This is a genomic window from Sphingomonas sp. (assembly GCF_026460985.1).
Classification (GTDB): domain Bacteria; phylum Pseudomonadota; class Alphaproteobacteria; order Sphingomonadales; family Sphingomonadaceae; genus Sphingomonas.
The window spans coordinates 1-46,379 of the sequence record NZ_JAPKNM010000122.1; the positions used below are offsets into that span (position 1 = coordinate 1).

Annotated in this window: 44 protein-coding genes, 1 tRNA gene and 1 riboswitch; of the genes, 16 read left to right on the forward strand and 29 right to left on the reverse strand. The window is 67.6% G+C overall.

The features are described 5' to 3' along the window. Positions 1 to 77 precede the first annotated feature (77 nt). The 5 genes from MT490_RS19995 to hspQ all read right to left on the reverse strand — a co-directional run bounded on the left by MT490_RS19995 (position 78) and on the right by hspQ (position 2,673). Positions 78 to 662, reverse strand: coding sequence for a TetR family transcriptional regulator (locus MT490_RS19995; protein ID WP_297391556.1), 585 nt, complete (start codon positions 660 to 662; stop codon positions 78 to 80). 145 nt (positions 663 to 807) lie between these two features. Beyond that, positions 808 to 1,365 carry a GNAT family N-acetyltransferase gene (locus MT490_RS20000; RefSeq protein ID WP_297391558.1) on the reverse strand — a complete coding sequence of 186 codons (558 nt, stop codon included), beginning with the start codon at positions 1,363 to 1,365 and terminating at the stop codon, positions 808 to 810. A gap of 175 nt (positions 1,366 to 1,540) precedes the next feature. Further along, the gene (gene rpmA / locus MT490_RS20005; protein ID WP_056614164.1) at positions 1,541 to 1,810 is read right to left on the reverse strand and encodes a 50S ribosomal protein L27; all 270 of its coding nucleotides are present in this window, start codon (positions 1,808 to 1,810) and stop codon (positions 1,541 to 1,543) included. A 23-nt stretch (positions 1,811 to 1,833) separates the two neighbouring features. Continuing rightward, the gene (gene rplU / locus MT490_RS20010) at positions 1,834 to 2,214 is read right to left on the reverse strand and encodes a 50S ribosomal protein L21 (protein ID WP_297391560.1); all 381 of its coding nucleotides are present in this window, start codon (positions 2,212 to 2,214) and stop codon (positions 1,834 to 1,836) included. A 126-nt stretch (positions 2,215 to 2,340) separates the two neighbouring features. Further along, the gene (gene hspQ, locus MT490_RS20015; RefSeq protein ID WP_297391562.1) at positions 2,341 to 2,673 is read right to left on the reverse strand and encodes a heat shock protein HspQ; all 333 of its coding nucleotides are present in this window, start codon (positions 2,671 to 2,673) and stop codon (positions 2,341 to 2,343) included. Between the two features lie 183 nt (positions 2,674 to 2,856). Between hspQ and MT490_RS20020 the strand changes: the two genes are divergently transcribed. Further along, a tRNA-Ser gene (locus MT490_RS20020) sits at positions 2,857 to 2,946 on the forward strand. An 83-nt stretch (positions 2,947 to 3,029) separates the two neighbouring features. Here the strand turns inward: MT490_RS20020 and MT490_RS20025 are convergent. Beyond that, positions 3,030 to 3,362 carry a helix-turn-helix domain-containing protein gene (locus MT490_RS20025; protein WP_297391564.1) on the reverse strand — a complete coding sequence of 111 codons (333 nt, stop codon included), beginning with the start codon at positions 3,360 to 3,362 and terminating at the stop codon, positions 3,030 to 3,032. Positions 3,363 to 3,561: 199 nt separating this feature from the next. Between MT490_RS20025 and MT490_RS20030 the strand changes: the two genes are divergently transcribed. Beyond that, positions 3,562 to 4,410 carry an NAD(P)H-binding protein gene (locus MT490_RS20030; protein ID WP_297391566.1) on the forward strand — a complete coding sequence of 283 codons (849 nt, stop codon included), beginning with the start codon at positions 3,562 to 3,564 and terminating at the stop codon, positions 4,408 to 4,410. 88 nt (positions 4,411 to 4,498) lie between these two features. Next, a riboswitch (cobalamin riboswitch) is annotated at positions 4,499 to 4,700 on the forward strand. A 108-nt stretch (positions 4,701 to 4,808) separates the two neighbouring features. Beyond that, positions 4,809 to 7,100 carry a 5-methyltetrahydropteroyltriglutamate--homocysteine S-methyltransferase gene (gene metE / locus MT490_RS20035; RefSeq protein ID WP_297391568.1) on the forward strand — a complete coding sequence of 764 codons (2,292 nt, stop codon included), beginning with the start codon at positions 4,809 to 4,811 and terminating at the stop codon, positions 7,098 to 7,100. Positions 7,101 to 7,136: 36 nt separating this feature from the next. On the opposite strand, the gene MT490_RS20040 is transcribed toward metE, so the two are convergent. Next, complete coding sequence (locus tag MT490_RS20040) at positions 7,137 to 7,367, reverse strand: hypothetical protein (protein WP_297391570.1); 231 nt, start codon at positions 7,365 to 7,367, stop codon at positions 7,137 to 7,139. After that, positions 7,364 to 8,722: a M20/M25/M40 family metallo-hydrolase gene (locus MT490_RS20045; RefSeq protein ID WP_297391572.1), complete on the reverse strand. Its 1,359-nt coding sequence runs from the start codon at positions 8,720 to 8,722 to the stop codon at positions 7,364 to 7,366. The genes MT490_RS20040 and MT490_RS20045 overlap by 4 nt, the downstream gene beginning before the upstream one ends. A gap of 664 nt (positions 8,723 to 9,386) precedes the next feature. Here MT490_RS20045 and MT490_RS20055 point away from each other — a divergent pair. Further along, positions 9,387 to 10,016, forward strand: coding sequence for an XRE family transcriptional regulator (locus MT490_RS20055; protein ID WP_297391576.1), 630 nt, complete (start codon positions 9,387 to 9,389; stop codon positions 10,014 to 10,016). A gap of 66 nt (positions 10,017 to 10,082) precedes the next feature. Here the strand turns inward: MT490_RS20055 and MT490_RS20060 are convergent, their stop codons facing one another. The 5 genes from MT490_RS20060 to MT490_RS20080 all read right to left on the reverse strand — a co-directional run bounded on the left by MT490_RS20060 (position 10,083) and on the right by MT490_RS20080 (position 14,962). Continuing rightward, complete coding sequence (locus MT490_RS20060) at positions 10,083 to 10,436, reverse strand: hypothetical protein (protein ID WP_297391578.1); 354 nt, start codon at positions 10,434 to 10,436, stop codon at positions 10,083 to 10,085. Positions 10,437 to 10,537: 101 nt separating this feature from the next. Then, on the reverse strand, positions 10,538 to 11,845 hold the full coding sequence (locus MT490_RS20065; protein ID WP_297391580.1) for a DUF4157 domain-containing protein: 1,308 nt from the start codon (positions 11,843 to 11,845) through the stop codon (positions 10,538 to 10,540). Between the two features lie 204 nt (positions 11,846 to 12,049). Further along, entirely contained in the window at positions 12,050 to 12,508 is a 459-nt protein-coding gene (locus MT490_RS20070) for a YaiI/YqxD family protein (RefSeq protein ID WP_297391581.1), read from the reverse strand. Positions 12,509 to 12,719: 211 nt separating this feature from the next. Then, positions 12,720 to 14,456: a DEAD/DEAH box helicase gene (locus MT490_RS20075; protein ID WP_297391583.1), complete on the reverse strand. Its 1,737-nt coding sequence runs from the start codon at positions 14,454 to 14,456 to the stop codon at positions 12,720 to 12,722. A gap of 80 nt (positions 14,457 to 14,536) precedes the next feature. After that, on the reverse strand, positions 14,537 to 14,962 hold the full coding sequence (locus MT490_RS20080; RefSeq protein WP_297391585.1) for a VOC family protein: 426 nt from the start codon (positions 14,960 to 14,962) through the stop codon (positions 14,537 to 14,539). A gap of 117 nt (positions 14,963 to 15,079) precedes the next feature. On the opposite strand from MT490_RS20080, the gene MT490_RS20085 reads away from it, so the two are divergent. Beyond that, the gene (locus MT490_RS20085; RefSeq protein ID WP_297391587.1) at positions 15,080 to 15,487 is read left to right on the forward strand and encodes a hypothetical protein; all 408 of its coding nucleotides are present in this window, start codon (positions 15,080 to 15,082) and stop codon (positions 15,485 to 15,487) included. Positions 15,488 to 15,489: 2 nt separating this feature from the next. Here MT490_RS20085 and MT490_RS20090 read toward each other — a convergent pair whose 3' ends face one another. The 3 genes from MT490_RS20090 to MT490_RS20100 form a co-directional block, all read right to left on the reverse strand. Then, positions 15,490 to 16,650 carry an NAD(P)/FAD-dependent oxidoreductase gene (locus tag MT490_RS20090; RefSeq protein ID WP_297391588.1) on the reverse strand — a complete coding sequence of 387 codons (1,161 nt, stop codon included), beginning with the start codon at positions 16,648 to 16,650 and terminating at the stop codon, positions 15,490 to 15,492. Between the two features lie 294 nt (positions 16,651 to 16,944). Beyond that, positions 16,945 to 17,124, reverse strand: coding sequence for a hypothetical protein (locus tag MT490_RS20095; RefSeq protein WP_135982690.1), 180 nt, complete (start codon positions 17,122 to 17,124; stop codon positions 16,945 to 16,947). 315 nt (positions 17,125 to 17,439) lie between these two features. Continuing rightward, positions 17,440 to 17,709 (reverse strand): SWIB/MDM2 domain-containing protein, encoded by a 270-nt coding sequence (locus tag MT490_RS20100; RefSeq protein ID WP_297391591.1) that lies wholly within the window; start codon positions 17,707 to 17,709, stop codon positions 17,440 to 17,442. Between the two features lie 404 nt (positions 17,710 to 18,113). Between MT490_RS20100 and MT490_RS20105 the strand changes: the two genes are divergently transcribed. Both MT490_RS20105 and leuA read left to right on the forward strand, forming a co-directional pair. Next, a complete protein-coding gene (locus MT490_RS20105; protein ID WP_297391593.1) occupies positions 18,114 to 18,344 on the forward strand; it encodes a hypothetical protein in 231 nt (76 codons plus the stop codon). A 275-nt stretch (positions 18,345 to 18,619) separates the two neighbouring features. Continuing rightward, the gene (gene leuA, locus MT490_RS20110; protein ID WP_297391595.1) at positions 18,620 to 20,278 is read left to right on the forward strand and encodes a 2-isopropylmalate synthase; all 1,659 of its coding nucleotides are present in this window, start codon (positions 18,620 to 18,622) and stop codon (positions 20,276 to 20,278) included. Between the two features lie 179 nt (positions 20,279 to 20,457). Here the strand turns inward: leuA and MT490_RS20115 are convergent, their stop codons facing one another. The 4 genes from MT490_RS20115 to folE form a co-directional block, all read right to left on the reverse strand. Then, on the reverse strand, positions 20,458 to 20,844 hold the full coding sequence (locus MT490_RS20115) for a PRC-barrel domain-containing protein (RefSeq protein WP_297391596.1): 387 nt from the start codon (positions 20,842 to 20,844) through the stop codon (positions 20,458 to 20,460). 107 nt (positions 20,845 to 20,951) lie between these two features. After that, positions 20,952 to 21,302 (reverse strand): dihydroneopterin aldolase, encoded by a 351-nt coding sequence (locus MT490_RS20120; protein WP_297391598.1) that lies wholly within the window; start codon positions 21,300 to 21,302, stop codon positions 20,952 to 20,954. After that, entirely contained in the window at positions 21,295 to 22,059 is a 765-nt protein-coding gene (locus tag MT490_RS20125; RefSeq protein ID WP_297391600.1) for an SDR family oxidoreductase, read from the reverse strand. Before MT490_RS20125 ends, MT490_RS20120 begins: the two co-directional genes overlap by 8 nt. Further along, the gene (gene folE, locus MT490_RS20130; RefSeq protein WP_297391602.1) at positions 22,059 to 22,679 is read right to left on the reverse strand and encodes a GTP cyclohydrolase I FolE; all 621 of its coding nucleotides are present in this window, start codon (positions 22,677 to 22,679) and stop codon (positions 22,059 to 22,061) included. Before folE ends, MT490_RS20125 begins: the two co-directional genes overlap by 1 nt. 230 nt (positions 22,680 to 22,909) lie before the next feature. Here folE and MT490_RS20135 point away from each other — a divergent pair, with 230 nt between their 5' ends. Then, positions 22,910 to 25,657: a TonB-dependent receptor gene (locus MT490_RS20135; RefSeq protein WP_297391604.1), complete on the forward strand. Its 2,748-nt coding sequence runs from the start codon at positions 22,910 to 22,912 to the stop codon at positions 25,655 to 25,657. A gap of 221 nt (positions 25,658 to 25,878) precedes the next feature. On the opposite strand, the gene MT490_RS20140 is transcribed toward MT490_RS20135, so the two are convergent. The 5 genes from MT490_RS20140 to miaA all read right to left on the reverse strand — a co-directional run bounded on the left by MT490_RS20140 (position 25,879) and on the right by miaA (position 31,142). Beyond that, positions 25,879 to 26,481 carry a TMEM175 family protein gene (locus MT490_RS20140; RefSeq protein WP_297391606.1) on the reverse strand — a complete coding sequence of 201 codons (603 nt, stop codon included), beginning with the start codon at positions 26,479 to 26,481 and terminating at the stop codon, positions 25,879 to 25,881. A 241-nt stretch (positions 26,482 to 26,722) separates the two neighbouring features. Then, a complete protein-coding gene (ilvC, locus tag MT490_RS20145) occupies positions 26,723 to 27,742 on the reverse strand; it encodes a ketol-acid reductoisomerase (protein ID WP_297391608.1) in 1,020 nt (339 codons plus the stop codon). Positions 27,743 to 27,877: 135 nt separating this feature from the next. Then, complete coding sequence (gene ilvN / locus MT490_RS20150; RefSeq protein ID WP_297391609.1) at positions 27,878 to 28,393, reverse strand: acetolactate synthase small subunit; 516 nt, start codon at positions 28,391 to 28,393, stop codon at positions 27,878 to 27,880. A 4-nt stretch (positions 28,394 to 28,397) separates the two neighbouring features. Continuing rightward, positions 28,398 to 30,143, reverse strand: coding sequence for an acetolactate synthase 3 large subunit (locus MT490_RS20155; RefSeq protein ID WP_297391610.1), 1,746 nt, complete (start codon positions 30,141 to 30,143; stop codon positions 28,398 to 28,400). Between the two features lie 78 nt (positions 30,144 to 30,221). After that, positions 30,222 to 31,142, reverse strand: coding sequence for a tRNA (adenosine(37)-N6)-dimethylallyltransferase MiaA (gene miaA, locus MT490_RS20160; RefSeq protein ID WP_297391612.1), 921 nt, complete (start codon positions 31,140 to 31,142; stop codon positions 30,222 to 30,224). A 132-nt stretch (positions 31,143 to 31,274) separates the two neighbouring features. On the opposite strand from miaA, the gene serB reads away from it, so the two are divergent. Then, positions 31,275 to 32,153, forward strand: coding sequence for a phosphoserine phosphatase SerB (gene serB / locus MT490_RS20165; RefSeq protein WP_297391614.1), 879 nt, complete (start codon positions 31,275 to 31,277; stop codon positions 32,151 to 32,153). 183 nt (positions 32,154 to 32,336) lie between these two features. Here the strand turns inward: serB and MT490_RS20170 are convergent, their stop codons facing one another. Next, positions 32,337 to 33,896 (reverse strand): MFS transporter, encoded by a 1,560-nt coding sequence (locus tag MT490_RS20170; protein ID WP_297391616.1) that lies wholly within the window; start codon positions 33,894 to 33,896, stop codon positions 32,337 to 32,339. 71 nt (positions 33,897 to 33,967) lie between these two features. On the opposite strand from MT490_RS20170, the gene MT490_RS20175 reads away from it, so the two are divergent. From MT490_RS20175 to MT490_RS20190, 4 genes are all read left to right on the forward strand, one after another. Continuing rightward, positions 33,968 to 34,432, forward strand: coding sequence for a low molecular weight protein-tyrosine-phosphatase (locus MT490_RS20175; protein WP_297391617.1), 465 nt, complete (start codon positions 33,968 to 33,970; stop codon positions 34,430 to 34,432). 378 nt (positions 34,433 to 34,810) lie between these two features. Continuing rightward, positions 34,811 to 37,342 carry a TonB-dependent receptor gene (locus tag MT490_RS20180; RefSeq protein ID WP_297391618.1) on the forward strand — a complete coding sequence of 844 codons (2,532 nt, stop codon included), beginning with the start codon at positions 34,811 to 34,813 and terminating at the stop codon, positions 37,340 to 37,342. A gap of 79 nt (positions 37,343 to 37,421) precedes the next feature. Then, positions 37,422 to 39,266 (forward strand): methyl-accepting chemotaxis protein, encoded by a 1,845-nt coding sequence (locus tag MT490_RS20185; protein WP_297391619.1) that lies wholly within the window; start codon positions 37,422 to 37,424, stop codon positions 39,264 to 39,266. A gap of 100 nt (positions 39,267 to 39,366) precedes the next feature. Beyond that, on the forward strand, positions 39,367 to 40,401 hold the full coding sequence (locus MT490_RS20190; protein ID WP_297391621.1) for a DUF2332 family protein: 1,035 nt from the start codon (positions 39,367 to 39,369) through the stop codon (positions 40,399 to 40,401). 165 nt (positions 40,402 to 40,566) lie between these two features. On the opposite strand, the gene MT490_RS20195 is transcribed toward MT490_RS20190, so the two are convergent. Next, the gene (locus tag MT490_RS20195; protein WP_297391623.1) at positions 40,567 to 41,364 is read right to left on the reverse strand and encodes a MipA/OmpV family protein; all 798 of its coding nucleotides are present in this window, start codon (positions 41,362 to 41,364) and stop codon (positions 40,567 to 40,569) included. Between the two features lie 51 nt (positions 41,365 to 41,415). After that, positions 41,416 to 42,339 (reverse strand): SPOR domain-containing protein, encoded by a 924-nt coding sequence (locus tag MT490_RS20200; protein WP_297391625.1) that lies wholly within the window; start codon positions 42,337 to 42,339, stop codon positions 41,416 to 41,418. A 178-nt stretch (positions 42,340 to 42,517) separates the two neighbouring features. On the opposite strand from MT490_RS20200, the gene MT490_RS20205 reads away from it, so the two are divergent. From MT490_RS20205 to MT490_RS20215, 3 genes are read left to right on the forward strand one after another with little or no spacing between them, the layout of a single operon-like run. Continuing rightward, a complete protein-coding gene (locus tag MT490_RS20205) occupies positions 42,518 to 43,234 on the forward strand; it encodes a ParA family protein (protein WP_297391627.1) in 717 nt (238 codons plus the stop codon). Between the two features lie 10 nt (positions 43,235 to 43,244). After that, positions 43,245 to 43,859: a hypothetical protein gene (locus MT490_RS20210; protein ID WP_363321772.1), complete on the forward strand. Its 615-nt coding sequence runs from the start codon at positions 43,245 to 43,247 to the stop codon at positions 43,857 to 43,859. Positions 43,860 to 43,864: 5 nt separating this feature from the next. Then, positions 43,865 to 45,235 carry an SPOR domain-containing protein gene (locus tag MT490_RS20215; RefSeq protein WP_297391628.1) on the forward strand — a complete coding sequence of 457 codons (1,371 nt, stop codon included), beginning with the start codon at positions 43,865 to 43,867 and terminating at the stop codon, positions 45,233 to 45,235. 205 nt (positions 45,236 to 45,440) lie between these two features. On the opposite strand, the gene MT490_RS20220 is transcribed toward MT490_RS20215, so the two are convergent. Continuing rightward, the coding region (locus MT490_RS20220; protein ID WP_297391630.1) for an amidohydrolase family protein at positions 45,441 to 46,379 on the reverse strand (939 nt) is incomplete at its 5' end.

Genomic DNA, 46,379 nt, shown 5'->3' on the forward strand with positions numbered 1-46,379 from the left:
TGAGTCTTTTGGGCGCGCAGACGCGCGCACCCACCCCCATCCCCTCCCTGCAAACAGGGAGGGGAGTGTTTTGTGGTCTAACCCCCGTTTGCCACAGACTTGCGCAGCTGGGTTACCGCCATCTCGCGGGCGCGTTCGCGCGGCAGGTCGACAGCGCGTGCCATCGGTCCGCCGAGCAGCGCGTCGCCGAGCGCCATCAGGGTGAGCTGCAGCGTCTCCTCGCGCAGCAGCTGCGCATCGATCGCATCGGCGCTGATCTCGTCGACCAGCCGGTGGATCGCCTCGAGGATCGGGTCGAGCGCATCCTCATTGCCGTTGAGGATCATCCAGCTGGCCAGCGCGCCTGCGCCGCCCTTGCCGAACGCGTCGAAGGTGAGATCCACGACCTCGCGCGGATCCTGGTCTCCGCTGCGCGCGCGCAGGACCGCAGCGCCGATCTCGGCGGTCACCGTGCCCGCGATACTCGCGGCGAGCGCCTTCTGCAGCCCGGCCGCCGAGCCGAAATGGTGGAGCAAATTGGCGTGCGTCCGCCCGATCCGCGCCGCGACGGCCTTCAGCGTGACCGCCTGCGGCCCGGCTTCGAGCAGCAGCGCGCGGGCGGCTTCGAGCGCGGCATCGCGCGATTCTTCGGGAGACAGGCGCTTGCGTGCATTGGACGACATCTACGGGAAAACACTCTTGCCCCTGGGGAATCCGGCTTAGTGGAGGAACCGCCAAGGGGAAAGCAGCGAATAAGCCCATGATTCCGCGATCGGGACTGTCCGATGCGGAAGCGTCAACCCAGCCGAAGCCGGCGGCGTGACCGAGTCACGCCGCCATGCAGGTTCGCGGATCATTGTCCACGACGGTTCCATCCGACAGGTCCAGCTCGAAACGGGCCGAGGGGACGGCGGCCCCGCGTCCGCGCGAATAGACCGAGGTCACGCGCCCTGTGGCGCGGAAGCCTAGCTTGCGCAGCACGCGCCCCGAAGCGGGGTTGTCGAGGAAGTGCCCCGCCGCGACACGGCGGACTCCCGCCGCCCGCGCGGCGCGCAGCACCGCGGCGCCGGCCTCGGTCGCATAGCCACGGCCCCAGGCATCCGGCGTGATCCAATAGCCGAGCTCGTGCCGCTCGTCCCCGAGCGGGCCGATGCCCATGCCGCCGATCAGCCGCAAGGTGCCGCCCTGGTGCTCGAAGACCAGAAACTTGGGCTCGGCGACCATGTCGAAGCCGGCGGCGAAGGTCTCGGCGGCCTCGATCGTATAGGGCCAGGGCGCGCGCGCGAGGTTGCGCACCACGGATTCGTGCCCGATCGCGCGGGCGAGCTCGGCGGCATCCTCGCGCCAGCCGGGCCGTAACGTCAGTCTTTGCGTTCGCACGAACATGACCAGTCTCCTCGGTCTTGCGGTGCCCCTGACGTGTCTGTGTGACAGCCAGTTTGCAGCCGCATTTCGTGGGAGCAAAAGAAAAAGGGAGCCGGGGTGACCCGTCTCCCTTTTCAGCTGGTCCGTTCGTCGGACCCGGGTCACCCTGGTGGGCAACCCGGCCGGTTACCCGATGTTATTCGGCTGCTTCCGCAATCATGTCTACCGAGCAGAACTTGCGGCCGAGCTTGCCGACCTTGAACGACACGCGGCCGTCGGTGAGCGCGAAGAGGGTATGATCCTTGCCCATGCCGACGTTCACGCCCGGATAGATCTTGGTGCCGCGCTGGCGCACGATGATGTTGCCCGCGACGACGGCTTCGCTGCCGAACTTCTTGACGCCGAGGCGGCGGCCTGCCGAATCGCGACCGTTGCGCGAAGAGCCGCCTGCTTTCTTATGTGCCATTGCCTATACTCCTCGTATCTCGCTTACGCTTCCGCGGCCGGGGCTTCTGCCTCGGCGGGAGCGGCGGCCTTCTTCGCCTTGGGCGCGGCCTTCTTCTTCTCTTCCTGCGCACCGATCGCAGTGATCTTCAGGATCGTGTGATTCTGGCGATGGCCGTTGCGGCGGCGGTAGTTGTGCCGGCGGCGCTTCTTGAAGACGATGACCTTCTCGCCCTTCGCCTGCGCGACGATCTCGGCCGAGACGGTCAGGCCGTCGGTCGGCTTCAGCTCCGAGCCTTCGCCGGCGAGCAGGACGTCGCCCAGCGTGACCGTCGAACCGGCCTCTCCGTCGAGCTTCTCGACGACGATCTTGTCTCCGGCGGCAACGCGATACTGCTTGCCGCCCGTGCGCACGATAGCGAACATGGCGATGTCTCAACCTACAAAAGCTTGTGCCCGCCAGGGATTGCCCCGGCAGGAGGAAGGGCGCAGCTAAGGGAAGAGGGGCTCGCTGTCAACGGTCTTGGGGTAAAAAACCCCGGTTGCCCGCACCTAGTGGCGATGCGCGGCCTTCAGTTTGTAACGACCGCCGGCATAGCGTTCGAACAGACCGCCGATCGCCGGATGGTCGACCGGCTCGTCGCTGTCGTCGGCCACGAGGTTCTGCTGGCTGACATAGGCGATGTAGCTCGACTCGGCGTTCTCGGCGAGCAGATGGTAGAAGGGCTGGTCCTTGCGCGGACGCACGTCCTCGGGAATCGCCTCATACCATTCTTCCGAATTGGCGAAGACCGGATCGACGTCGAAGATCACGCCGCGGAAATCGAACAGCCGGTGGCGCACGACGTCGCCGATCGCGAACCGCGCCGAGGAGACGGGCGGCATGGGGACGGCGGCTTCGAGGGGAAGGGGAGGGACGGGTGCACGCGGCATGGCATTAATTTAGTGCGTTCGCCGCGTCGCACAAGCACCGCGCTTGCGGTCCCCGATTCATTGCGCTAAGCGCCCGCCCTCATCGACCGGTGCCGATGTCGGGATACCCCGACGGTCGGCATCTTAAGACCTCGCGGAGAGGTGGCAGAGTGGTCGAATGTACCGCACTCGAAATGCGGCGTGCCCTCACGGGTACCGTGGGTTCGAATCCCACCCTCTCCGCCACTTCCTCCTGATTTAGCACTTAGCGCAGGCAACTGCCTTACCGATTCCGGATTGGTGAGGTTTCGGCCCTCGCCGGCCCAGGCTCACGCCTCGTCGACCTTCGCCCTCGCCGCTTCGAACTGCGCCCGCGCTGCCGCCATGGCCGGTCGGTTCCGCCTGGCCCAGCCTGCCAAAGCCGTCAGCGGATCGATCAGCGAGCGGCCAAGCATGGTCAGCTCATATTCGACCTTTGGGGGGATCGTCGCATAGGCGGTTCGCTTGACGAGCCCGTCGGCTTCCAGCCCGCGGAGCGTGATCGTCAGCATCCGGTGCGATACGCCATCGACCGTGCGCATGATCGCGTTGAAGCGCATCGGTCCTTCCGACAGCGCGCCGACGACCATGACCGTCCATTTGTCGCCGATCCTGTCCAGCACCTGCAAGACCGCCCGACAATCCGCATGGTCGCTCCATTCCGGCGGTACCTTTGGGTTCCCAGGCTTCAAGACGCACCTCTTCGCCTTCACGCGATCAATTTTGATCGCAATGCACAGGATTGTGCATTCTTGTGGGCGTATTCGATATCAAACATATCGTCACGAACATTTTGTTCGTAGAGATGGAAAGGATATCGTGATGAGGATCGGAGTGAGCGGCGCGAGCGGGCAACTCGGCAAGGCGGTGCTTGCCGAGCTTAAGGTGCGCGGGGCAGGCCACGACATCGTGGGAATATCCCGCACGCCCAGTGCCGTCGAGCCGCCCGCGGAAGCACGTCCGGGCGACTATGATCGACCGGAAACGCTGGTCGCGGCGTATCGGGGGCTCGATCGCCTGTTGATCATTCCGAGCCACGACGTGCGCCCTGGGGTACGCGATCGCCACTTCGTGGCCGCGATCGATGCCGCCGTGGCGGCGGGTGTCGATCAGATCGTCATGATCTCTTCCGCCGCGACGCGCGAGACCGCCATGTCGGCGATGTACGCGCCATATTATGTGGGCGAACAGCACCTGATGAGGGTGGCGCCGCACTGGACCATTTTGCGGATGAACTATTATGCGGAGACCTTCGCGCAGATGGTCCCGATGGGGTTGCGATCGGGCATCCTGCCCGGCATCGCGGAGAACCGCGTCGCATTCGTATCGCGTGACGATCTGGCGGCTGCGGCGGCCGGAATCCTGGTCGGCGAGGGGCATGCTGGCGCTATCTACAACGCAACCGGGCCCACCGCGCTGACCGGTGCGGAGCGCGCGGCGCTGGCTTCCGAAGTCACGGGCAGAACGCTGCGATTTGCGGTGCTCGACGAAGCCGGGCTTCGCCTGGGGCTCGGGCAGGCGGGCATCGAGGCGCAATATGTCGACGCGCTTGTCGATATCGAGAAAAGCTATGTCCAGGGCTGCTTCGATATCGTGACCGGCGATGTGGAGCGTCTGGCGGGTCGATCCCCGCGTTCGCTTCGTGAGGTCCTGCTGGAACGGCTGTCCTGAGAGGAGGTCGCCGCCATTGTCACGGGCAGTCCGGTCAGGTCATATAAAGAAATCTTTATATCTCCCTTGACCGGACTCTCGCGCGGTGCGATCTTGATGGGGTCAAGGTTCTCCGTCCGGACGCGGTTCGCGGCGGAGCTAAGACGGGAAGCCGGTGAGAGACCGGCGCTGCCCCCGCAACTGTAAGCGGTGAGCTGCGGTCCAAACATGTCACTGGGGTTCGCCCCGGGAAGACGGACCGACGCTGTGACCCGTGAGCCAGGAGACCTGCCTTCGACGCGATAACGTCCACCGGCGGGGTGTCCGGGCTGGTCGCTTGCACGTCGCTGCGGGGGCCGTCTCCCGGGTGCATGCTCGTGTCTGGTCCGTGCGCTTCGCCTTCTTCGGGGTTGAAGAACATGACCATTTCCATTGCCACTCTGGGTTTCCCGCGCATCGGGCCGCGGCGCGAGCTGAAGCACGCGCTCGAGGCCTATTGGGCCGGCAAGACGTCGCAGGCCGAATTGCTCGAGGCGGCCTCCGGGCTGCGCACCGCGGCCTGGGCACGGCAGAAGGCGCTCGGCGCCGACTGGCTGCCGTCGAACGACTTCTCGCTCTACGACCATGTACTCGACACCAGCATGATGCTGGGGGCGATCCCCAGCCGCTATGGCAGCGCGGACGGCACCGCCGATCTCGACACCTATTTCGCGATGGCGCGCGGCACGACCGGCGAGGGTCATGGCGACGGCTGCGGCCATGCCAGTTTGACCGCGTGCGAGATGACCAAGTGGTTCGATACCAACTATCATTATCTCGTGCCCGAGCTCGCCGCCGGCCAGAAGCTCGCGCTCAACCGGCTCAAGGTGGTCGACGAATATCGCGAGGCCAAGGCGCAGGGCTTCGAGGCGCGGCCCGTGCTGCTCGGCCCGGTGACCTGGCTGAGCCTCGCCAAGGGACGCGATGTCGATCCGTTCGACTTCCTCGACGAGCTGCTCGGGCTCTACGCGGTGATCCTCGGCCATCTCGCCCAGGCGGGCGCCGAATGGGTGCAGATCGACGAGCCCGTGCTCGTGCTCGATCTCGACGAGAAGCAGCGGCGGGCGCTGACCCGCGCTTATGCCCGGCTGTCGCGCTCGGGCCCGAAGCTGATGCTCACCACCTATTTCGGCGGGCTGGGTGACAATCTGTCCTTCGTCGCCGCATTGCCGGTGGCGGGGCTGCACGTCGATCTGGTCCGCGCGCCCGAGCAGCTCGATCCGCTGCTCAAGGCCGCGCCGAAGTCGCTGCTGCTCTCGCTCGGCGTGGTCGACGGCAGGAACGTGTGGCGCGCCGATCTCGATGCGTTGATCGAGCGGATCGCGCCGATCGCCGCGACGCGTGATCTGGTGCTCGCGCCGTCCTGCTCGCTGCTCCATGTGCCGGTCGATCTAGCGCTGGAATCGAAGCTCGATCCCGAGGTGGCGCAGTGGCTCGCCTTCGCGGCGCAGAAGATCGAGGAGCTCGCGATCCTCAAGCAGGCGCTCAACGAGGGGCGGGAGAGCGTCGCTGCCGAGCTCGGGGCTGCGGCTCGGGCCAGCGCAGCGCGCAAGGCGTCGCCGCGGGTGCACAATCCGGCGGTCGCCGAGCGGATCGCCGCCGTCACGCCCGCCATGTACGCACGGCGCTCGAGCCTCGACGCGCGGATCGACGCGCAGGCGGCGGTGCTCGGCCTGCCGGCCTTTCCGACGACGACGATCGGTTCGTTCCCGCAGACCGCCGAGGTCCGCGGCGCCCGCGCCCGCCACAATCGCGGCGAGATCGACGCGGCGACCTATGCCGGCTTCCTCCGCGAGGAGACCGCGCAGGCGATCCGCTGGCAGGAGGACGCTGGGCTCGACATGCTCGTCCATGGCGAATTCGAGCGCAACGACATGGTCCAGTATTTCGGCGAGCAACTCGCCGGATTCGCCTTCACCGTGCACGGCTGGGTGCAGAGCTACGGCTCGCGCTGCGTGCGCCCGCCGATCCTGTACGGCGACGTCTCGCGGCCCCGGCCGATGACGGTCGACTGGTGGCTCTATGCCCAGGAGCTCACGACCAAGCCCGTGAAAGGCATGCTCACCGGACCGGTGACTATCCTCAACTGGTCGTTCGTCCGCGACGACCAGGCCCGCGAGGCATCGTGCCGCCAGATCGCGTTGGCGATCCGCGACGAGGTGCTCGACCTCGAGGCGGCGGGCTGCAAGGCGATCCAGATCGACGAGGCCGCGCTTCGGGAGGGGCTTCCGCTGCGCAGGGGCGACTGGCAGGCCTATCTCGACTGGGCGGTCGACTGCTTCCGGCTCTCCGCTGCCGGTGCGGACGACGCGACGCAGATCCACACGCACATGTGCTATTCGGAGTTCAACGACATCCTGCCGGCGATCGGGGCGATGGACGCCGACGTGATCTCGATCGAGACCGCGCGCTCGCAGATGGAGCTGCTCGAGGGCTTTGCCGCATACCGCTATCCGGGGGCGATCGGGCCGGGGGTGTATGACATCCACGCGCCGCGGGTGCCGGGCGAGGCGGAGATGGTGGCGCTGATGCGGCTGGCCCAGACGCATCTGCGGCCCGAGCAATTGTGGGTGAACCCCGATTGCGGGCTCAAGACGCGCAAATGGGCGGAGGTGAAGCCCGCCATCGACGCGATGGTCGCCGCGGCGCGGACGCTGCGGACAGCGGTGTGAGGCAGACCCCCTCTCTCCGCTTGCGGGGAGAGGGGGTTATCCACCCGTCACCAGCGGATGGCGGCCGCGGAAATCGTCGAGCAGGCGTTCGATGATCGCATTCTCGCCATTGCTGCCCGAGGGCGCCACCGACCAGTTGCAATGCGGGTGCGTATCAGTGCCGTAGACGCGGACCGGGCCCAGCGCGGCGCGCCAGTCGCGCTTGCTGCCGCCCGCCTTGCGGACGAGCGCATTGATCAGCAGGTCCTGGAGTTCGCCGGCGGTCATTCGCTCGGGCGGCCGCCCGGCTTCCATTCGGGCCTGGCCTTGCTGTCGGCGAGGCTGGCGAGCGGGGCGACCAGCGACTGGATCGCCCGCGCCATGAACGGGATGTCCAGCCGGTCGACCGTATCCTCGGGCGTGTGATAGGTGGGAACCGTCGCCCAGCCCGAGACGGTGTGCGCGACCACGCCCTTCAATGCGAGCGCATAATTGTCCGAGCGCTGGAAGAAGTTCTGCTCGGGATAGGGATCGGTGGTGACCAAAGCGCCGTGCGCCTTCAGCGTCTCGCCGAAGGTCGAGCGCTCGAAGCCGGTCATCATCATCGTGCCCTGGGGCAGCTTGGGATCCTGCTGGCCGATCATCTCGATCTCGAGATTGGCGACGATGTCCGACAGCGGCACCGGCGGATGCTCGGCGAACCAGCGCGCGCCGAAGCCGCCGGCCTCCTCGCTGCCATAAGCGACGAAGAGGATGCCGCGGCGATGCTTCCTGCCGACAAGCGTGCGCGCCAGCTCGAGCACCGCGGCGGTGCCCGAGGCGTCGTCATTGGCGCCGTACATCACCTTGCCGTCGGGGCGGACGCCGAGATGGTCGAGATGCGCGGTGACCAGGATCACCCCCGCCTTCGGATCGGTGCCGGGGAGAAAGCCGAGCGCGTTTGTGGTGACCTGTTGCTGCTCGACGAGGCCGGGCAGCTCGAGCGCGATATCGGCGCCGTCCTGCGCCGCGAGCTTGTCGAACGCGGCGTCGTTCAGCGCGACGACGGTGGGGCGGGGGCGCGGCGTCTCGCCCTTGATATAACGGGGCAGGCGCGGGCGGCCGCCGATCCGCTCGTAATAGCCGCGGATCTGATCGGTGGCGCGGATGATGACCAGCTTGACCTTGGACGGATCGACCTGGCCGGCGAACTGGAGCCCGTTGGCGGCCGGGTTGGTGACGATGACCGCGTCGGCGGCGGGCGCCTGCTTGGGATCGGTGCCGGCGAACACCGCGAGCTTGCCGCGCACCGGCTGGCCGTTGGAGGAGAAGAGCAGGGGGGAATCGACCGCCGCGCCATTGGCGGTGAGCACCGGCGCGCCGTCGAGCCGCAGGCTGACGATCTCGATCGGCTGGGTGTAGCCGGTCATCCCCGGCGCGGTGGCCAGGCCGTAGCCCCGGAACATCGATGCGACATAGGCGGCCGCCGCGGCTTCGTCCGGCGTCGCGCTGCCGCGGCCGCGCAGAGCGGGGCCGGCGAGATAATCGACATGCGCACGGACATGCTCGGGCGTGATCGCCGCGGGTGCGCGCTGGGCCTGGGCGGGCGCGGCGAGAGCAGCCGCCAGCGTGCCGGCGAGGAGGATGGTCTTCAGTCTGTGCATGATGCCCCGGGGGTTGGAATTTTGGGTGAGCTTAGGAAGGGAAGGAGTGCAGGGCAACGGGTGCGCCCGGGGCAAGTTGACCGAAGTTTACTCACTGGCGGGTTTTCGGGGCGGGGTAAATCAAGCAACCTGTTGATATATAAACATAGTGTCCGATGTGCGCTTGACCGGACGCGACAGGTTCGCGCCCGCCTGGCGACGGTGACGCTACATTTGCGCGCCAGTCCCGCGACACCAGGGGCACACCCGCGCCCCGGCTTCGCGCAACGAAGCCAAGCATACGCGCAGGTCGGCGTCACGAGCGCGACACCCGCGCGCCGTCACCGGAGGGCATCTGTGCCCTGTACCAGCGGCAGCCTGGGCAACCGGCACGACGAGCGCCGTCGCCATCAAGGCACCCCGCTGGTGGGAGCTCGACTTGATCAAGATAGGCCGAAACACGCCGTTCGGTCGCAGGGCGCGGTTCCCTGCCAATGCGAAGGTCGAAGACGAAGCGAGGATCGCCCACCGCGAGGCGGCCGAACCTTGCCGGCGGGACCCGGTGGGATTTCAGATAACGCTCGATCCGACGCAGAATCATGACAAGCTCCGGCTGGTTGTTCTCGTTATGTTTGTGCCATATTTCCTACTTGTCTAGGAAGATTCCTGCGCGTACTCCCCGGGCATGGATGCTGATGCTGCCCGCCAAAATCTACGCGAACTCGTTCGTTCGAACGGCAGCAGTTTTGCGGAGCTCTCGCGCTTGCTTGGCCGCAACCCGACCTACATTCAGCAATATGTGTCGCGCGGGCATCCGGCCAAGCTGGAGGCGGAGGACCGAGCGAAGCTCGCCAGGTTCTTCGGGGTCCCGGAAAGCTTCCTCGGCGGCCCGGAAGGGGCTTCGCTCGTCAAGGTGCCGCGCCTGGATGTCCAAGCCTCCGCCGGAAGCGGAAGGAGCGTGGAAGGCGAAGCTGTCGTCGCCGAGTATCACTTCGATGCCAGGTGGCTAGCACGATTGACGCGCGGCAAGTCGAGCGATCTTTCGATCATCTCGGTCACGGGTGATTCGATGGCGCCGACACTCGGCGATGGCGACGACGTGCTCGTGGACACCGGCGATCGCCGCATCCGTGACGGCGTATACGTGCTTCGTCGCGACGATGACCTGATCGTCAAGCGGCTGGGGGTAAGCCCCGCTGCAGGCAGCCTCACCGTGGCGAGCGACAATCCGGCATATCCGACATGGACCGACGTGTCGCCCGAAACGATTTCGGTGATCGGCCGTGTCGTATGGGCAGGGCGTGCTGTCAGTTGACCCATGCGCTCGCAGATTGCGGCGCGCCGCGCTTCGAGCGATGGGCACGCGGGGGGCGGAAGGTGGCTAATTGATCGCGAAGCTTGCGACGCCCCGATACACGCCGCTTTGCACCTCGACCTGGTAGCCTCCTTCAGGCAACGAAGTCGCATTTTGCTGGGCGGTAAAGCCCGGCGGGGCTTTCGGGAAAGTCAGTTCCTGCAGGCAAGCCTTGTCGCCGGCCTGCCGCGTGACCTCCCATCTGGTTGCGCCGCCGGCATCACGGACGACCAAATGGTCGATGCAACCCGGATCGTCCTTTTCAGTCGTCACCTTGAAGGAAATGTCGGATGGGGATCGCACCGTCACGGCGATGTGCGCGGCCGGAGAACACCCGGTCAACGCCAGGGCAATGATGCCGATACCCAGACCCAATCGCATGCCCTGCTCCTTCGTTATCCGCCCGACATCAGTTCATGATTCCAGGCTAAAATCCAGCGGTATCGGCGTCGCCTGTCGCGGGACAAGCGACGCCTCGACCGTTACTTTCCGTAGACCCCCGATCCGGTCGCCATAATCTCCAGGCGTTCCGCAGTGATATAGCTCGGCAGGATCGCTCCGTTGCTCTCCTTGTAGGCGACGTAATCCTGAACGATCTGTGCCTGACCCTCGAGCATCTCATACTGGAAGCCCAGGTTCCTGGTCCAGTATTGGTACGGTGCAGTCTGGCTTCCCATGGCTACCGCATCCCTGACGACTCCGGTGGTCACCGAAATCCAGCCGAGCGTCTGGTACTGCCTGACATGGGCCATCTCGTGCGCCAAGGTCGCCAGCTCCGAGGCACTCGTGAACTCGTGAGGGGGCGAGTTGAAATAGATCGTGTTGCCGAGCGTGATCGCCGGGTTGCCATTTGCGAACGCCCTGCTCGCGATCAAGGATCCGCCGGATCCGAAGACGATCCTGACCTTGTCGAAATTGACGGAGCTGCCGAAGATCCGGGTGACATTGCCCTTTTCGCCGGCTGTCATCGCTCGGAGCTGGTTGCTCGGCGCCGGCGGCGTCCCCCCGGTGGTGCTGATCGGCGTGAAGGACAGCCCGGTTGAAAGCATCGAGAGGAAGCCCGGACTATAGACCGCGAGCGGCGGGTTGCCGATCGGGGCAGCCGTGACGACGATGGTGTTGGGATCGAGGAACCGGTCGACGCTGACCAGCGTCCCGGTGCTGCTCTGCACCATGGTCAGCTGCCCGCCGCTCAGAAGATAAGCAGCTTCGGACTCCGAGACGTCATAGCCCTTCTGGGCCAGATTGCGGACCACCGTCTGGCTCAGCTGCTGGTTATGACTGGCCGTGATCTGCTGCATATAGTCGATCGCGCCGGCGAGGTTGCTGTTCGCCTGGTAGGAGATCACGGAATTGAGCACGTAGTTGTCGAAGATGCTGTCGAAGCCGTAGCCCGCGGTCGACTGCTGCCTGGCCGCGATATAGGCCTGATATGCCGCGCCGTTGTAGAATGCTTCCTGTTCGGCCATCGGTGCGTCCGGGCTGGGGAAGATCAGGCCGCTGGCGTCGATCGGCGTCGCGTTCACTGGCATCACCAGCACCGGGACCGGATCCGGCACGGGCGTCGGCAAGGCGTTGGCGAACGGATTCTCGCTATTGTAGATGCTGTCGACGTCCGCCAACTCACCCACGGTAAGGTATCCGACGACCGAAGCCCTGATCGCATACCAGCGGTTGGAACTCCCCTCGGATTCGATCTTCATGCGGCCATAGAGCGCTCCAATGTTCAGGCCGCCGCCATAGATTCGGCAGCTCTCGACCAGCGCATAGGGGTTGGGCAGCGTGCTCATTGCAGGATCTCCTTGTCTACGCGCGAAACGAACCGGCACGGCTCGTGGCGGAGATCTGCGTTTTCCAAGCTTTATCCTACAAATATCCTACAATCTTCCTGCGATGTGCGCGCCTGCCAATAGCAGCTCCGTATCGGCGGCCAGGGCCCGGCCTGTGGTGCGTGCTCATATCGGGCGGCGGCGGGGAAGGATCGGAAGGGGCGGTCAGCGGCCGCGTTTTACCGCCACCACCGCCGTATCGAGCGCCTGGAGGAACCGCGAGCGGTCGGTCTTGGCGAAGGGCGCGGGGCCGCCGAGCTGGTCGCCGCCGGCGCGCAGGTCGGCCATGATCGCACGCGTGGCGATGGCGGCGCCGATCGAGCTGGTGGTGAAGGGCTTGCCGGTAGGGGCGAGGACGCGCGCGCCGGCCTTGAGCGCGCGATCGGCGAGGAGGATGTCGGCGGTGATCACGATTCCGCCGGGGGCGGATTGCTCGGCGATCCAGTCGTCGGCGGCGTCGAAGCCATCGCTCACCACCTGGCGGCTGAGCAGGGGATGCGGGGGCACGCGCAGATGCTGGTTGCTGACCACGACCACCGGCACTTCGTGGCGGAGGGCGACCTTGTAGATCTCTTCCTTCACCGGGCAGGCATCGGCATCGACGAGGATGCGGGGGGCGCTCACGCGAGCGTCACCGGAGCGTGGCGGTGTATTCCCAAATCCTCTCCCGGAGGGAGAGGGGGACCAGCGAAGCTGGTGGAGAGGTAGCCTCCACAAGCGATGTCACCCGTGGAGACTACCCCTCCGTCAGCCTGCGGCTGCCACCTCCCCCTCCGGGGGAGGAGCATGGATGCGCCGATCGTCTGACCACGGTATGTGCGATACGCCCTTTCGTTCACCCGCGCGGTGGGCCCTTGCGGTGGGGCTTGGCCTTGTAGGGCGCCTGCGGGCGGTTGGGGCCGCCGCGCTGCGGGGGGCGGGCGCCGTGGGGCGGGCGTCCGCCGTGCGGGGGACGGCTGCCCTGCTGCGGCGGGCCGTCGCGCGAGGGCTCGATGCGGACGTCCTCCTCGCCCTCGGCGGTGCGCGCCACCGCGGCGGCGAACTTGGCCGCCATCGCGCGCGGGACCTGGAAAAAGGTCTCGTTGGGGCCGATGCGGATCGCGCCGATCTCGTTCTTGGTGATGTGGCCGCGACGGCAGATCAAAGGCAGGATCCAGCGCGGATCGGCGTTCTGGCGGCGGCCGATATCCATGTGGAACCAGGCGATGTCGTCGAAGCCGGGGCGGTGACGCTCCTGCTGCGCGGCGCGGCGGCCGTCGGGAGTCTGCTCGATCAGTTCCTCGGGCTGCGGCATCGCGGCGCGGTGCGCACGGACCAGGGCGGCGGCGATCTCCTGGGGCGACTTCTCGGCGAGCAGGCGTTCGGCCAGCGCCTGATCCTCCTCGTCGGTCTCTATGGGCGCGAGCAATGCGGCCAGCAGGCGCTCGCGATCATTGGCGCGGATCGCCTCGGGAGTCGGGGCCTCGATCCACTCGGCGTTGATGCGCGCGCCCTTGAGCATCATCTCGACGCGGCGGCGGCGCGGATAGGGGACGAGGAGGACGGCGGTGCCCTTCTTGCCGGCGCGGCCGGTGCGGCCCGAACGGTGCTGAAGCGCCTCGGCGTCGCGCGGCAGCTCGACATGGATGACGAGGCTGAGCGTGGGCAGGTCGATGCCGCGCGCGGCGACGTCGGTGGCGACGCAGACGCGCGCGCGGCGATCCCTGAGGGCCTGCAGCGCGTGGTTGCGCTCGTTCTGGCTGTGCTCGCCCGAGAGGGCGACGGCGGAGAAGCCGCGCTCGACCAGCGTCGCATGCAAGTGGCGGACATTGTCGCGCGTCGCGCAGAACAGGATCGCGGTCTCGGCCTCGTGGAAGCGGAGCAGGTTGATCACCGCATGCTCGATGTCCGAGGGCGAGATGGTGACCGCCTGATAGGCGATGTCGCCGTGCCCGCGATCCTCGCCGACGGTCGAGATGCGCAGCGCGTCCTGCTGGTAGCGGCGGGCGAGCGCGACGATCGGCTTGGGCATCGTCGCCGAGAAGAGCAGGGTGCGGCGCTCGTTGGGGGTGGCGTCGAGGATATGCTCGAGATCGTCGCGGAAGCCCATGTCGAGCATCTCGTCGGCTTCGTCGAGCACGGCGGCGCGGAGCGCGGAGAGGTCGAGCGCGCCGCGCTCGAGATGGTCGCGCAGGCGCCCGGGCGTGCCGACGACGATGTGCGCGCCATGGCCCAGCTGGCGGCGCTCCTTCGAGGCATCCATGCCGCCGACGCAGGTGGCGATGCGCGCGCCGGTGGGGCCGTAGAGCCAGATCAGCTCGCGGCTCACCTGGAGCGCGAGCTCGCGGGTGGGGGCGATGATCAATGCAAGCGGTTCGCGGCTGGGGACGACGCGGCCGTCCTCGCCGATCAGCTCGCCGGCCATTGCGAGGCCGAAGGCGACGGTCTTGCCCGAGCCGGTCTGCGCGGAGACGATGAGGTCGCGGCCCTGTGCCTCGGGTTCGAGGACGGCGGCCTGGACGGGCGTGGGCGCGGCATAACCACGCGCTGCGAGCGCTTCGGCGAGAAGCGCGGGGAGGTTCTGGAATTCCATGGAGCCGCGCACATGGGGGTGCGGGGCCGGAAGGGCAAGCGAATTCGCGGTTACCGGGACAAGTCCCGAGGCGGGCGAGCTCACATTTCGAAGTCGATGCGGACGCTCGGCGCCGAGCGTTCGGCGGCGCCGTGATGGACCGCCTCGATATTGTTGCCGTCGGGATCGAGCAGGAATGCGGCGTAATAGCCGGGGTGGTAGGGGCGCTCGCCCGGCGCGCCATTGTCCTTGCCGCCGGCGGCAAGGCCTGCCTTGTGGAAGGCCTCGACCATAATATGGTCGGCGGCCTGGAAGGCGAGATGGTGGCGCCCGGTGAGCTTGCCCAGGGCTTCGGGACCGTCGGGGGTGGAGACGAACAGCTCGTCATACCAGAAATGGGTGTCGGCGCTGCCGCCTACGGGCACGCCGAGCACGTCGAACACCGCCTCGTAGAAGCGGCGGCTGGCATGCAGGTCGGCGACGACCAACTGGATATGGTCGATCAGGCGACCGCGGTGGAGTTGCATGGCTTCCATGGACGCGGGAACCCGCGGGCGGCGGCCGGGTTCCGCCGCGCGCGGCATTAAGCGGCGGTTCAGCGGTGGGCGGAGAGGTTCGGCGCGGGCTAAAGGGGAGACTGGCACATGCGTGTGCTCGCTATCGGGATGTTCCTAGTCGCGGTCACGGCGGCTGCGCCCGCCTCGGCCCAGCTCAGCCGTGCGATGCGCGAATTCTCGGGCACCAGCCCCGCGCCGATCCGCGGGGACATCCGGCTTCCGGCGCCGCTCAACCCTACGGTGGAGCGCAGCGCCTCGGTGTCGCGCGAGGTGCGCGACATCCGCAACGATATCCGCACCGGCCGCGAGAGCGGGCAGCTCAGCCGGCGCGAGGCACGCGCGCTGCGCCGCGAGGGACGCCGGATCGAAGCGGCGAGCGCACGCTATGGGCGCGACGGCTATTCGGATGCCGAGATCGCGATGCTGCGGAGCCGGACCGAGGCACTGCGCAGCGCGACCGCGGCGAAGCGTAGCCAGGGGCTGGCGGGCAAATAGCCTCAGAGCGCCTGGCCAGCGGCCCAGCCGCTCGCCCAGGCCCATTGGAAATTATAGCCGCCGAGCCAGCCTGTGACGTCGACCGCCTCGCCGATCGCGTAGAGGCCGGGGACTTTCCGCGCCGCCATCGTTTGCGACGAGAGCTCGGCGGTGCTGATCCCGCCGATCGTGACTTCGGCCTTGGCGAAGCCTTCGGTGCCATTGGGCAGGAAGGGCCATGCGGCGAGCCGGCGCTCGGCTTCCTGCAGCTTGCGATCGGGAAGGTTGGTGAGGTCGCCGGGGAGAGCGATTTGCTCGGCCAAAGTCTCGGCGAGACGGGCGGGAAGCGCTTCGGCGAGGCATTTGCGCACGGTCGTGCGGGGCGCGGCGCGCTTTGCCTCGATCAGCCAGTTCGGGGAGCGGCCGGGCAGGAAATCGATCCCGATCGCCTCGCCGTGGCGCCAATAGCTCGAGATCTGGAGGATGGCGGGGCCGGAAAGGCCGCGATGGGTGAACAAGGCGGCCTCGGGGAAGGCGGCCTTGCCTGCGCGGGCCACCACGTCGGTGGATACGCCCGAGAGCTCGCGGAACAGCGCCTGGTCAGGCGGCAGCGTGAGGGGCACCAGCGCGGGGCGCGGCTCGATGACCTTGAGGCCGAAGCGGCGGGCGAGATCATAGGCGAAGCCGGTCGCGCCCATCTTGGGGATGGAGGGGCCGCCGGTGGCGATCACCAGCGCAGGCGCCTCGGCATCGCCGACGCGGTAGCGGCCGTCGGCATGGTCGATCGCGCCGACGCCGCGGCCGGTCCGGATCTCGACCTGGCCGCGTGCGCACTCGTCGAGCAGCATGTCGACGATCTGGCGCGCCGAGCCGTCGCAGAAGAGCTGGCCGAGCGTCTTCTCGTGCCACGCGATGCCGTGGCGCTCGACCAAAGCGAGGAAGTCCTGCGCGGTGTAGCGGCCGAGCGCCGACTTGGCGAAATGCGGGTTGGCCGAGAGATAGCGGTCGGGCGCGGTGTGGATGTTGGTGAAGTTGCAGCGCCCGCCGCCGGAGATCAGGATCTTCTTGCCGACCTCGCCCGCATGGTCGAGCAGCAGCACGCGTCGCCCGCGCTGGCCGGCGATCGCCGCGCACATCAGGCCGGCCGCGCCGCCGCCGAGGATGATGGCGTCGTAGCGAGTCAAACTCCCCTCCCTGCAAGGGAGGGGCGGGGGGTGGGTGCGAGCGTCAGCGAGCCGTGGCCGCTTGCCGCATAAGCGACGGCCGGGGCATCGAGCCCCGTCCGCCGCTGAACCCACCCCTTTATCCCCTCCCTAAAAGGGAGGGGGTAGAAAGAAGAACACCCGTCACCCCGGCCGAAGTGCCGGGGTCCACGGTGCGGCCAGGGGAGGATCTCGAGCCTCTTGTCCTGCCGTTGCGGCACTGTGGACCCCGGCCCAAGGCCGGGGTGACGGAGGGGGGACGAAGTAAGCAAGACGTCAATGCAGCTTGGCGATGCTCAGTCCGTCGAGCTTGGCGCGTTCCTTCACCGATTCCTCGCTGCGGGTGAGCGCCTTGGCGATCGCTTTCAACGCCATGCCCTTCTTGGCGAGCGTGTGCAGCTTCTGGATCTCGTCGGGTCGCCAGGGCTGGCGATGGCGTTCGAAACGCTCGGACATGGCTCGTCTCCTGTTCTGTGTCGCGCAATGCCAGTCAGGCGGCGCCGTGACCAGCCAGTCGGCGAGTGAAGATTTCTGTGGAAAAGACGGCTTCCGGGGTCTCGGAAAGGCCATGATGCGCGGATCGAGGCCCAGGTTCGCGCCCGGCGAGTCGGGAATCGCGGCGCCGGATATCGGCCGGATCCGCTTCTCCTTCGCCTGCCCGGGAGCCGATTTCGCTGCCCCGCTGCGGCCCAACGGAAACGGGGCGGGCCTCGTTCGAGACCCGCCCCGCTTTTGCTCCGTGAGGTGCGCCGGCGCGTGCCGGCGGCAGCCTTACTTGACGTGCTTCGAGATGTGCTTGTTCATTTCGAACATCGTCACCTTCTTGGCGCCGAAGATCTTCTCGAGCTTGTCGTCCGCCAGAATTTCCCGCTTGTTTTCAGGGTTCTGGAGGTTGTTCTTCTTGATGTGATCCCACATCTTGCTGACGATCTCGCTGCGGGGCAGATCGGCGGTGCCGACGATCGCGGCCAGCTCCGGCGAAGGCGTCACCGGCTTGGCGATGCCACCACGTGCTCCACCAGCTGCTTTAGTATCGGCCATTCTCTCTTCTCCTGTTCGCACCCGTTTCCGGGCTATTCCCTCGTCAGCGCCGCCGGCTCGTGCGAAGTCTTCCTGCCGTAGTCGCTTGCGACGATGTACTGTTGGTTCGTGCCTGGATGCACGCACCTGACGCCCTTTGATATTGGTATCGCGCGTCTGTCTAGAGAGCAGTTTGCCTTGGCGGGGCGCCCCCAGGTGGTTTCCAGCACGCGCGATAACCTCTGCTCAAGCGCTTCTTTCTGCAATTTATCGAATAATTACAGATGTTAAAGCCGAAATAGGGGCCGAAGTTGCGCTTCCGGAACGCTTCGTCGCGTTCGATGGCCGCCTCGGCGGAAAGCGCGAGAGCCGATGGATGCGCGCGCGGACGCATGCTATCAGCGCTGCTCTGAGAGGGGGATGCGATGCGATTGCTGCTGGTCGGGGGATTGCTGGCGCTGGCGGGCTGCGGAGGTGGCGGCACCACTGGCGCCAACTATTCCGATCCGCCGCCCATGGCCGAGATCGTCGCGACGCCCAGCCCCAAGGCGAGCGAAACGCCCGTCGAAACGCCTGCCGCCGCGGACGAGGCGGTCGAGGACAATGCCACGGACAATGCAGTGGATGCCGAGGCAGTGGCGAACACCACCGCATAGGCCGGCGCATAGACTGACGCATAAGCGGGCGGAAATCCTTGCTTTCGCCTACCGTAGATCAACGATGGTGGACAAAATCGCCGCGCCCGCTAATAAGGGCGCCGTGACGAACGCGCTGCGCCTTCTGCGACTTATCCGCCCTTAGGGGCCGAACCGCTGCGCGCGCAGGTCTCTAAGGGCAAATGGTCTAAGGGCAAATGGCCTAAGGCCGAGCAGAACTTCCAGCATGACTTGGCACGCGCTACGGCGCGTCCGCGATCCCTTGAGAGGCACCCATGTTGCGCGACCCGAGCGTAAAATACCGTCCCTTCCCGCAGGTGGCCCTGCCCGACCGGCAATGGCCGAGCCGGACGATCACCCAGCCGCCGCGCTGGCTCTCCACCGACATGCGCGACGGGAACCAGGCGCTGATCGATCCGATGGACGGCGAGAAGAAGCAGCGCTTCTTCGATCTGCTGGTGAAGGTCGGCGTCAAGGAGATCGAGGTCGGCTTTCCCAGCGCGGGCGCGACCGAGTTCGACTTCATCTCGGGGCTGGTGCGCGAGGGTCGCATCCCCGACGATGTGATCGTCCAGGTGCTCACCCAGTCGCGGCAGGATCTGATCGAGACGAGCTTCCAGAGCCTGAAGGGCGCGAAGAAGGCGATCGTCCATCTCTACAACGCCGTGTCGCCCGCGTGGCGCCGCATCGTGTTCGGGATGAGCCGCGACGAGATCCGCGAGATCGCGGTGGCGGGCGCCAAGGTGCTGCGCGACGAGGCGGCGAAGCAGCCCGATACCGACTGGCATTTCGAATACAGCCCCGAGACCTTCTCGACCGCCGAGCTCGATTTCTCGGTCGAGGTCTGCGAGGCGGTGATGGAGATCCTCCGCCCCACGCCCGAGAAGCCGCTGATCCTCAACCTGCCGGCGACGGTCGAGGCGGCGACGCCCAACGTCTATGCCGACCAGATCGAATGGTTCGGGCGCAACATCCGCAACCGCGACAGCGTGGTGATCAGCCTGCACACGCACAACGACCGCGGCACCGGCGTCGCGGCGTCCGAGCTGGGGCTGCTGGCGGGCGCGGACCGCGTCGAGGGCTGCCTGTTCGGCAATGGCGAGCGCACCGGCAATGTCGATCTCGTGACGCTGGCGCTCAACATGTACACGCAGGGCGTCGATCCGGGGCTGAACTTCTCGGACATCGACGAGGTCATCCAGACGGTCGAATATTGCAACCAGCTGCCCGTCCACCCGCGGCATCCCTATGCCGGCGAACTGGTGTTCACGGCCTTTTCGGGCAGCCACCAGGACGCGATCAAGAAGGGCTTCGCGGCGCAGGAAGCGCGCAACGACGAGCTGTGGGACGTGCCCTATCTGCCGATCGATCCCAAGGATCTCGGCCGCGACTATGAGGCGGTGATCCGGGTCAACTCGCAGTCGGGCAAGGGCGGCGTCGCCTGGGTGCTCGAGCAGGATCGCGGGCTCAAGCTGCCCAAAAGGATGCAGGCGGACTTCTCTCGCCATGTCCAGGCGCTGGCGGACGAGACCAGCCGCGAGCTGAACGCCGCCGATATCCGGCAGAAGTTCGAGCAGGTGTACCTGCCGGGCGAGGGCGACCGCATCGCCCTGGTCGATTACGAGGAATCGGGCGCGGCGGGGCAGCGCGTGTTCGTCGGCCGCATCGCCATCGATGGCGCCGAGCAGTCGATCTCGGGGCGCGGCAACGGCCTGATTTCGGGCGTGATCGACGCGCTTGCGGGCACGACGGGGCCGTCGCTCGACGTGGTCGATTACAGCGAGCATGCGATCGGCCATGGCGCGGACGCCCAGGCGGCGGCCTATGTCGAATGCCGGACCGAGGACGGGCGGACGGTGTTCGGGGTCGGGATCGACGCGGATATCGCGACCGCCTCGGTGCGCGCGGTGCTGAGCGCGGCGAACCGGGCCTAGATAATCCTCCCCCGCCAGGGGGAGGTGGCGCCGAAGGCGTCGGAGGGGGAGGTAAGCAGCGTCCTCTCCAATGGAGCACAATGGTTCCGCCCCCTCCGTCACGCTGCGCGTGCCACCTCCCCCTTGCGGGGGAGGATTGAAGGGCCTCGCTCGCCTGAAAGTCGATACGTCTTAGCAGATCACGGATAGCTCAGGCCGTAATAGCCGTAGACGCGCTCGCCATAGGCCTGGTCATAGGCGGGCGGTTCCTCGGCGGTGTAGCGGGGGGCGGCTTCGAGGGTTTCCTTGTCGACGTCGACGACATAGCCGCCCTGCTCGGTATCGTAGGTCAGCTTGTCCCAGGGCAGCGGATAATAGTCGCTGCCGAGCCCGAACACGCCGCCGAACTGGAGCACGGCATATTCGACCTGGCCCGAGACCTTGTCGACCATGAAGTTGTAGATCGAGCCGAGCTTCTCGCCATCCTCGTCGTAGACGGCGGTGCCCTCGACCTTGTTCGATGCGATCAGCGCCTCGGTCTCGTCGGTCGCGATTTCCGTGTCGTTCCCGATTTCCGTGTCGGTCATAGCTCGTCTCCTCGACTCAGCCCCCGCCGCCAGGACAAGGCTGCGCCGATGTGGTTACCGGGCAATGACAGCGAGGGTCGTTCGCCCCGGTCGCGACGCGCTTCGCCTCAGCGGCTTCGGGTTATCTCGCAACCGATCCGTGCGTCGGGATAGATGTCGAGCTTCATCGAGCGGACGCGGACGCGGACGACCCGGGGATCGGCGAGGGCGAGCGCGGCGACTTCGTCGCACAGGGTTTCCTGGAGCTCGATGTGCCGCGAGGCCGCGAGCGCGTGGATGCGTTCGCGCAGGAAGTCATAGTCGACCACCGCATGGATCCGGTCCTCGGGGGGCTCCGGATAGGCGCAGGTCATCGCGACGTCGAGCGTCACGCGCTGCGGCGCGGCGCGCTCGTGCGGGTGGATGCCGAGGCCGATGCGGAGCTCGAGGCCCTCGAGCAGGATCGTGTACTCAGCCATGGGGCCGCGCGCGGCCTTCGAACATCACGTCGCCGTCGCGCGGCAGGAAGCGCTGGCCGCAATCGACGAAGACGTTCTGGCCGGTGATGCTGCGCGCGGTGAGCAGATGCTCGACCGCCGCGGCGACGTCGTCGAGCGCGACCGGGCGCTGGAGCAGGTTCTGGCGGGCATGCTCCGCGAATTGCTCGGGCGTCTGGTCGAGGCTGGGGAGGGTGAGGCCGGGCGAGACCGCGTTGACGCGGATCCGCGGGCCCAGCGCCTGCGCCAGCATCTCCGTCGCGGCGGCGAGCGCGGCCTTGCTGCAGGTATAGGTGAAGAAGTCAGGGTTGAGGTTCGCGACCTTCTGGTCGAGCAGATTGACCACCGCGCCTTCGCCCAGATCGTCCTGCGCCGCGAGCGCCGAGGCGAGTGCGACCGGCGCGCCGAGATTGACGCGCATATGCCGGTCGAGCAGCGCGAAATCGGCGAGCGGCAGCGCGTCGAAGGCGAATTGCGAGGCGTTGTTGACCAGTCCGTCGACCGGCCCGCCCAGCCCCTCGCGCGCCGCGGCGATCAGCGCGGGAGCGGTGGCGGCATCGGCGAGCTCGCCCGACACGACGCAGGCCGTGCCGCCGGCCGCGGCGATCGCCTCGCGCAATGCCTCGGCCTCGTCCGGCGCGTGGTGATGGTGGATCGCGACGGCATGGCCCCTGAGCGCGAGGCGGCGCGCGATTCCCGCGCCGATCCGCCGCGCCCCGCCGGTCACCAGGACCCGCATCAATAACCCATCAGCTTGAGCACTTCCTGCCGGCTGCGCTCGTCCTCGCGGAACACGCCCATCATCCGGCTGGTGACCATGCCCACGCCGGGGGTGCGCACGCCGCGCGCGGTCATGCAGGCGTGGCTGGCCTCGATCACCACCGCGACGCCCACGGGCTCGAGCTCCCGCCAGATGCAGTCCGCCACTTCGGCGGTGAGGCGCTCCTGGACCTGCAGCCGGCGCGCAAAGGCATGGAGCACGCGCGCGAGCTTGGAGATGCCGACGACATGGTCCTTCGGGAGATAGGCGATCGAGGCCGTGCCGATGATCGGCGCCATGTGGTGCTCGCAATGCGACTGGAACGGAATGCCCTTCAGCAGCACGATCTCGTCATAGCCGCCCACTTCCTCGAACACGCGGGAAAGGTGATGCGCGGGATCCTCGCCATAGCCCTGGCAATATTCCTTCCAGGCGCGCGCGACGCGCTGGGGGGTATCGATCAGGCCCTCGCGCGTGGGGTCGTCGCCGGACCAGCGGATCAGCGTGCGGATCGCTTCGGCGACATGCTCGGGCACGGCGATCTTGGCGGGCGAGGCGACCAGGTCGCCATCTTCCCCAGGATCGTGATTTTCCGTCATTCGCCCGTCCTTCCCAGCCTTGAACCAATTTACGCTACGGCATGCGGCGCTTCGTCGCGCCGGACCTGTTGCCCATCCGTACCGCTTCACAGAAAACGACGCTAAACCGCGGAGTTCCGCGCCGCATCCCCGTTGACGGCTTCAAAAATGCAGCGTTAGTTGCATGCGTAATAAAAGCAACGCCGACACCGGATATCGGGGACGCGTCAGGAGAGGGGGGGATTTATCCCATGAAGAAGCTCGATTTGCTCGCAGCGACGGCACTCACTTTGCTCATGGCCACGCCCGCGTTCGCGCAGGAAACCGCCACCACCACCGCGGCTCCCGCCCCAGACGAAAGCCAGGCGGACGACTATCAGGGCGCGAACGAGATCGTCGTCACCGCGACGCGGCGCAACGAGACGGTGCAGGACGTGCCGATCGCGATCACCGCGATCGGGCCGGAGCTGCTGCAGAATGCGGGCGTCGAGAATGTCCGCGACCTCGAGCAGCTCGCGCCTTCGCTGCAGAGCTCGACCGGGCAATCCTCGGCCACCGGCACCACCATCTATCTCCGCGGCATCACCACCGGCGGCGACAATCCCGGCTTCGAGCCCGCCGTGGGCGTGTTCATCGACGGCGTGTTCCGCGCCCGCGCGGGCGTCGCCATCGCCGAGCTTCCCGAGCTCGAGCGCGTCGAAGTGCTGCGCGGCCCGCAGGGCACACTGTTCGGCCGCAACACCTCGGCCGGCGCGCTCAGCATCTTCACCGCGCAGCCGCAGTTCGAACTGGGCGGCTATGCCGAGGGCATGGTCGGCAATTACGGCGCCTATGGCGTGAAGGGCGCGATCACCGGCCCGGTCAGCCAGTCGCTCGCGCTGCGCCTCGACGCGGGCTATCGCAAGCGCGACGGCTATATCGAGGACGTCAACAGCGAGCGCGCGATCAACGACATCAACCGGTGGAACGTCCGCGGCCAGGCGCTGCTCGACACCGGCGACATCACCTTCCGCCTGATCGGCGATTATTACGAGACCGACGAGCAATGCTGCGGCGCGGTATCGGCGGTGCGTGGCAGCCTTGCGGGCGTGATCGAAGGGGTGGCAGCGGCGCAGGGCCTTGACGGGCTGTACTTCACGCCCGGTATCACGCGGCCCTTCCCCAACGGCAGCACCACGCAGCTCAACTTCAGCCAGATGCCGCTCGAACGGCGCATGGCGATATCGCCCAACCGCGACTATGCCGAGAAGGTGCGCGACTGGGGCTTCTCGGGCGAGCTCAACTGGGATCTGGGCAGCACCAAGCTGACCTCGATCACCGCCTATCGCGACTGGCGCGTGATCCGGAACCAGGACATCGATTTCTCGGGCATCGATCGCGCCTATCGCGACGGCTATCGCAACGAGCTCACCGACTTCACGCAGGAACTGCGCCTCCAGGGCTCGGCGTTCGGCGGCAAGCTCGACTGGCTGATCGGCGGCTTCTACCTGAACGAGACCAACAAGCTGCGCGACGTCGTGCAGATCGGCAATGACGGCAATCGCTATGTCGACTCGATCTTCAACGCGCTGGCCGGGCCGTCCTTCGGCGGATCGGTCCAGTTCTTCGGATCGCTCGGCCCGACGGTGCCGACCCCCGGTGCGGTGTTCCTGAACCCCGCGGTTCCGAACTCGCTTCCGGCGCTGACCGCGGTCTATGGCGCCAGGCTCGCGCCGCTGGTCGGCTGCTTCCGCGCCCAGGCGGGCACCGCGCCCGCAGGCCTCTGCGTCATTCCGGGCTTCCCGTCGACGCCGATCCCGGGCCTTGCCGCGCTCGCCGCAAGCCCGCTCCCGGGCGCCGTTGCGGGCCAGGGCAACAATCCCGACGATTTCCGGGTCAAGACCAACGCCTTCGCATTGTTCACGCACAACATCATCAATGTGACCGACAAGCTCTCGGTGACGCTCGGTGCGCGCTGGAACCACGAGAAGAAGGACATGACTGCCTCGATCAACAACAATCTCGGCAGCTGCGGCTTCTTCGACCAGGTCCGCGCGGGCAATCCGGCGGCTACCGCTTATGCCAACGTGCTGCGCCAGCTCGGCCTGTTCAACAATCTGTTCCTGCTGAGCTGCAACCCGGCGGTGAACAGCGAGTTCAACGGCAATTACCAGGACGATTTCACCGACAACGAGATCACCGGCACCGCCAAGCTCGCCTACAAATTCTCGGACAAGCTGCTCGCTTATGCGAGCTTCGACCATGGCTACAAGTCGGGCGGCTACAATCTCGACCAGGCGACGTTCGATTCGGTGCTGCTCGGCGGCAACGGCGCGCAGGGATCGGACCTGCGCTTCGGTGCCGAGACCAACGACGCCTATGAGATCGGCTTCAAGGCGAGCCCGAGCCGCGCGTTCACGCTGAATGTCGCGGCGTTCTACATGAACTTCTACAACCTCCAGTCGCTGGTCTTCTCGGGCAACAACTTCGTGGTGCAGAATGTCGCGAAGAGCATCAGCAAGGGCGTCGAGATCGAATCGACGATCCGGCCGGCGCGCGACCTGACCTTCCAGCTTGGCTACAGCTACATCAGCGCCAAATATTCCGACAGCAACGACTTCACGGGCACGCCGCTGCAGGGCCAGGAAGGCAGGCAGTTCAACAACCAGCCCGAGCACACGGTGACGATCGCGACCACCTGGACCCCGAGGCTGACCGACGGGATCAACGGCCTCGTCCATGTCGACATGCGCTACAATAGCGAGGTCACCATCCCCTCGAGCAACCCCGATCCGGCGACGGGCCGCACCACGCTGTTCAACCCGGGCTATGCGCTGATCAACGCTGCCGTCGGCGTCCAGTCCAGCGACGGCAAGTGGCGCGGCGAGATCTTCGTCGAGAACGCCACCAACCAATATTATCATATCACCGGCTTCGCGGTGCCCGAGCAGACCGGCAATTACGCCGCCTATCCTGGTCTGCCGCGCTTCTACGGCGCGCGGGTCCGCTTCGGCTTCTGAGGTTCGGTCAACGCGGGTTCCAAACCCGTCATCCCGGAAGTTAGGCTTTCCCGGAAAACCGCCAAGGTTTTCCGTTGGAAAGCCTTACTGTCCGGGATCCACCTCTCCACCAGACCATTGCCTCACGGTGGATCCCGGACAGCTCAATTTTCTGACCAAATCAGAGATTTGGAGAAAATTGGCTTCCGGGATGACAGCAATGGACCTTGGCCGAGGCGGCTTCAGCGTTCGAACAGATGGTCGAGCGCGCTGGCGGGCAGGCACCAGAAGATCGCGACGAGCGCTGCGCAGGCGAGGCCGAGCGCGGGCGAGACGAAGGTGAGCGCGATGCCCGAGGCGTAGACAATGCTCGCCGCCATGCCCTTGCGCAGCGCGAGGCGGTGATAGGCGCGTGCCTCCTCGGACTGGCTGCCGGTGCGCCGGATCGTGCGCTGGAGCCACATATAGGCGAAGCTCGGCAGCAGCATGATGCCCATGTAGAGGAGGGTCGCGTCGCGGCTGAAGACCTGTTCGCCCAGATAGGCGGTGCCGAACGGGATCAACGACAGCGCGAAGATCAGGGTGATGTTCGACCAGAGCAGGCCGTTGGTCACGCGGGTGGCGTGGTGGAACAGCCGGTGGTGGTTGACCCAGTAGATCGAGACATAGGCGAAGCTGAGCGCATAGGAGACGAATACCGGCCAGAGATGGAGGAGGTGGCCCCAGCCGGGCTCCTCGGGCGCGTGCATCTCGAGCACCATGATCGTGACGATGATCGCGATGACGGCGTCGGAATAGGCCTCGACGCGGGTCACGCCGGCGCGGCCTTCGGTTTGTTCGGGCATTTGGGTCCCCTGGTTGGTGCCGGGGAATCTATCCAAAACCGGACCCAAAGCCATCCCTGCGATGGGGGAGGTGACCGCACCCTAGCTCGTCACCCCCGCGAAAGCGGGGGCCCATCTCCCGGACGAGGAACAAATCGCTCCGGTAGCGATATTGGAAAGCTGCGGAGATGGGCCCCCGCTTTCGCGGGGGTGACGGTGGGGAGCCGGTATGCGCTGCCGAATACCGGTCCCCACCCGTCCGTCAGTTCTTGTCCTTGTCGACCAGCTTGTTGGCGCTGATCCACGGCATCATCGCGCGGAGCTCGCTGCCGACCTGCTCGATCGGGTGCGCCGCGGCGGCCTTGCGGCTGGCCTTGAGCTCGGGCTGGCCGGCGCGGTTGTCGAGGACGAAGTTCTTGACGAAGCGGCCCGACTGGATGTCGGCGAGGACGCGCTTCATCTCGGCCTTGGTCTCGTCGGTGATGATGCGCGGGCCGGTGACGATGTCGCCATATTCGGCCGTGTTCGAGATCGAGTAGCGCATGTTGGCGATGCCGCCCTCATAGAGCAGGTCGACGATCAGCTTGGTCTCGTGGAGGCACTCGAAATAGGCCATTTCGGGGGCGTAGCCGGCCTCGACCAGGGTCTCGAAGCCCGCCTGGATCAGGTGGGTGATGCCGCCGCAGAGCACGGCCTGCTCGCCGAACAGATCGGTCTCGCATTCCTCGCGGAAATTGGTCTCGATGATGCCCGAGCGGCCGCCGCCGACGCCCGAGGCATAGGCAAGCGCGACGTCGTGGGCGTTGCCCGAGGCGTCCTGGTGGATCGCGATCAGGCAGGGCACGCCGCCGCCGCGCTTATACTCGCTGCGCACGGTGTGGCCGGGGCCCTTGGGCGCGATCATGATCACGTCGATGTCCGCGGGCGGCTCGATCAGGCCGAAATGCACGTTGAGGCCGTGCGCGAAGGCGAGCGCGGCGCCGGGCTTCATGTTGCCCTTGATGTCCGCGTCCCAGATGCCGGCCTGGTGCTCGTCGGGCGCGAGGATCATCAGGATGTCGGCCCAGCCGGCCGCTTCCTTGTTGCTCATCACCTTGAAGCCGGCGTCCTCCGCCTTGACCGCCGAGGGCGAGCCCGGGCGGAGCGCGATCGCGACTTCCTTGACGCCGGAATCACGGAGGTTCTGGGCATGGGCATGGCCCTGCGAACCATAGCCGAGGATGGCGATCTTCTTGCCGGTGATCAGGTTCAGATCGGCGTCGCGATCGTAATAGACTTTCATTTCTCTTCCTTTCCGATCGTCATCCCCGCGAAAGCGGGGACCCATCTCCCGTGCGTGCCAAGCCCGACAACAGTCGTGTTGCGCGCGGCCAGTGCAGGAGATGGGCCCCCGCTTTCGCGGGGGTGACGGTTAAAATTACGCGGCTTCCTTGCCCCGTGAAATTGCAACCACGCCGGTGCGGGCGACTTCGACCAGGCCGACTTCGCGCATCAGCTCGACGAACTTGTCGATCTTCTCCGATCCGCCGGTGACCTCGAACACGAAGCTGCCGATCGTCGCGTCGACGACGCGGGCGCGATAGACTTCGGCGAGGCGCAGCGCCTCGATCCGGTGGTCGCCGGTCCCGGCCACCTTCACCAGAGCGAGCTCGCGCTCGACATGCGGGCCGAAGGCGGTGAGGTCGGTCACCTTGTGCACCGGCACGAGGCGCTCGAGCTGCGCGATGATCTGCTCCATCACCGGCGCCGAGGCCGAGGTCACGATGGTGATGCGGCTAATTCGATCGTCCTCGGTGATCTCCGACACGGTGAGGCTCTCGATATTGTAGCCGCGCGCGGTGAACAGGCCCGCGATCCGGGCGAGGATACCCGGCTCGTTGTCGACCAGAACGGCGAGCGTGTGCCGCTCTTTTTGCTCTTCCTTGATGTGCATGGGATCAGACCAGTGCCTTGGCTTCGTCGTCCATTTCGCCGGAGACTTCGGCGGCCTGGAGCAGCATTTCGGTATGGGCGGCGCCCGACGGGATCATCGGGAAGCAATTGGCGAGCTTGGCCACGCGGCAATCGACGAGCACGGGGCCGTCATAGGCGAGCATCTCGCTAATCCCCGGATCGAGCTCCTGCCGGCCCTCGATCCTAATGCCCTTCCAGCCATAGGCCTCGGCGAGCTTCACGAAATCGGGCAGCGCGTCAGAATAGCTCTCCGAATAGCGCGACTGATAGGTCAGCTCCTGCCACTGGCGGACCATCCCCATATATTCGTTGTTGAGGATGAAGATCTTGACCGGCAGGCGATACTGCGTGGCGGTCGCCAGCTCCTGGATGTTCATCTGGATCGAGGCCTCGCCGGCGATGTCGATCACCAGCGCGTCCGGATTGCCGAGCTGCGCGCCGATCGCGGCGGGCAGGCCGTAGCCCATCGTGCCGAGACCGCCCGACGTCAGCCACTTGTTGGGCGATTCGAAGCCGAAATGCTGCGCGGCCCACATCTGGTGCTGGCCGACCTCGGTGGTGATGATCGGCGCGCGGTGCTTCGTCGCCTCGTACAGCGCCCGGATCGCACGCTGCGGCATGATCGCGTCGCCCTTCTCCTCGAAATCGAGGCAGCGGGTCTGGCGCCAGCCGTTGATCCGGTTCCACCATTCGGTGAGGTCGGGCTTGGGGTGCCCGCGCGCCTTCCAGCAGGCGATCATCTCGCTGAGCGCCACGCCGACATCGGCGATGATCGGAAGGTCGACGCGGACATTCTTGTTCACCGACGAGCGGTCGATGTCGATATGCACCTTGCGCGAGTTGGGCGCGAAGGCGTCGAGCCGGCCGGTGACGCGATCGTCGAAGCGCGAGCCGAAGGCGATGATCAGATCGGCCTTGTTCATCGCCCAATTGGCTTCGTAGGTGCCGTGCATGCCGAGCATGCCGAGCCACTGGTCCGACGAAGCGGGCAGGGCGCCCAGGCCCATCAAGGTCGAGGTGACCGGCGCGCCGGTGATCTCGGCGAGCTCGCGCAGCAGCCGCGAGGCTTCGGGCCCCGAATTGATGATCCCGCCGCCGGTGTAGAAGACCGGGCGCTCGGCGGCGGCGAGCATGTCGACCGCTTCCTGGATCTTCGCCGCGTCGGGCTGGGTCTGGGGGCGATAGGTCTTGTGCTGGATCGGCCCCGGCGCCTCGTAGCGTGCGGTCGCGACCTGGACGTCCTTGGGGATGTCCACGACCACCGGGCCCGGGCGGCCCGAGGTGGCGATGTGGAACGCCTCGTGGATGATGCTGCCGAGCGTCTCGGGCTCCTTCACGAGGTAGTTGTGCTTGGTGCAGTGCCGCGTGATGCCGACCGTGTCGGCCTCCTGGAACGCATCGGTGCCGATCAGCGCGGTGGGGACCTGGCCGGTGATCACGACCATCGGGATCGAATCCATCAGCGCGTCGGTGATCCCGGTGACCGCGTTGGTCGCGCCGGGGCCCGAGGTGACGAGCACGACGCCGGGCTTGCCGGTCGAGCGGGCATAGCCCTCGGCGGCATGGGTCGCGGCCTGCTCGTGGCGGACGAGGATGTGGCGGATACGGTCCTGCTTGAAGATCGCGTCGTAGATCGGGAGTACCGCGCCGCCGGGATAGCCGAAGATGACTTCCACACCGAGGTCGGTCAGCGCCTCGATCAGGATGTCTGCTCCGCTCTTCTCGGTCACTTCGGCCTCCTATGTTGCGATGCGCCATAGCACCGCCGGAGGGGCGCTGCTACTGGCAATAAAATGGCTCGTCAAGCACTATAAATGAAATTTAGTTTCAATTCTATCTAGTCTGTCGTTCGTTTCTGTCTCGCTCATTCGCTCCCAGTCGGCGGGCGGCTGGCGGCGGAACCAGGTATATTGCCTTTTGGCATATTGCCGGGTGGCGAGCGTGCCGGCGGCGGCAGCCTGCACCAGATCGCTCTCGCCCGCAAACAATGCGCGCAATTCGGGGATGCCGATCGCGCGGAGCACGGGGGCGTCGGCGGGGATATCGGTGCGGGCGAGCAGCGCCTTGGCTTCGCTGCGGCCGGCTTCGAGCATCTCGGCGAAGCGCGCGTCGATGCGCTGGCCAAGCCAGTCGCGGTCGGGGAGGAGGATCAGCGGGGCGAGGTGGATCTCCTCCGCGATGCCACCGACGCGCTGCTTCTGCCAATAAGCGAGCGGCTTTCCGGTCGCGCGCACCACTTCGAGCGCGCGGGCGACGCGCGTCGTGTCGGTGGCGTTGAGCCGGGCGGCGGCCTCCGGATCGGCGGCGGCGAGCTGCGCATGCGCCTCGGCGACGGGCAATGCGCGCACCGCGCTGCGCACCGCGGGGTCGATCTCGGGCACCGGTGCGATCCCCTCGATCAGCGTGCGCAGATAGAGGCCGGTGCCGCCGACGAGGATCGGCAGCCGCCCCGCATGATGCGCCTCGGCGATCGCCGCGCGCGCCTCGATCGCCCAGCGCGCCGCCGAATAGGGATCGGCGCCGTCGATATGGCCGAACAGCCGGTGCGGCACGCGCATCTCCTCGTCGCGCGTCGGGCGTGCGGTGAGGATGCGGAGATCGGCATAGACCTGCATCGAATCGGCGTTGATCACGGTGCCGCGATGCTTTTCGGCGAGCGCGAGCGCGAGCGCGGACTTGCCGCTCGCCGTCGGCCCTGCGATGAGCGCCACCGTTGGCAGGTCGGTCATCGACCAACCTCCGTTCGCCCTGAGCTTGTCGAAGGGCGGCTTTCCTCTCGTGCCGCAGGCGAAGCGAAGAACGGTGCTTCGACAGGCTCAGCACGAACGGGGAGAGGATGGTCCTTCAGCAAGGGGTTTGGTGTGTACATCGCGACGCTTGTAGCAGACGGTCTCAGCGCGGGGCAGCTTTCCGAGGCGGCCGATCGGCTCGCAGGTGTCGATTGCGCGCCGGGAGCGTGGCGCTGGCTCGACGAGGGCAAGGCGGCGGACCTGCCATTTGCGTCGGATCCGGGCGCGGCGCGGGCCGCGCTGGAGGGTGCGTTCCCGGCGACCGACGTGATCGTGCAGCCGGAGGCGAATCGCGCGAAGAAGCTGCTCGTCGCCGACATGGATTCGACGATGATCACGGTCGAATGCATCGACGAGCTCGCCGATTATGCCGGGATCAAGGCGCAGATCGCCGAAGTGACCGAGCGTGCTATGCGCGGCGAGCTCGACTTCGCGGAAGCGCTCGACGCGCGGGTGGCGTTGCTCAAGGACCTCGAGGAAAGCGCGATCGATCGCTGCCTCGCCGAGCGGGTCAGGCTGATGCCGGGCGCGAAGGCGCTGGTGCGGACGATGCGCGCGCGGGGTGCGACGACGATCCTCGTCTCGGGCGGGTTCACGCGCTTCGCCGAGCCGGTGGGGGCCGAGATCGGCTTCGACCGGGTAATCGCCAACGTCCTCGAGATCGGCGACGCGCGGCTGACCGGCACCGTCGCCAAGCCGATCGTCGATAGCGGCACCAAGGAGACCACCCTGCTTGGCGCGCTTACCGAGCTGGGGCTGGCGGCCGAGGCGTCGATGGCGGTCGGCGATGGGGCGAACGACCTTGCGATGATCCGCCAGGCGGGGCTGGGCGTCGCCTATCACGCCAAGCCGATCGTGGCGGCCGCGGCAGGCGCGCGCATCGATCATGGCGATCTGACGGCGCTGCTCTATGCACAGGGGATCGCGCGGGCGGAGTGGGTGGAGGGCTGACAACCAATTCACTTCTAAAGCCCCTCCCTGAAAGGGAGGGGTAAGGGGTGGGTCTAGCAGCGGGCGAGGCTCGATGCCTCGCCCGCTGCTGTCTAGCCGAGCAGGAGAGAGTCTTTCTGGGCGCGCAGACGCGCGCACCCACCCCCAACCCCTCCCTGCAAGCAGGGAGGGGAGTCTGAAGTCTTAAAGCGGCTCCCCCGCCGCCCGCGCGCGCTCCTCGCGCGTCGCCTCGGCGGCGGGGACGAGGCGGAAGGCGGCGATCGCGGCGGCGACCGCGAGCGGCAGCGTCAGCAGCAGCGAGAGGATGCCGGTCGAGAGGCTGCCGGTGAGATCGGCGACGCGGCCCGCCAGATACGGTCCCAAGGCGAGGCCGATCAGCGTGGTGCCGATGAAGAAGGCGGCGGTCGCCGTGCCGCGCATGCGGGGCAGGACCAGGTCCTGCGTCGCCGCCGCGGCCGCGCCGAGCGCGCAGCTCGCGAAGACCTGGGTGACCGGCAGCATCGCGTAGAACAGCGCCTTGTCGGCGGTGGTGAAGGCGATCACCAGCGTCGGCACGGGCGCGAGGCTGCCGAACAGGATGACCATGATCCGGCCCGAAGCCCAGCGCCGGCGCAGGCGATCGGCGGCTATCCCGCCCAAGGTCACGCCCAGGAAGCCGCCGAGGATCGCGGGGCCGCCGATCATCAGCCCCGCCTCGCGGCTGGTGACGCCGAAGACCTGCGCGGCATAGCTGGGGGCGAGGCCCGCCACGGCATAAGCGAGGAAGGCGTTGAGGCCGTAGGCGAGCACCACCGCGAGGAAGGCGGGGGTGCCGAGGATCAGCTTGAAGGTGGGAACGTCGCGGTGACGCAGCGCCGCCGACCAGCTGTAGACGGCATAGACGCCGATGCCGACCGCGAGCCATTGCGGCAGCGGCTCACCGAGCCGGACCAGCGCGTAGATCGCAGCGGCGACCAACGCGAGCGCTACCAGGTTGCGGAGCAGTGCCGATGCGCCGACGCGCGCCGCGCCGACCAGCGTGAGCGGCGGGATGATCGTCAGCAGGTCTTCGAGGAAGCTGCGGAACGGGGCAGGGTGGGGCGGTGCCATCAGCCCTTCGGACTGGCCGCGCATCGGCTCGCGCAGGGTCAGCACCCAGAGCGCGAGGAGCAGGCCGGGCAGGCCGACCGCCATGAACGCCGCCTGCCAGCCGACCAGCCCGAACGGCGGGTTGGCGGGATAGGCCGCGTTCCACCAATCGACGATCGCGCCGCCCACGAACAGCGAGAAGCCGCCGCCGAAATAGATGCCCGCCGAATAGATGGCGAGCGCGGTGGCGCGCTGGCGCTTGGGGAACCAGTCCGAGATCAGCGAATAGGCCGAGGGGCTGGCGGTCGCCTCGCCGACGCCGACGCCGATCCGCGCCGCGGCGAGCTGGAGGCCGTTGCGCGACAGGCCCGAAAGCGCAGTCATCGTCGACCAGAGCGCGAGTCCGATCGTCATCAGCCGCACGCGGTGCCAACTGTCGGCGAGGCGGCCGAGCGGGATACCGAACAAGGCGTAGAAGACGCCGAAGGCGGTGCCGTAGAGGAAGCCGATATCGGCATGGCTGAGCCCGAGGTCGCGGCGGATGTGGGGGGCGAGGATCGTCAGGATCTGGCGATCGATGAAATTGAGGGCATAGACGAGGAAGAGTACGATCAGGACGTACCAGGCATAGGGCCCGGCCTTGCGATCGGCCGGGGCAGCGCTCGAACTGGCCATCCATTCTCTCCCGCTCTATGTTTTCATGAGGCTAGCAGAGCATACCGCGTTTACGAAAGAGGGGATTTCCGTTGCGTCCGCCGTCATTGCTGTTCGTGTGCCTGGGCAATATCTGCCGCTCGCCGCTGGCCGAGGCGGCGTTCCGCGACGCGGCGATGCGCGGAGGCCTCGACGCAGTGGCGGAGTCGGCGGGGACCGGCGATTGGCACGCCGGCAACCCGCCCGATCCGCGCAGCCAGGCAGTGGCGCTGCGCCACGGGATCGACATCTCGGGCAAGCGCGCGCGAGCCGTGCGGGGTGCGGACTTCACCGGCTTCGACCTCATCCTAGCGCTGGACCCGCGGAATCTGCGCGACCTGCTGGCGATGGCGCCGGCGCGGAGCACCGCGCGGGTCGGGCTGCTGATGGACCATGTCCCCGGTTGCGCCGGGCAATCGGTGCCCGATCCCTATTACGGCTCCGCGACCGATTTCGACGCGGTCTGGGAACAGGTCCGCCGCGCGGCGGATGCGCTGGTGGCGACGCTGAAGGGCTGAGCTGATCGACATTCAGCCTCTTTTTCCCTCGCCCCCGAAGGGGGAGAGGGTTGCGCAGACTTAGTCTCTGCGAAGCAGAGGCTTAGTCGGAGCTGGGTGAGGGGGTGCGGCTGCAAAGCAGCCGCGCGGAGCTGCGCTCCGCTCTACCCCTCTCCAAGCTGCGCTAGGCAGCAAGCTGCCAAGCTCCGCTATCCTCTCCCCTATCAAGGGGAGAGGATGAATGTCGGTTGGCCCAAGCGCGGCGCTTTTCGGCCGGCTGGCGGTCGCTCCAACTTCTGCTGTCTTTACATCAGTTTACCATCAAAAGGTTCCCCACATCGAACCTGCTCCCCGCGGTCATCCTATAACGGATCAGCATAATTCTCTCGGGAGCATAGAATGAAACGGGGTTACCTTTTCCTGGCTGCTGCGCCGCTCGCGCTCGCGGCGCCGGCCTTCGCCAGCACGGTCGCGGCTTCGGACACGCCAAAGACCGGAACCGAGGCCGAGGCCGCCGCGCCCGCCCAGGAAGCCGGCAAGGCACCCAAGAAGGAAGTCTTCTCGACCGGCGTCGCCAAGGGCCGCGACGTCCTCGACAGCGCTATTTCGACCAGCTCGCTCAAGGACGAGCAGATCGAGCTCTTCGGCGCACGCTCGCTCGCCGAGATTCTCCGCAACATCCCGGGCGTCCGTGCCGAGGCGGTGAGCGGCGAGGGCAATGCCAGCTATTCGATCCGCGGCCTGCCGCTGGCGTCGACGGGCTCGAAGTTCCTGCAGTTCCAGGAAGACGGCCTGCCGGTGCTCGAGTTCGGCGACATCAACTTCATGTCGCCCGACGTCTTCCTGCGCGCCGACCTCAACCTCGCCCAGGTGGAAGCGATCCGCGGCGGCTCGGCCTCGACCTTCGCGTCGAACTCGCCCGGCGGCGTGATCAACCTCCTTTCCAAGACCGGCGACGTCGAGGGCGGCGCGGTCCAGGCGACCGCGGGCCTCGATTACGGCGAGTACCGCCTCGACTTCGACTATGGCGCGAAGGTCACCGACACGCTGCGCTTCCACATCGGCGGCTTCTATCGCAAGGGCGAGGGCCCGCGCGCTCTGGGCTATGACGCGTTCCGCGGCGGCCAGGTGAAGTTCAACATCACCAAGGAGTTCGCCGGCGGCTACGTCCGCTTCTACGGCAAGCTGCTCGACGACCGCACGCCGGCCTACCAGATCGTGCCGGTGCGCGTGACGGGCACGAATTCCGACCCGAGCTTCGCCGATGTCCCGAGTTTCGACGTCAAGCAGGACTCGATGATGTCGCGCTACATCACCAACGTCGTGTCGCTCGACGGCAACAACCAGGTCGCCACCCGCGACTTCCGCGACGGCACGCATCCGACGGTCAAGTCGTTCGGGGTCGAATCGCAGTTCGAGCTCGGCGGCTGGACGATCACCGAGAAGTTCCGCTTCGCGGACATCTCCGCGCACATGACCCAGAGCATCCCGCTCACGCTCGCCCCGGCGGCCGGCCTCGCCTTCCAGTTCGGCGGCCCCGGCGCGCGGCTCAGCTACGCGACCGGCCCGAACGCCGGCCAGACGATCGCCGATCCTGCGTCGCTCAACGGCAACGGGCTGCTCGCCATGTCGCTGCTGATGGACGTCCAGGTCGACAGCCTCGACAACATGACCAACGACCTGCGCGCCAGCCGCGTGTGGGAGATCGGCGGCGGCAAGCTGACGACGACGGCGGGCTTCTACAAGTCGTCGCAGGACTTCGATGCCAACTGGTCGTTCACGACGATCCTGTCGGACGTCCGCGGCGGGGGCAATGCCGCGCTGGTTAACATCGCCACCGCGGGCGGCGTTCCGATCACGCAGGACGGCTACACCTCGTTCAGCACCGCCGGGAGCTCCAGCTATCGCCGCCGCTACGACGTCAACTTCGACGTCAACGCGCCCTATGCCTCGGTCAACTACCATATCGGCAAGGTCGCGATCGGCGGCAGCGTCCGCTATGACTTCGGCAGCGTCCAGGGCTCGGTGTTCGGTGCCGATCTGGGCGGCGGTCGCGTCGGCATCCGCCCGGTCGACATCAACGGCGACGGCGTGATCTCCTTCCCCGAGAGCCAGACCGCGGTGCTGCCGCTCACGCAGCCCGCGCCGGTCGACTATGACTATGACTATCTGAGCTATTCGACGGGCATCAACTATCGCATCGCGGAGCAGCTGGCGGTCTTCGCCCGCTACAGCCGCGGCAGCCGCGCGGCGGCCGACCGGATCCTGTTCACTCCCTCGGTGAGCACGCTGGACGGCAGCCTGCTCGATCCCGAGGGCGCCTATGACCCGGTCCGCCAGACCGAAGTGGGCGTGAAGTTCCGCAAGGACAATCTGACGCTCAACCTCACCGGCTTCCTGGCGAGCACGGGCGAGCGGAACATGCAGGTCAACAGCCGGCCCGACGGTTCGGTGCAGGTCGAGCAGATCGCCCGCAAGTATCGCGCGCACGGCGTCGAGTTCGAGGGCGGGTTCCACTACGGTCCGTTCAGCCTCACGGCCGGCGCGACCTACACGATCGCCAAGATCTCCGAGGACGAGACCCATCCGGAGCTCGAGGACAATGTCCCACGGCACCAGGCGCGGCTCATCTTCCAGGCGACGCCGCAATTCTCGACCGAGCTGTTCACCGTCGGCGCCAACATCGTCGGCACGACCAGCGCCTATGCGCAGGACACCAACCAGCTGAAGATGCCCGGCTATGCGACGGTCAACGCCTTCGTGCAGTTCCGGCCCGCCGAGCGGGTCCAGCTGATGCTGAACGCCAACAACCTCTTCGACACGCTCGGCTTCGCCGAGATCACGCAGGGGACGATCCCGGCGAGCGGGCTGGTGACGGCGCGTGCCATCAACGGCCGCACCATCTCGACGTCGCTTCGCTTCTCGTTCTGAACGATGCGGGGTGCCGGGCGCGGATAGCGTCCGGCACCTTCGCGTCGCTGCTGTCGGACCCACAACCGAGGTTAGCAAGATGCTGAAGTCCCTGAACATACCGAGGAAGCTGGGCCTGTCCTTCCTCACGATCTGTGCGTCCGCGGCGATCATGATGGTGGTGTTCTTCGTCACCATCTCGATGATCCGGACGTCGACGGACCGGAACAACGAGAGCCAGTCGATCCACGCCAAGGCGTTGGCGCTCGAGACGGCGCTGCTCCGGCAGAACAGCCAGATGCGCGGCTTCCTGGTGACCGGGGACGAGAGCTATCTGAAGTCCTATTACGAGGGGCGCGACGAATATGACCGCACCTCGGTCGAGCTCGAGGGCGAGCTTGACGACGCGACGCAGAAGGCGGCCGTCGTCAAGTCGCGCCAGGAGACGCTCGCCTGGCGCGAGAAATGGGGCGACCGGCTGATCGCGCGCGTCAAGGCGGGCGACCGCGACGGGGCGCAGAACGAGGTCCGCGCGGCGGGCAAGAAGGTGATGGTGAGCGACGCGGTGCTGCCGCTGCGCGACGTGCGCGACGCGCAGGTCAAGCTCATCGAGCAGAATTCCGCGCGCCAGGAGACGGCGATCGGCACCGCGACCACCGCTTTGGTGCTCGGCGGCATCGCGTTGATGGGCATCGCCATCCTGCTCGCCGTGATGCTGAGCCGGATCATCGCGCGCCCGATCGCCGGGCTCACGCGGACGATGACCGAGCTGGCCGCGGGCAAGAACGACGTCGCCGTGCCCGATGCCGATCGCGGCGACGAGCTGGGCGACATGGCGCGCGCGGTGCTGGTGTTCCGCGATGCGGCGGTGGCCAAGCAGGCGGCGGAAGTCGCCAATGCGCGCGCCGAGGCCGAGCAGAAGATGGTGGTCGAGACCGTCTCGGCGCAGCTCTCCGAGCTGGCCGGCGGCAACCTCACCGCCGAGATCACGCGCGATTTCCCCGGCGACTATGCCGCGGTGAAGACCAACTTCAACGCCGCGGTGGGCGAACTGCGCAACCTGATCGGCACGGTGATGGAAACCGCCGCGACGATCCGCACCGGCTCGGACGAGATCGCCCAGGCTTCGGAAGACCTGGCGCGCCGCACCGAAGCCAATGCGGCGAGCCTCGAGGAGACCTCGGCCGCGGTGACGCAGATGGACGGCCGCCTCAAGGCGACCGCCGAGGCGGCGAACCGGACGGTCCAGCGCGCCGACGGGACGATCGTGACGGTCTCGAACGGCCGTGCGACCGCCGACGAGGCGATGCAGGCGATGACTCGCGTGAGCGACAGCGCCAAGGGCATCGACAGCGTGATCGAGGGCCTCGACAAGATCGCCTTCCAGACCCGAGTCCTCGCGATGAACGCCGCGGTCGAAGCAGGCCGCGCCGGCGAGGCGGGCCGCGGCTTCGCGGTGGTCGCCGACCTCGTCTCGGCCTTGGCGATGCGTGCCGAGGAAGAGGCCGGGCGCGCCCGCGACCAGCTGACCGCCACCCAGACCGATATCGTCACTGCCGTCGAGGCGGTGCAGAAGGTCGACGGCGCGCTCGCCGACATCTCGAACGGGGTGGGCGAGGTGCACCAGCTTCTCGGCGAGATGGCGGTCGACAACCAGGCCCAGTCGACGGCGATCTCGCAGATCAGCGTCGCAATCGGGACGATGGACCATTCGACCCAGCAGAACGCGGCGATGGTCGAAGAGACGTCCGCTGCCGCGCGCAACCTGACCGGCGAAGTCGCCGCGCTCAGCGAGCAGGCGTCGCGCTTCAACGTCGGCGCGTCGGGCAGCGCTCGGCCGAGCCGGACGCAGGTGCGCTTCGACGGACCGGTCAAGCCGTTGCCTGCTGCCGCCGTTCCTGCGCTGAAGCGCGCGAACGGGCACGACGACTGGCAATCGTTCTGAGCATGTGCCGGGCTGCCGCATTCCGTCGTCGGAAGCGGCGGCCCGAGGCTCGTATCTGCGTGAATGTGCGTCGGGCCGACGGCTCGGCGACGGGGGGAATATGAACGACTGTCCAGCGATCCGGGGCGAATTCTCGCGCCAGGCGGATATCGCCCGCGCGCTGGGTTCGCCCTTCGTCGCCTCGGTGCTCGAGGCGGGCGAACGCCATCTGGCGCACGCGCCGCGTACCGCCGCGCTGATCGAATCCTGGCCGGGGGACCCCTCCGCGGCGGCGCTCGCGATGCGCTTCAACGCCGCCATCCATGCGCTCGCCCGGCGCGGCCGGCCGCGCTGGCTCGAATCGCTCTACCGGCGGCAGCACGACGATTTCGACGGCGCGATCAGCGCAGCGATGGCGGCCGAGGACGCCTTCATCGCGCGCTGGATGCAGCACCCGCCGCAGACCAACGAAGTCAATCGGGCGGCGGCGATCCTCTCGGCGCTGATGGTCGCCGAGCGTCGTTTCGGGCTGCCCTTCGAACTGCTCGAGCTCGGGTCGAGCGCGGGGCTCAACCTCAATCTCGCGCATTATGCCTATGATCTCGGCGGTGTCGCGGCCGGCACGGCGGGATCGCCCGTCCAGATCGCGCCGGCCTGGCACGGCGCGCAGCCGCCCGAAGCGGCGGTCGAAGTGCTCGGCGCGCGCGGCGTCGATCTCCATCCGCTCAACGCCGCGGACGAGGCGACGCGCGACCGCCTGCTTTCCTTCGTCTTTGCCGACCAGCCGATACGCGCCGAGCGGCTGCGCCACGCGCTCGATCTCGCGCAGATCCATCCGCCACAGATCACGCGCGCCGACGCGGTCTCCTGGCTCGTCGAGCAGCTGGCTGCACCCCAGCAGGCCGGGACCTGCCGCACGGTGTTCCATTCGATGGTGCTGCAATATCTGAGCGCCGACGACCGCAGGGTGGCGATCGACCTGATCGCCGCCGCCGGCAACCGCGCCACCGCCGAGCGCCCGCTGGCTTGGGTCAGCTTCGAATGGACCCAGGCGCGCAGCGAGGTGCAGCTTTGGCTCACCTGCTGGCCGAGCGGCGAGGCGCGCCACCTCGCGACCTGCCATCCCTATGGCGCCTGGATCGACTGGCGGGGCTAAGTCGCATCGACATTCAATCGTGTGGCTTTCTAATCCTCCCCCGCCAGGGGGAGGTGGCGCCGAAGGCGTCGGAGGGGGCGGAAGCACGCCGAGAGTGAGTCGCCGTCCTCCCCCTCCGTCAGCCTGCGGCTGACACCTCCCCCTGGCGGGGGAGGATTGAGAAGGCTAACGCGATTTCCTGCCGAAGGTGTAGGTGAGCGCCAGGCCGCCGGAGAACTGGTTGCGCGAGCCGATCGTCCGCACGATCGGCGATCGTGCGGCGTCGGCGACGAGGCGGTCATATTTGGCGTAGCCGAAAAGGCCCCAGTGGCGGTCGATCGCGTAGAGCGCGGTCGCGGCCGCGCCGACCGCGTTGACGCCGCCGTCGGGGTCGAAGGTGCTGAGGCCGGTGCGGGCGCTCGCCGCCGGGGTCACGCCGTAATAGGCGCGCTGATACTTGCCGTCGGAAAGCGAGACGCGGGGTCCCAGCGAGAACAGCCAGCGATCGCCGTCGCGCGCGACATAATCCAGGCTGACGGCGCCGACGATCGCCTGGTGGCCGGTGACGCCCTTGCGAACCTCGCCCCGCGCGCGGATCGCGGAACCCAGCCACAGATCGGCGAATATGCCGGCCTCCATCGAAATGCCGACTTCGTCCACCGGCAGGTCGGTCTCGTTGCGACGACGGCTCCCCTCGATAGCGAACGCGGGCCCGATCGCGAGGCGGCCGATCTCGAACAGCGGCACGCCGAAGCTCTCGTCGGCCGCTTCGAACTTGAAGGGCTGGTCGCCCCGGGTCATCGAGACGTCCCACAAGGGCGTGACGCGAAGGTCCTCGGAACCCGGGTAGCGGGGTTGCAATTGCGGACCCAGTGCGACGCGGAAGCGCCGCTCCTTGCCGGGCGGGCTTTCGTCCTGGGCGGTGGCCGCGGTCGCGAAGAACAGGGCGGGGAGGGCAGCGGCGCCCAGTATCGCTTTGATCATGGCCGAAAAACGCGCCTCTCGTGACTTTGTTGCGGACGCGAAGCGTTCAGATCAGCGCGAGACCGGCACGCAGGGTTTGACCGCGCCGCAGGCGGCCGCCGCCGCGGTGCGCGAGGCATAGGGGCCGACGAGCAGCCTGGTGAGCCCGCCGGTCTTGACGAAATAGGGCTGCCGGCCGGGGAAGCGTCCGCCGACCTGGCCCCACAATTTGCGCGCATTGCCCGGATCGCCGAACGCGCCGAGCTGGACGCGCCAGCCCCCGTCCTGCGCCGGGGCCGGAGTGGCGCGCGCGGGCGCTGGTGCGGGCACCGACGGCGTGGGGCGCGACGTCGGGCGGGTGACCGCGGGCGAGGCTGGGCGCGTATTCTCCGCCACGACCGGCGGCAGCGGACGGCCGCCGCGGTTGAACTCCTCCTCGTACTTGCGCGCGAGCGCGAGGCCCTGCTGGCGGTCGCCGAGCGGCATATATTGGTCCATCTGCCCGCGTGCCTTGACCGCGGCGTCGAGCCCCGAGGTCGACGAGCGGACCATCAGCGCATAGGCGCGCACCCAGTCCTTCTGCACGGCATCGCCGTTGAACAGCATGATGCCCAGGATGTACTGCGCGCGCGCGTCGCCGCGGCTGACCGCGCGCTGGAGCCATTGAACCGCCTCGGTGCGCTTGCCGTTCTCGAACAATGCGAGGCCGTAATAGCCCTCGGCCTGTTCATGCCCTTGCAGCGCGGCCTTCCGATACCATTCCTCGGCCTGCTTGAGATCGGCAGCGACGCCGCGGCCGAGCTTATAGGCCTGGCCCATGTTGAACTGCGCATCGGCATTGCCCCGGTTCGCGGGGGGGCGCCATTTCTCGACCGCAGTGCGATAGTCGCCGCGTTCATAGGCGTCGACGCCGGCCCGGACGGGATCCTCCTGCGCGCTTGCGGGGCTCGCGAGCAGCAACGCGCCCGCACTGGCCACCATCCACAGAGACTTCATTCCGAGCACGCTCCACTGCCCTGCATCAAGGGATAGATGCCACTTAACCGCATACAGGCAAAGATATCCTTACCAGCGGGGAAACCAAAGCGCGTCCCGCCGCGAAACGCGTTAACCCCTTCTTATCGACCCGCATGCCATCAGGAAGCTCGCACTTACCGAGTTTTCGAGGGGGTTCATGCGCGTTCTAGCGATGGCATCGCAGAAGGGTGGGTCTGGCAAGACCACGCTGTCGGGGCACCTTGCGGTGCAGGCGCAGCTGGCCGGCCACGGGCCTGTCGTTCTCATCGATATCGACCCGCAGGGTTCGCTCTCCGACTGGTGGAACGAGCGCGACACCGAATATCCGGCCTTCGCGCAGACCACGGTCGCGCGGCTCGCGGCGGATCTCGAGGTCCTGCGCCAGCAGGGCTTCCGCCTCGCGGTGATCGACACGCCGCCCGCCATCACCATGGCGATCCAGAGCGTGATCCAGGTCGCCGAGCTGATCGTCATCCCGACGCGCCCGAGCCCGCACGATCTGCGCGCCGTGGGCGCCACGGTCGACCTTTGCGAGCGCGCCGGCAAGCCGCTGATCTTCGTGGTCAACGCCGCGACGCCCAAGGCGCGGATCACTTCGGAGGCCGCGGTCGCACTGTCGCAGCACGGCACCGTCGCGCCGATCACGCTCCACCACCGCACCGATTTCGCCGCCTCGATGATCGACGGCCGCACGGTCATGGAGACCGATCCCAACGGCAAGTCGTCGGGCGAGGTCGCGGGGCTCTGGGCCTATATCTACGATCGGCTCGAGAAGAATTTCCGCCGCACCGTGTTCGCGGCGCCCGCCCAGCCGGTGAGCCAGTTCGGCGCGGCGCGGCCCCAGGGCGGCTTCGGCCGCCGGGTCATGAGCTGAGGGGGTGGCGATGATCGGCACCTCCAAACCGCTCGCTTCGCTCTCCTCCAGCCTCCTCGCCCGCAAGGGCCAGGCGCGTCCGGCGATGCGTCCGCAGGGCTTCCTGCAGATGAACACCGGCCCGCAGGAGGATCTCGGCTGGAACGACATGGGCGAGGATTTCCGTCCCGCGCCTTATGTCGCGCCGGTGGGAGAGACCTTCGAGGCTCCCAAGCCCGCGGTCCTGCGCCAGATCGAGGCGCTCGACGAGCAGCTCGCCGCGCCCGCCCCGCAGATGGAGCCCGAGCCGGAAGTCGAGCCCGAGCCCGAATACCAGGCGCCGGTGCTCGAAGCGCCGGTGCTCGCCGCGCGCCCGATGAAGCGCGAGCCGGTGCTCAAGCATGCGCCGGCAGTGTCGGAAGGCACGCTCGCCCGTGTGGTCCGCCAAGTCGCAGCGAAGAAGGGCAAGGCTGCCTTCACGCTGCGCCTCGACCAGGAGCGCCACCTGCGCCTGCGCCTCGCCTCGGCCGTCACCGGCCGCTCGGCGCAGCAGCTCGTGACCGAGGCGCTCGACCAATATCTCGAATCGCTCGAGGGCATCGAATCGCTCGCCAGCCAGATCGACCCCGCCACGGATCGTGGGTGAAGGACATGACCATGAACGCCCGCAAGATGATCAAGTTCGGCCTCTCGGCATTCGTGCTGGGCGGCGTGGCCGTGACCGGCGTCGCGACGCAGGGCTTCACCAGCTCGGCCTTCGCGACTTCGGGCGCCAACGCCAAGAAGGCGGCCTCGGAAGCCAAGGACGCGCGCAAGGCGATCGCCAAGCGCAAGGCCGACGCCGCCGTGCAGCATGCCGAGGCGGCGGTCGCCTATGATCCGGCCAATGCCGAATATCGTGCGTTGCTGGGTCAGGCCTATCTGCTCTCGGGCCGCTTCACCTCGGCTTCGCAGGCGCTGAACGATGCGCTGACGCTCGCTCCGCAGGATGGTCGTATCGCGCTCAACCTCGTGCTCGCCAAGATCGCGCAGGGCGATTGGGCCGGTGCGCGCGCGACGCTGCAGACGCATGCCGACCGGATCCCCGCGAGCGATCGCGGCCTCGCCTTCGCGCTCGCTGGCGATCCGGTGACCGCGGTCGATATCCTCGGCCCTGCCGCCCGCGAGGCGACCGCCACCGCCAAGACCCGCCAGAACCTCGCGCTGAGCCTCGCGCTCGCCGGGCGCTGGAAGGAAGCGGGCGAGATCGCGTCGATGGACGTGTCGCCCGACCAGCTCCAGGCGCGCCTCACCGAATGGGCTAAGTTCGCGCGCCCGACCAACGCCTATGACCAGGTCGCCTCGCTGCTGGGCGTCCATGCGGTGGAGGATGGCGGCCAGCCGGTCGCCCTCGCGCTCGCGCAGCAGCCGGGTGTCGCCGTGGCGGCGGTGGCGCCGGTCGCCGATCCGGTCGATGTCTATATGCCCGGCGTGCCGCAGGGCGCCGCGGAAGTCGCCGCCGAGGCGGGCGTCGAGGTCGCGGCCGCGCCGCAGCCCGAAGTACAGCCCAAGCCGCAGCAGGTGGCGGGCACCGGCCCGCAGGTCGTGTTCGGTCCGCGCGCCGAAGTGGTCCAGCAGATCCGAGTCGCGCAGGCGGCTCCGGCACGCGTCGCGCCGGCCAGGGCGCCGGTTCGCACGGCGACCGCGGTCGCAGCACCCGCGCCGGTGGCCAAGGCCAAGCCCGGCAATTTCTATGTCCAGCTCGGCGCCTATCAGAATGCCGCGGTCGCGCGCGACGCCTGGGCGCGGCACGCCCGCCGCGTTACCGCGCTTCGCGACGAGACGCCGCAGGGCGTCCAGTTCTCGACCCGCGCGGGCAATTTCTATCGCCTGTCGGTCGGCGGCTTCGCGCGCAACGACGCCGCGGCGCTGTGCCAGCAGGTCCGCGCCAGCGGCAGCCCGTGCTTCGTGCGCGTGGGTGCCGGCGACAGCGTCGCCGCCTGGGTCAAGGGCGCCGGCCGCGCGCAGGTCGCCGCGCGCTGAACCCCATAGCAGTTCGTCACGTGAAAGGCCGGGGCTCGCGCTCCGGCCTTTTTCATTTGTGCAGGCTCGATCCTCCCCCGCCAGGGGGAGGTGGCATGCGAAGCATGACGGAGGGGGCGGAATCACGCCGTTAGCGAGGTGCTTCCTCCCCCTCCGTCGCCTTCGGCGACACCTCCCCCTGGCGGGGGAGGATTAGGATGTGTCGCTATTCGACCGGCGTTCCGCCCTTGTAGAGCTGCAGAACCTTGCCCTGGACCGGCAGGCGATCGAACGGCGTGTTGCCTGCGCGCGCGACCATGCGCTCGGCTTCGATCTGCCAGGGCGCGCCGGGATCGAGGACGATCAGGTCCGCGGGCTTGCCGGGGACGAGGGTGCCGGCGTCGAGGCCGAGGATCTTCGCCGGATTGGTGGCGAGCAGCGCGAACAGCCGCTCGATCGGGACCAGTCCGTCGCGCACCAGCCCCAGCGACAGCGCGAGCAGGGTCTCGGCGCCCGACATGCCGGCCTCGGCATCGGCGAAGGGCAGGCGCTTGGCCTCGGGCCCGCGCGGATCGTGGCCCGATGCGATCACGTCGATCGTGCCGTCCTTCACCGCCGCGAGCGCCGCCTGGCGGTCGCTTTCGTCGCGCAAGGGGGGCGAGAGGCGCGCGAAGGTGCGGAAGTCGCTCATCGCGATATCCGACAGCAGCAGGTGCGCGGGAGTGATGCCGCAGGTGACGGCGACGCCGCGGCGCTTGGCCGCGCGGATCAGGTCGAAGGCCGCGGCGGTGGTGACCTGGCGGAAATGGATCCGCGCCCGCGTCTCCTCGGCCAGCATCAGGTCGCGCGCGACGGCTAGCGCCTCGGCGATGGCGGGGGCGGCGGGGAGCCCGTGCCGCGTCGCGGTCTCGCCCTCGGTCGCGACGGCGCCGTCGGCGAGCCCGCCATCCTCGGCATGTACGACCAGGGTCAGGCCGCAATCGCGGGCGTAGGCGAGGACCTTGCGCATCGTGCCCGACGCGGCGATCCAGCGCCGTCCGGTGGCGACGGCACGCGCGCCCGCCGAGGCATTGATCGCCATCTCGCCGAGATCCTGCCCCTCGAGCCCGCGCGTCGCGGCGGCGAGCGGATGGACCCAGAGCGCCGGCTTGCCCGAGAGCGCGGC

What these genes read in the sequence shown, in the direction of transcription:
- MT490_RS19995 (WP_297391556.1), bottom strand. Translation starts at nt 662, where the DNA reads ATGTCGTCCAATGCACGCAAGCGCCTGTCTCCCGAAGAATCGCGCGAT.
- MT490_RS20000 (WP_297391558.1), bottom strand. Translation starts at nt 1,365, where the DNA reads ATGTTCGTGCGAACGCAAAGACTGACGTTACGGCCCGGCTGGCGCGAG.
- rpmA (WP_056614164.1), bottom strand. Translation starts at nt 1,810, where the DNA reads ATGGCACATAAGAAAGCAGGCGGCTCTTCGCGCAACGGTCGCGATTCG.
- rplU (WP_297391560.1), bottom strand. Translation starts at nt 2,214, where the DNA reads ATGTTCGCTATCGTGCGCACGGGCGGCAAGCAGTATCGCGTTGCCGCC.
- hspQ (WP_297391562.1), bottom strand. Translation starts at nt 2,673, where the DNA reads ATGCCGCCCGTCTCCTCGGCGCGGTTCGCGATCGGCGACGTCGTGCGC.
- MT490_RS20030 (WP_297391566.1), top strand. Translation starts at nt 3,562, where the DNA reads ATGAGGATCGGAGTGAGCGGCGCGAGCGGGCAACTCGGCAAGGCGGTG.
- metE (WP_297391568.1), top strand. Translation starts at nt 4,809, where the DNA reads ATGACCATTTCCATTGCCACTCTGGGTTTCCCGCGCATCGGGCCGCGG.
- MT490_RS20040 (WP_297391570.1), bottom strand. Translation starts at nt 7,367, where the DNA reads ATGACCGCCGGCGAACTCCAGGACCTGCTGATCAATGCGCTCGTCCGC.
- MT490_RS20045 (WP_297391572.1), bottom strand. Translation starts at nt 8,722, where the DNA reads ATGCACAGACTGAAGACCATCCTCCTCGCCGGCACGCTGGCGGCTGCT.
- MT490_RS20055 (WP_297391576.1), top strand. Translation starts at nt 9,387, where the DNA reads ATGGATGCTGATGCTGCCCGCCAAAATCTACGCGAACTCGTTCGTTCG.
- MT490_RS20060 (WP_297391578.1), bottom strand. Translation starts at nt 10,436, where the DNA reads ATGCGATTGGGTCTGGGTATCGGCATCATTGCCCTGGCGTTGACCGGG.
- MT490_RS20065 (WP_297391580.1), bottom strand. Translation starts at nt 11,845, where the DNA reads ATGAGCACGCTGCCCAACCCCTATGCGCTGGTCGAGAGCTGCCGAATC.
- MT490_RS20075 (WP_297391583.1), bottom strand. Translation starts at nt 14,456, where the DNA reads ATGGAATTCCAGAACCTCCCCGCGCTTCTCGCCGAAGCGCTCGCAGCG.
- MT490_RS20080 (WP_297391585.1), bottom strand. Translation starts at nt 14,962, where the DNA reads ATGCAACTCCACCGCGGTCGCCTGATCGACCATATCCAGTTGGTCGTC.
- MT490_RS20085 (WP_297391587.1), top strand. Translation starts at nt 15,080, where the DNA reads ATGCGTGTGCTCGCTATCGGGATGTTCCTAGTCGCGGTCACGGCGGCT.
- MT490_RS20095 (WP_135982690.1), bottom strand. Translation starts at nt 17,124, where the DNA reads ATGTCCGAGCGTTTCGAACGCCATCGCCAGCCCTGGCGACCCGACGAG.
- MT490_RS20100 (WP_297391591.1), bottom strand. Translation starts at nt 17,709, where the DNA reads ATGGCCGATACTAAAGCAGCTGGTGGAGCACGTGGTGGCATCGCCAAG.
- MT490_RS20105 (WP_297391593.1), top strand. Translation starts at nt 18,114, where the DNA reads ATGCGATTGCTGCTGGTCGGGGGATTGCTGGCGCTGGCGGGCTGCGGA.
- leuA (WP_297391595.1), top strand. Translation starts at nt 18,620, where the DNA reads ATGTTGCGCGACCCGAGCGTAAAATACCGTCCCTTCCCGCAGGTGGCC.
- MT490_RS20115 (WP_297391596.1), bottom strand. Translation starts at nt 20,844, where the DNA reads ATGACCGACACGGAAATCGGGAACGACACGGAAATCGCGACCGACGAG.
- MT490_RS20120 (WP_297391598.1), bottom strand. Translation starts at nt 21,302, where the DNA reads ATGGCTGAGTACACGATCCTGCTCGAGGGCCTCGAGCTCCGCATCGGC.
- MT490_RS20125 (WP_297391600.1), bottom strand. Translation starts at nt 22,059, where the DNA reads ATGCGGGTCCTGGTGACCGGCGGGGCGCGGCGGATCGGCGCGGGAATC.
- folE (WP_297391602.1), bottom strand. Translation starts at nt 22,679, where the DNA reads ATGACGGAAAATCACGATCCTGGGGAAGATGGCGACCTGGTCGCCTCG.
- MT490_RS20135 (WP_297391604.1), top strand. Translation starts at nt 22,910, where the DNA reads ATGAAGAAGCTCGATTTGCTCGCAGCGACGGCACTCACTTTGCTCATG.
- MT490_RS20140 (WP_297391606.1), bottom strand. Translation starts at nt 26,481, where the DNA reads ATGCCCGAACAAACCGAAGGCCGCGCCGGCGTGACCCGCGTCGAGGCC.
- ilvC (WP_297391608.1), bottom strand. Translation starts at nt 27,742, where the DNA reads ATGAAAGTCTATTACGATCGCGACGCCGATCTGAACCTGATCACCGGC.
- ilvN (WP_297391609.1), bottom strand. Translation starts at nt 28,393, where the DNA reads ATGCACATCAAGGAAGAGCAAAAAGAGCGGCACACGCTCGCCGTTCTG.
- miaA (WP_297391612.1), bottom strand. Translation starts at nt 31,142, where the DNA reads ATGACCGACCTGCCAACGGTGGCGCTCATCGCAGGGCCGACGGCGAGC.
- MT490_RS20170 (WP_297391616.1), bottom strand. Translation starts at nt 33,896, where the DNA reads ATGGCCAGTTCGAGCGCTGCCCCGGCCGATCGCAAGGCCGGGCCCTAT.
- MT490_RS20180 (WP_297391618.1), top strand. Translation starts at nt 34,811, where the DNA reads ATGAAACGGGGTTACCTTTTCCTGGCTGCTGCGCCGCTCGCGCTCGCG.
- MT490_RS20185 (WP_297391619.1), top strand. Translation starts at nt 37,422, where the DNA reads ATGCTGAAGTCCCTGAACATACCGAGGAAGCTGGGCCTGTCCTTCCTC.
- MT490_RS20190 (WP_297391621.1), top strand. Translation starts at nt 39,367, where the DNA reads ATGAACGACTGTCCAGCGATCCGGGGCGAATTCTCGCGCCAGGCGGAT.
- MT490_RS20195 (WP_297391623.1), bottom strand. Translation starts at nt 41,364, where the DNA reads ATGATCAAAGCGATACTGGGCGCCGCTGCCCTCCCCGCCCTGTTCTTC.
- MT490_RS20200 (WP_297391625.1), bottom strand. Translation starts at nt 42,339, where the DNA reads ATGAAGTCTCTGTGGATGGTGGCCAGTGCGGGCGCGTTGCTGCTCGCG.
- MT490_RS20205 (WP_297391627.1), top strand. Translation starts at nt 42,518, where the DNA reads ATGCGCGTTCTAGCGATGGCATCGCAGAAGGGTGGGTCTGGCAAGACC.
- MT490_RS20210 (WP_363321772.1), top strand. Translation starts at nt 43,245, where the DNA reads ATGATCGGCACCTCCAAACCGCTCGCTTCGCTCTCCTCCAGCCTCCTC.
- MT490_RS20215 (WP_297391628.1), top strand. Translation starts at nt 43,865, where the DNA reads ATGACCATGAACGCCCGCAAGATGATCAAGTTCGGCCTCTCGGCATTC.